This is a genomic window from Nonomuraea cavernae, assembly GCF_014646355.1.
GTDB lineage: Bacteria > Actinomycetota > Actinomycetes > Streptosporangiales > Streptosporangiaceae > Nonomuraea > Nonomuraea cavernae.
The window spans coordinates 56,519-111,550 of sequence record NZ_BMNH01000013.1 but is presented as its reverse complement, the minus strand read 5'-3'; the positions used below and the strand labels follow the sequence as shown (position 1 = coordinate 111,550).

55 protein-coding genes and 1 pseudogene (2 of these 56 only partly in view) are annotated in these 55,032 nt (G+C 71.4%); 28 read left to right on the top strand and 28 right to left on the bottom strand.

The window, feature by feature from the left end; translation table 11 throughout:
• From IEY82_RS21490 to IEY82_RS40375, 3 genes and pseudogenes are all read right to left on the bottom strand, one after another.
• Positions 1-481: the 5' portion of a hypothetical protein gene (locus IEY82_RS21490; protein WP_189125971.1), read on the bottom strand. Its footprint begins 479 nt before the window's first position; 481 of the gene's 960 nt are visible here — the first part of the coding sequence; its start codon is at positions 479-481; the stop codon falls past the left edge of the window.
• 22 nt (positions 482-503) lie between these two features.
• On the bottom strand, positions 504-3,989 hold the full coding sequence (locus tag IEY82_RS21485) for a serine/threonine-protein kinase (RefSeq protein ID WP_189125970.1): 3,486 nt from the start codon (positions 3,987-3,989) through the stop codon (positions 504-506).
• Between the two features lie 84 nt (positions 3,990-4,073).
• Positions 4,074-4,190: pseudogene (locus IEY82_RS40375) on the bottom strand (hypothetical protein); the annotation flags it as partial.
• A 330-nt stretch (positions 4,191-4,520) separates the two neighbouring features.
• Here IEY82_RS40375 and IEY82_RS21470 point away from each other — a divergent pair.
• The 4 genes from IEY82_RS21470 (at position 4,521) to IEY82_RS21455 (ending at position 9,441) form a co-directional block, all read left to right on the top strand.
• Positions 4,521-7,451, top strand: a complete 2,931-nt coding sequence (locus IEY82_RS21470) for a bifunctional [glutamine synthetase] adenylyltransferase/[glutamine synthetase]-adenylyl-L-tyrosine phosphorylase (protein WP_189125969.1) — start codon at positions 4,521-4,523, stop codon at positions 7,449-7,451.
• 74 nt (positions 7,452-7,525) lie between these two features.
• Positions 7,526-8,560, top strand: coding sequence for a hypothetical protein (locus IEY82_RS21465; protein WP_189125968.1), 1,035 nt, complete (start codon positions 7,526-7,528; stop codon positions 8,558-8,560).
• A 32-nt stretch (positions 8,561-8,592) separates the two neighbouring features.
• A complete protein-coding gene (locus tag IEY82_RS21460; RefSeq protein ID WP_189125967.1) occupies positions 8,593-9,132 on the top strand; it encodes a GNAT family N-acetyltransferase in 540 nt (179 codons plus the stop codon).
• Positions 9,133-9,171: 39 nt separating this feature from the next.
• Complete coding sequence (locus IEY82_RS21455; protein WP_263648398.1) at positions 9,172-9,441, top strand: SDR family NAD(P)-dependent oxidoreductase; 270 nt, start codon at positions 9,172-9,174, stop codon at positions 9,439-9,441.
• 113 nt (positions 9,442-9,554) lie between these two features.
• Here IEY82_RS21455 and glnA read toward each other — a convergent pair whose 3' ends face one another.
• Together glnA and IEY82_RS21445 are read right to left on the bottom strand one after the other, a co-directional pair.
• On the bottom strand, positions 9,555-10,979 hold the full coding sequence (gene glnA / locus IEY82_RS21450) for a type I glutamate--ammonia ligase (protein WP_189125966.1): 1,425 nt from the start codon (positions 10,977-10,979) through the stop codon (positions 9,555-9,557).
• Positions 10,980-11,076: 97 nt separating this feature from the next.
• Entirely contained in the window at positions 11,077-11,913 is an 837-nt protein-coding gene (locus IEY82_RS21445) for a hypothetical protein (protein ID WP_189125965.1), read from the bottom strand.
• 76 nt (positions 11,914-11,989) lie between these two features.
• On the opposite strand from IEY82_RS21445, the gene IEY82_RS21440 reads away from it, so the two are divergent.
• The 3 genes from IEY82_RS21440 to IEY82_RS21430 all read left to right on the top strand — a co-directional run bounded on the left by IEY82_RS21440 (position 11,990) and on the right by IEY82_RS21430 (position 14,082).
• Positions 11,990-12,451 (top strand): RDD family protein, encoded by a 462-nt coding sequence (locus tag IEY82_RS21440; RefSeq protein ID WP_189125964.1) that lies wholly within the window; start codon positions 11,990-11,992, stop codon positions 12,449-12,451.
• 69 nt (positions 12,452-12,520) lie between these two features.
• Entirely contained in the window at positions 12,521-13,132 is a 612-nt protein-coding gene (locus IEY82_RS21435; RefSeq protein WP_225263560.1) for a TetR/AcrR family transcriptional regulator, read from the top strand.
• Complete coding sequence (locus tag IEY82_RS21430; protein WP_225263561.1) at positions 13,129-14,082, top strand: glycoside hydrolase family 113 protein; 954 nt, start codon at positions 13,129-13,131, stop codon at positions 14,080-14,082. The genes IEY82_RS21435 and IEY82_RS21430 overlap by 4 nt, the downstream gene beginning before the upstream one ends.
• A gap of 54 nt (positions 14,083-14,136) precedes the next feature.
• On the opposite strand, the gene IEY82_RS21425 is transcribed toward IEY82_RS21430, so the two are convergent.
• On the bottom strand, positions 14,137-15,348 hold the full coding sequence (locus tag IEY82_RS21425) for an RNA-guided endonuclease InsQ/TnpB family protein (protein WP_189125963.1): 1,212 nt from the start codon (positions 15,346-15,348) through the stop codon (positions 14,137-14,139).
• Here IEY82_RS21425 and tnpA point away from each other — a divergent pair.
• Positions 15,347-15,745 carry an IS200/IS605 family transposase gene (tnpA, locus tag IEY82_RS21420; RefSeq protein ID WP_189125962.1) on the top strand — a complete coding sequence of 133 codons (399 nt, stop codon included), beginning with the start codon at positions 15,347-15,349 and terminating at the stop codon, positions 15,743-15,745. The two genes, IEY82_RS21425 and tnpA, sit on opposite strands and share 2 nt — an antisense overlap.
• Before the next feature lie 79 nt (positions 15,746-15,824).
• Here the strand turns inward: tnpA and IEY82_RS21415 are convergent, their stop codons facing one another.
• The 11 genes from IEY82_RS21415 to IEY82_RS21365 form a co-directional block, all read right to left on the bottom strand.
• A complete protein-coding gene (locus IEY82_RS21415) occupies positions 15,825-16,589 on the bottom strand; it encodes a class I SAM-dependent methyltransferase (protein WP_189125961.1) in 765 nt (254 codons plus the stop codon).
• Entirely contained in the window at positions 16,589-17,269 is a 681-nt protein-coding gene (locus IEY82_RS21410; RefSeq protein ID WP_189125960.1) for a DUF4191 domain-containing protein, read from the bottom strand. The genes IEY82_RS21415 and IEY82_RS21410 overlap by 1 nt, the downstream gene beginning before the upstream one ends.
• A 67-nt stretch (positions 17,270-17,336) precedes the next feature.
• Positions 17,337-19,748, bottom strand: coding sequence for a beta-glucosidase H (locus IEY82_RS21405; protein WP_225263565.1), 2,412 nt, complete (start codon positions 19,746-19,748; stop codon positions 17,337-17,339).
• Positions 19,749-19,866: 118 nt separating this feature from the next.
• A complete protein-coding gene (gene lipA / locus IEY82_RS21400; RefSeq protein WP_189125959.1) occupies positions 19,867-20,796 on the bottom strand; it encodes a lipoyl synthase in 930 nt (309 codons plus the stop codon).
• Between the two features lie 251 nt (positions 20,797-21,047).
• Positions 21,048-22,028, bottom strand: coding sequence for a M48 family metalloprotease (locus IEY82_RS21395; protein ID WP_189125958.1), 981 nt, complete (start codon positions 22,026-22,028; stop codon positions 21,048-21,050).
• An 81-nt stretch (positions 22,029-22,109) separates the two neighbouring features.
• Positions 22,110-22,802, bottom strand: a complete 693-nt coding sequence (gene lipB / locus IEY82_RS21390; RefSeq protein WP_189125957.1) for a lipoyl(octanoyl) transferase LipB — start codon at positions 22,800-22,802, stop codon at positions 22,110-22,112.
• A gap of 38 nt (positions 22,803-22,840) precedes the next feature.
• A complete protein-coding gene (locus tag IEY82_RS21385; protein WP_189125956.1) occupies positions 22,841-23,578 on the bottom strand; it encodes a Type 1 glutamine amidotransferase-like domain-containing protein in 738 nt (245 codons plus the stop codon).
• A 372-nt stretch (positions 23,579-23,950) separates the two neighbouring features.
• A complete protein-coding gene (locus IEY82_RS21380) occupies positions 23,951-24,844 on the bottom strand; it encodes a TIGR01777 family oxidoreductase (RefSeq protein ID WP_189125955.1) in 894 nt (297 codons plus the stop codon).
• A 289-nt stretch (positions 24,845-25,133) separates the two neighbouring features.
• Positions 25,134-26,600 (bottom strand): 2-oxoglutarate dehydrogenase, E2 component, dihydrolipoamide succinyltransferase, encoded by a 1,467-nt coding sequence (gene sucB / locus IEY82_RS21375; RefSeq protein ID WP_189125954.1) that lies wholly within the window; start codon positions 26,598-26,600, stop codon positions 25,134-25,136.
• A gap of 37 nt (positions 26,601-26,637) precedes the next feature.
• Positions 26,638-28,002 carry a dihydrolipoyl dehydrogenase gene (lpdA, locus tag IEY82_RS21370; protein ID WP_189125953.1) on the bottom strand — a complete coding sequence of 455 codons (1,365 nt, stop codon included), beginning with the start codon at positions 28,000-28,002 and terminating at the stop codon, positions 26,638-26,640.
• A gap of 51 nt (positions 28,003-28,053) precedes the next feature.
• Positions 28,054-29,541, bottom strand: coding sequence for a leucyl aminopeptidase (locus IEY82_RS21365; protein WP_189125952.1), 1,488 nt, complete (start codon positions 29,539-29,541; stop codon positions 28,054-28,056).
• A gap of 94 nt (positions 29,542-29,635) precedes the next feature.
• On the opposite strand from IEY82_RS21365, the gene IEY82_RS21360 reads away from it, so the two are divergent.
• From IEY82_RS21360 to IEY82_RS21350, 3 genes are read left to right on the top strand one after another with little or no spacing between them, the layout of a single operon-like run.
• A complete protein-coding gene (locus IEY82_RS21360; protein WP_189125951.1) occupies positions 29,636-29,983 on the top strand; it encodes a GntR family transcriptional regulator in 348 nt (115 codons plus the stop codon).
• Complete coding sequence (locus IEY82_RS21355) at positions 29,980-30,939, top strand: DUF1648 domain-containing protein (RefSeq protein WP_189125950.1); 960 nt, start codon at positions 29,980-29,982, stop codon at positions 30,937-30,939. The genes IEY82_RS21360 and IEY82_RS21355 overlap by 4 nt, the downstream gene beginning before the upstream one ends.
• 37 nt (positions 30,940-30,976) lie before the next feature.
• Positions 30,977-31,861, top strand: coding sequence for a CPBP family intramembrane glutamic endopeptidase (locus IEY82_RS21350; protein WP_189125949.1), 885 nt, complete (start codon positions 30,977-30,979; stop codon positions 31,859-31,861).
• Positions 31,862-31,874: 13 nt separating this feature from the next.
• Here the strand turns inward: IEY82_RS21350 and IEY82_RS21345 are convergent, their stop codons facing one another.
• Both IEY82_RS21345 and IEY82_RS21340 read right to left on the bottom strand, forming a co-directional pair.
• Complete coding sequence (locus tag IEY82_RS21345; RefSeq protein ID WP_189125948.1) at positions 31,875-32,642, bottom strand: adenosylcobinamide-GDP ribazoletransferase; 768 nt, start codon at positions 32,640-32,642, stop codon at positions 31,875-31,877.
• Positions 32,642-33,364, bottom strand: coding sequence for an aminoglycoside 3'-phosphotransferase (locus tag IEY82_RS21340; protein ID WP_189125947.1), 723 nt, complete (start codon positions 33,362-33,364; stop codon positions 32,642-32,644). The genes IEY82_RS21345 and IEY82_RS21340 overlap by 1 nt, the downstream gene beginning before the upstream one ends.
• Before the next feature lie 34 nt (positions 33,365-33,398).
• Between IEY82_RS21340 and IEY82_RS21335 the strand changes: the two genes are divergently transcribed.
• A complete protein-coding gene (locus IEY82_RS21335) occupies positions 33,399-34,199 on the top strand; it encodes an ABC transporter ATP-binding protein (protein ID WP_189125946.1) in 801 nt (266 codons plus the stop codon).
• 81 nt (positions 34,200-34,280) lie between these two features.
• On the opposite strand, the gene IEY82_RS21330 is transcribed toward IEY82_RS21335, so the two are convergent.
• Complete coding sequence (locus tag IEY82_RS21330; RefSeq protein ID WP_189125945.1) at positions 34,281-35,273, bottom strand: bifunctional adenosylcobinamide kinase/adenosylcobinamide-phosphate guanylyltransferase; 993 nt, start codon at positions 35,271-35,273, stop codon at positions 34,281-34,283.
• A gap of 223 nt (positions 35,274-35,496) precedes the next feature.
• Here IEY82_RS21330 and IEY82_RS21325 point away from each other — a divergent pair, with 223 nt between their 5' ends.
• Entirely contained in the window at positions 35,497-35,703 is a 207-nt protein-coding gene (locus IEY82_RS21325; protein WP_189125944.1) for a hypothetical protein, read from the top strand.
• Positions 35,704-35,767: 64 nt separating this feature from the next.
• Here IEY82_RS21325 and IEY82_RS21320 read toward each other — a convergent pair whose 3' ends face one another.
• Positions 35,768-36,766, bottom strand: a complete 999-nt coding sequence (locus IEY82_RS21320; protein WP_189125943.1) for an aldo/keto reductase family protein — start codon at positions 36,764-36,766, stop codon at positions 35,768-35,770.
• A gap of 50 nt (positions 36,767-36,816) precedes the next feature.
• Between IEY82_RS21320 and IEY82_RS21315 the strand changes: the two genes are divergently transcribed.
• Entirely contained in the window at positions 36,817-37,857 is a 1,041-nt protein-coding gene (locus IEY82_RS21315) for an SMI1/KNR4 family protein (protein ID WP_189125942.1), read from the top strand.
• 9 nt (positions 37,858-37,866) lie between these two features.
• Here IEY82_RS21315 and IEY82_RS21310 read toward each other — a convergent pair whose 3' ends face one another.
• Positions 37,867-38,478, bottom strand: a complete 612-nt coding sequence (locus IEY82_RS21310) for a DUF3043 domain-containing protein (RefSeq protein ID WP_225263567.1) — start codon at positions 38,476-38,478, stop codon at positions 37,867-37,869.
• 126 nt (positions 38,479-38,604) lie between these two features.
• On the opposite strand from IEY82_RS21310, the gene IEY82_RS21305 reads away from it, so the two are divergent.
• The 6 genes from IEY82_RS21305 to IEY82_RS21280 all read left to right on the top strand — a co-directional run bounded on the left by IEY82_RS21305 (position 38,605) and on the right by IEY82_RS21280 (position 43,414).
• Entirely contained in the window at positions 38,605-39,426 is an 822-nt protein-coding gene (locus tag IEY82_RS21305; RefSeq protein WP_225263569.1) for a PspA/IM30 family protein, read from the top strand.
• A complete protein-coding gene (pspAA, locus tag IEY82_RS21300; protein ID WP_189125940.1) occupies positions 39,423-39,701 on the top strand; it encodes a PspA-associated protein PspAA in 279 nt (92 codons plus the stop codon). Before IEY82_RS21305 ends, pspAA begins: the two co-directional genes overlap by 4 nt.
• A gap of 2 nt (positions 39,702-39,703) precedes the next feature.
• Entirely contained in the window at positions 39,704-40,603 is a 900-nt protein-coding gene (gene htpX, locus IEY82_RS21295; protein ID WP_189125939.1) for a zinc metalloprotease HtpX, read from the top strand.
• Between the two features lies 1 nt (position 40,604).
• Positions 40,605-41,162 (top strand): PspA-associated protein PspAB, encoded by a 558-nt coding sequence (gene pspAB, locus IEY82_RS21290; RefSeq protein ID WP_189125938.1) that lies wholly within the window; start codon positions 40,605-40,607, stop codon positions 41,160-41,162.
• Between the two features lie 76 nt (positions 41,163-41,238).
• Positions 41,239-42,564, top strand: coding sequence for an alpha/beta fold hydrolase (locus IEY82_RS21285; RefSeq protein WP_189125937.1), 1,326 nt, complete (start codon positions 41,239-41,241; stop codon positions 42,562-42,564).
• A 232-nt stretch (positions 42,565-42,796) separates the two neighbouring features.
• Positions 42,797-43,414 (top strand): SIMPL domain-containing protein, encoded by a 618-nt coding sequence (locus tag IEY82_RS21280; protein WP_225263571.1) that lies wholly within the window; start codon positions 42,797-42,799, stop codon positions 43,412-43,414.
• A 7-nt stretch (positions 43,415-43,421) separates the two neighbouring features.
• Here the strand turns inward: IEY82_RS21280 and nadA are convergent, their stop codons facing one another.
• Positions 43,422-44,573: a quinolinate synthase NadA gene (gene nadA, locus IEY82_RS21275; RefSeq protein ID WP_189125936.1), complete on the bottom strand. Its 1,152-nt coding sequence runs from the start codon at positions 44,571-44,573 to the stop codon at positions 43,422-43,424.
• Positions 44,574-44,734: 161 nt separating this feature from the next.
• On the opposite strand from nadA, the gene erpA reads away from it, so the two are divergent.
• Positions 44,735-45,088 carry an iron-sulfur cluster insertion protein ErpA gene (erpA, locus tag IEY82_RS21270; RefSeq protein ID WP_189125935.1) on the top strand — a complete coding sequence of 118 codons (354 nt, stop codon included), beginning with the start codon at positions 44,735-44,737 and terminating at the stop codon, positions 45,086-45,088.
• Between the two features lie 100 nt (positions 45,089-45,188).
• Entirely contained in the window at positions 45,189-46,175 is a 987-nt protein-coding gene (locus IEY82_RS21265; protein WP_189125934.1) for a carbohydrate kinase family protein, read from the top strand.
• A 46-nt stretch (positions 46,176-46,221) separates the two neighbouring features.
• Here the strand turns inward: IEY82_RS21265 and IEY82_RS21260 are convergent, their stop codons facing one another.
• The 3 genes from IEY82_RS21260 to IEY82_RS21250 form a co-directional block, all read right to left on the bottom strand.
• Positions 46,222-46,656, bottom strand: a complete 435-nt coding sequence (locus IEY82_RS21260; RefSeq protein ID WP_189125933.1) for a CBS domain-containing protein — start codon at positions 46,654-46,656, stop codon at positions 46,222-46,224.
• Between the two features lie 99 nt (positions 46,657-46,755).
• The gene (locus IEY82_RS21255) at positions 46,756-47,001 is read right to left on the bottom strand and encodes a sulfurtransferase TusA family protein (protein ID WP_189125932.1); all 246 of its coding nucleotides are present in this window, start codon (positions 46,999-47,001) and stop codon (positions 46,756-46,758) included.
• Positions 46,998-48,131, bottom strand: coding sequence for a cysteine desulfurase family protein (locus tag IEY82_RS21250; RefSeq protein WP_189125931.1), 1,134 nt, complete (start codon positions 48,129-48,131; stop codon positions 46,998-47,000). Before IEY82_RS21250 ends, IEY82_RS21255 begins: the two co-directional genes overlap by 4 nt.
• A 151-nt stretch (positions 48,132-48,282) precedes the next feature.
• On the opposite strand from IEY82_RS21250, the gene ctaC reads away from it, so the two are divergent.
• The 4 genes from ctaC to IEY82_RS21230 all read left to right on the top strand — a co-directional run bounded on the left by ctaC (position 48,283) and on the right by IEY82_RS21230 (position 52,522).
• Entirely contained in the window at positions 48,283-49,110 is an 828-nt protein-coding gene (gene ctaC, locus IEY82_RS21245) for an aa3-type cytochrome oxidase subunit II (RefSeq protein WP_189125930.1), read from the top strand.
• Positions 49,107-50,768 carry an aa3-type cytochrome oxidase subunit I gene (ctaD, locus tag IEY82_RS21240; RefSeq protein WP_189125929.1) on the top strand — a complete coding sequence of 554 codons (1,662 nt, stop codon included), beginning with the start codon at positions 49,107-49,109 and terminating at the stop codon, positions 50,766-50,768. The genes ctaC and ctaD overlap by 4 nt, the downstream gene beginning before the upstream one ends.
• The gene (locus tag IEY82_RS21235) at positions 50,768-51,181 is read left to right on the top strand and encodes a cytochrome c oxidase subunit 4 (RefSeq protein WP_189125928.1); all 414 of its coding nucleotides are present in this window, start codon (positions 50,768-50,770) and stop codon (positions 51,179-51,181) included. The genes ctaD and IEY82_RS21235 overlap by 1 nt, the downstream gene beginning before the upstream one ends.
• Positions 51,182-51,322: 141 nt before the next feature.
• Entirely contained in the window at positions 51,323-52,522 is a 1,200-nt protein-coding gene (locus tag IEY82_RS21230; RefSeq protein ID WP_189125927.1) for a L,D-transpeptidase, read from the top strand.
• Positions 52,523-52,553: 31 nt separating this feature from the next.
• On the opposite strand, the gene trpD is transcribed toward IEY82_RS21230, so the two are convergent.
• On the bottom strand, positions 52,554-53,600 hold the full coding sequence (trpD, locus tag IEY82_RS21225) for an anthranilate phosphoribosyltransferase (RefSeq protein WP_189125926.1): 1,047 nt from the start codon (positions 53,598-53,600) through the stop codon (positions 52,554-52,556).
• Positions 53,601-53,609: 9 nt separating this feature from the next.
• Entirely contained in the window at positions 53,610-54,008 is a 399-nt protein-coding gene (locus tag IEY82_RS21220; RefSeq protein WP_189126058.1) for a response regulator transcription factor, read from the bottom strand.
• Positions 54,009-54,203: 195 nt separating this feature from the next.
• Here IEY82_RS21220 and ctaE point away from each other — a divergent pair, with 195 nt between their 5' ends.
• Positions 54,204-54,857 (top strand): aa3-type cytochrome oxidase subunit III, encoded by a 654-nt coding sequence (ctaE, locus tag IEY82_RS21215; protein WP_189125925.1) that lies wholly within the window; start codon positions 54,204-54,206, stop codon positions 54,855-54,857.
• A 14-nt stretch (positions 54,858-54,871) separates the two neighbouring features.
• Positions 54,872-55,032, top strand: the 5' end (the start) of a protein-coding gene (qcrC, locus tag IEY82_RS21210; protein ID WP_189125924.1) for a cytochrome bc1 complex diheme cytochrome c subunit. It continues 649 nt past the right edge of the window; the window shows 161 of its 810 coding nt (coding positions 1-161); its start codon is at positions 54,872-54,874; the stop codon falls past the right edge of the window.

Sequence of the window (55,032 nt, the reverse complement as noted above, 5' to 3'; positions counted from 1 at the left end):
CGGTCTCCAGCCCTTCGCCCGGGTCGAAGGCCCGGAAGGTGATCGAGACGAGCTGCCCGCCGTACGGGAGGGCGGCGGAGCCGTCGCGGATGAGCAGGCGACCGGAGGCGACAGCGATCTCACCCGCCGCGATGTCGCGCGGGACGACGTCGAACTCGGAGAAGTGCGCCTCTCCCAGGGGCGGGCCGCCGCAGACCAGGAAGGGCAGGTCGGTGAACACGTGGCCGGTCTCGGCCGTGGCCCGCCAGAGGCCGGACCGGTCGCGCGGACCGAACCGGTGCGTGGCTCGCCAGGCGCCCTCTCGCGGACCGGGGGCGAAGCGCAGCCGGGTGAGGGAGCCGTCGGGCGCGGCGAGTGTCCCGGCCGGCTCGGCCCCTCCCGTGAGGATGGCCTCGACGGTGGCCGTCGCCCCGTCAGGTCCCAGCCGGATCGGGTCCGGTGTGACGGTGATGTCCTCGACGAACGTCTCATGGCGTGGCATCGGCGATCCTTAGCGGGCGGGGTCAGCAGACCTTTCGGGCGGGCACGTCGCGGATGTGACGGCTCCAGTCCTGGGCGGACAGGGTGGTCCCGGCGCGGGCGCAGACGGCCGCGGCCACGGCCGAGGGGGTGACCGGCAGGCTCCGCAGGGCTCCGTCGGTCCCGAGGCTGTGAAGGGTGCCGCCGTCGGGAGCGAAGGCCAGGGCCAGGATCCCGCCCGCGTGCGCGGGGACCGGCCGGCCGGTGAGGCCGCCGTCGGCGACGTTCCACAACCAGATCCGGCCGGTGGGCCCACCGGCCGCCAGGAGCCGCCCGTCCGGGCTGAAGACGACCACCTGGAACTGGTCGAATCCCTCCCCGGCGCCGGACAGCCGCCGCACCCGGTCCAGCGTGGCCGCGTCCCACAGGTCCACCCCGACCTCGGACCAGCCGGTGGCCACGAGGGCGCCGTCGGGGCTGAAGGCCAGGCCCAGCACGCCGTCGGCGTCCGGGCCGAACGGCCGCTGCCGGACGCTCCTGGGCGACAGGGTGACGACCCCGCTGTTGGCGGCCCCGTTGACCGCCAGTCGCCGGCCGTCCGGGCTGAACGCCATCACCTCGCCACCCGGCTGGGCGAGCGTCTCCAGTGGGACGCCGCGCCGCGCGTCCCAGAGCTGCGCGCGGCGCCAGGTCCCGGTCACGGGGGCGACCGCGAGCACGTCGTTCGCCGGGCCGAAGGCCAGCCCCCTCACCTGGCCGGCGTCGATCGGCAGGGTCCGCTCCAGGGTGCCGTCGGCAACGTTCCAGACGGACACCCGGGCCTGGTCGGGCGTGCTGACGGCGAGCAGCCGGCCGTCGGCGCTGAACGACATGACGGTGCCGGGCAGCGCCGCGCCGCCCAGCCGCCGCGGCGGCGCGCCCGCCGCCGGCAGCCGCCGCAGCTCGGTGCCCTCCGGCCCCTGCAGCGCGGCGTATCCGGCGCGCGGCCCGAACACCCCGGACACCGCGCGCGGGACCAGCGCGGCCGGGTCGGTCAGCCCGGCCAGGTCCAGCACCACCACGGTGCCGTCGGACAGCAGGCAGGCCAGGCTGCGGTCACCGGCACCGAAACGCGGGTCGCCGCTCACGGCCCGGACGGGATGGTTCATGAGCCGGACGCCCTCACGCGACCACACGCTCACGGCGCTCCCGTCATACGTGGCCAGGTAGCGGCCGTCCGCGTTGAAGCTCATCGCCACCGGATCGGCGCCGCGCAGCCGGGGGCCCGTCCATCGCGCCGCCGCGAGGTCCCAGAGGCGCACGTCGGGGCCGTCGGCCAGGGCCAGCGTCCCGCCGTCGGGGGTGACGGCCGCCGCCACGCCCTTCGCCGGGCCGGATCCGCCGGGCGTGGACACCGCCCCTCGCGCGTCCCTGACCCGGTAGCCGCGGTCCCGCAGCAGCTCGATCCGCGTACCGCCGCTCACTTTCAGGTCGGCCAGGCCGGTGGCCGAGCCCGTCAGGCGTGGCGGGCCGCCGCCCGCGAGGCGCCAGATCCGCCACTCGCCCGCCGGCGACAACGTGACGAGACCGTCCCCGGTCGCGTCGAAGGCCAGGTACGAGGCGCCCGCGCCGAAGGGCGGCCCGCTCGGCCGCCCGGTCGTCAGGTCCCAGAGCCGGACGGAACGGCGTCCGCCGATCGCGAGCGTCCGTCCGTCCGGGCCGAGCGCGATCATCCGGGCGTCCTCGCCGATGCCCGTCACCTCCCCGGCCAGACGGTGCGTGGCCACGTCATAGACGCTCGCCCGGCCGCCGCCCGCCGCGACGAGCGTGCTCCCGTCCGAGCTGAGGTCGTAGACGGCGGCGCCCTGCCGGGGCGGCGGCCGGAACACGTTGAGCTCCCGCTGGGCCAGCGACCCGCGCAGCTGCGCCAGCACCCGAGGGTCGCCGGGGGCCAGCCGCCAGGCGGCGACGCTCAGCAGCATCGCGGTGACCGGCTCGGTGGCCCGCAGCCGGTCCGCCTCCTCGGCGGTTCGCCTGGCGGTGCTCTCCACCCGCTGGGCGGCGTCCGCCGTACCGCGCGCCACCAGGATCGACACCGTGCCGATCACGACGGCGAGGAGCGCGGCGACGCCCGCCCTGACCTGCCTGCGGGACCGGCCCTGGGCCCGCTCCCGCGCCTCCGACGTGTCCAGGAACGCCCGTTCCAGGCGGTTGGCGGTGAGATGGCCGTCGCGCTGGGCCGCCCAGTCCAGCGCGGTCCGCAGGGCCGAGCCGCGGTAGAGGTCGGCGGGGTCGCGGCCGTTGGCCCGCCAGCGCATGGCCGCCTCGTTCAGGCGGGCGTGCACCCGCAGCCGCTCGCGCTCCTCCTCGACCCAGCCGCGCATCCGGTCCCAGGCGCGGATCAGGGCCGGGGCGGCCAGCGTCATGCTGCCGCCGGCGTGCTGGAGCAGGTCCTCGCGGACGAACGCGCCCAGCACCCGCCGCACCCGGTCCGGCGGGACCGTGCCGTCCAGGAGATCGCCGACGCCCGCCCAGCGGAGCGTGTCGTCCAGGCCGTCGCCGGCCGGCACCAGCCGGAGCAGCAGGCCGGGCACGAGAGCCCGCTCCTGCGGGCCGAGCCGGGTGTAGACGCCCTCGGCCACCTCGCCCAGCGGCCGCTCAGCCGGTCCGGCGCGCACCTCGGGCGGCCGGCGCACCGCCCGCGCCGCCTCGCTGCCCGCCGCCAGCAGCGCACCGGTGCCGTCACCACGGCCGAGCAACGCGGCCAGCAGCTCCCTCGCGTCCGGACGCCGCCTCGGGTCGTCGGACATCGCCGCGTCCACCAGCCGCCGCAGCGTCCCGTCCAGGGCGGACAGGTCCGGCCGTCTGGTCACGATCTGGTGGTACGTCGCCGCCGGCGTGTCGGCGACGAACGGCGGCCGTCCCGTGGCCGCGAACAACACCACCGCGCCCCACGCCCACACGTCGGCCGCGCGGCCGGCCCGCTCGCCGCGCACCCGCTCCGGCGACAGGTAGGCCGGCGTCCCGATGGGCACCACGCCGTCGTCCGTGACGGTCGCGCCGTCCAGCCGGGCGATGCCGAAGTCGATCACTTTCGGCCCGTCCGGGCCGAGGACCACGTTCTCCGGTTTGAGGTCCCGGTGAACGACCCCCGACCGGTGGATCGCCGTCAGCGCCGTCGCCACCCCCGTGGCGAGCCGATGCAGCTCGACCGAGTCGTACGGGCCGCGCTCCCGCACCGCCCGCGACAGGCTGGGGCCGTCGACGTACTCGCTCACGATGTACGGCTGCGCCGCCTCCAGGTCGGCCGCGATCACCCGGGCGGTGCAGAACGGCGCCACCTGGCGGGCGGCGGCGACCTCCTTGACGAACCGGCCCCGTGCCTCCTCGGTGCCGCCCCGGTCGAGCCGCAGCAGCTTGACCGCAACCCGTTCCCCGCTGGGCCCGTACGCCTCGTGCACGACGCCCTGCCCGCCCGCGCCGAGCCGCCTGCCCAGCCAGTAGCCCCCGAACTGCCGTGCCTCCTGCTGGACGAACGGTGCCTGAACCATCGCCTCCTCCGCCGGCCGGCCGGTGCGCCGCGTCTCCCCGCGCGTGCCGGACTCCGCCGCGCGCGATGCCGGTCCACCCGCAGGTTACGGAGTACCCCGGCGCCGGCGCCCCAGGGAACGACCTAGGGATAACCCTGGATCATGCCGAGAGCCGCGCCTGGGATCCGCGCGCGTGAGGTCCGCGCGCGTGAGGTCCGCGCGCCTGAGGTCCGCGCGCCTGAGGTCCGCGCCGGGTCAGGATGTGCGCCAGCGCGTGGACGCCGCCCAGCACCAGCGGGAAGGCCGCCGTCGCGGCCCCGGCGGCGGGACCGCCGCTGACCGGCACCCCGGCGGCCCGCAGCCGTCGCCACGCCCACACCGTGAACGGGATCACCACCAAGGGCGCCGTCACCGCGCCCGGCGTGCACCGCCCACGCCGCCAGCAGCCCCCACGTCACCGTCGCCGGAACCATCGCGACCCTCCCTCAAAACACAACGCAACGTTGCGTTTTACTTTAGGCCTTCACCAAGGCGGGCTGTCAAGATGGAGGGGTGCCAAGGATCGAGTCCACAGCCGCGCGCCTGGCCAAGCTCGGGTTCGCCGACGGAGCCGCCGCCGCCCGGCTGGCCCACCAGGCCGGAGCCGAGTTCGACGAGCTGCTGGAAGATCTGGTCGACGTGGCCGATCCCGATCTCGCGCTGGCCACGCTGACCCGGCTGGCCGAACGCGCGCCCGATCTCGCCGCCGCCCTGCGCGCCGACGAGCGGCTCAGGACCCGCCTGCTGGCCGTCCTCGGTGTGAGCGCCGCCCTGGGCGACCACCTGGTGCGCCATCCCGGGCAGGTGGCGCTGCTGGGCGTGCCCCGGCTCCACGACGCCCGCGCCGAGCTGCTGCGCGCGGTCGGCGCCGAGCCCGGCGACGACGAGCCACGCGCGACCGTCGCCGACGCCCTCGTGGCGCTGCGCGTCGCCTACCGCGGCCGGCTCCTGCACCTGGCCGCGCGCGACCTGACCGGCCAGGCCACGCTGCCGGAGGTGACCGCCGAGCTGTCCGACCTCGCGGGCGCCGCCCTGGAGGCCGCCCTGGCCATCGCGCGGGCCGAGGTCGACGCCGGCGACGTACGGCTCGCGGTGATCGGCATGGGCAAGGCCGGAGCCAGGGAGCTCAACTACATCAGCGACGTCGACGTGATCTTCGTGGCCGAGCCCCGCGACGGCGCCGACGAGACCAAGGCGCTGCGGGCCGCCACCAGGCTGGCCCAGGCCATGATGCGGGCCTGCACCGTCGCCACGCCCGAGGGCTCACTGTGGGAGGTCGACGCCGGGCTGCGGCCCGAGGGGCGATCCGGGCCGCTGGTGCGCACGCTGGCCAGCCACCTGGCCTACTACCGGCGCTGGGCCAAGACCTGGGAGTTCCAGGCGCTGCTCAAGGCCCGGCCGATGGCCGGCGACCTGGAGCTGGGCGGCGCCTACGTCGAGGCGGTCAACGACCTGGTCTGGACGGCCGCCACCCGGGACAACTTCGTCGAGGACGTCCAGGCCATGCGCCGCCGCGTCGAGGCGCATGTGCGGGCCGAGGGGGAGCGGCAGATCAAGCTGGGGCCCGGCGGGCTGCGCGACATCGAGTTCGCGGTCCAGCTGCTCCAGCTCGTCCACGGGCGGCTCGATCCGCTGCTGCGCCGCAAGGCCACGCTGTCGGCGCTGGCCGCCCTCTCCAGGGGCGGTTACGTGGGGCGCGACGACTCGCGCGGCCTGGCCGAGGCCTACACCTTCCTGCGCCAGGTCGAGCACCTGCTCCAGCTGCACCGGCTGCGCCGTACCCACGTCCTGCCCGCCGACCCCGCCGACCTGCGCCGGCTCGGCAGGGCACTCGGCATGCAGGCCGACCCGGTCGGAGAGTTCACCGAACGCTGGCGGCGGCACGCCAGGGAGGCCCGGCGGCTGCACGAGAAGCTCTTCTACCGCCCGCTGCTCCAGGCGGTCGCCCGGCTGCCCGAGACCGAGACGCGGCTGTCCACCACGGCGGCGGCCGCCCGGCTGCGCGCCCTCGGCTACGTCGACCCCGAGGGGGCGCTGCGCCACCTCGCCGCGCTCACCTCCGGCGTCTCGCGGCGGGCCGCGATCCAGCGCACGCTGCTGCCGGTCATGCTCGGCTGGTTCGCCGACACGCCCGACCCGGACGCCGGGCTGCTCGGCTTCCGGCAGGTCAGCGACAAACTCGGGGCCACCCCCTGGTACCTCCGGCTGCTGCGCGACGAGACCGCGGTGGCCGCGCGGATGGCGCGCGTGCTCGGCACCAGCCGCTACGCGACCACCCTGCTCATGCACGCCCCCGACGCCGTCGCGCTGCTGGGCTCCGAGGACGAGCTGGCGGTGCGCCGCTCTGACGCGCTGCCGGCCGAGGCGTCGGCGGCGGTCTCCCGCCACGCCGGCGCCCCCGAGACGGCCGTCGCCGCCGTCCGGGCGCTGCGGCGCAGGGAGTTGTTCCGCACCGCCGTCGCCGACCTGTTCGGGCTCATCGACATCGAGCAGGTCGGGGTCGCCCTGTCCACACTGAACGACGTGACGATCCAGGCCGCCCTCGACGCGGCGATCAGCAGCCACGGCCCCGGCGGGGTGCCCACCCGGTTCGCGGTGATCGCCATGGGACGGCTGGGCGGCATGGAGTCCTCCTACGCCAGCGACGCCGACGTCATGTTCGTCCACTCGCCCGAGCCGGGCGCCCCGGAACGGGAGGCCACCGACGCCGCCCACGCCATCGCCAACGAGCTGCGCCGCCTGCTCAGCCTCCCCGCACCCGACCCGCCCCTGCTCATCGACCCCGACCTGCGCCCCGAGGGCCGCCAGGGCCCGCTGGTGCGCACCCTGGCCTCCTACGAGGCCTACTACGCCCGCTGGTCGTCGTCGTGGGAGTCGCAGGCGCTGCTGCGCGCCCGCTTCTCGGCCGGCGACGCCGAGCTGGGCGCCGCGTTCGTCTCGCTCGCCGACAGGCTGCGCTACCCGGCCGGCGGCCTGCCCGAGGAGTCCGTACGCGAGATCAGGCGGCTGAAGGCCAGGATGGAGGCCGAGCGGCTGCCCCGCGGCGCCGACCCCGCCCTGCACACCAAGCTGGGCCCCGGCGGGCTGTCCGACGTCGAGTGGGTGGCCCAGCTCCTGCAACTCCGCCACGCCGGCACGGTCCCGTCACTGCGCACCACCCGCACCCTGCCCGCCCTGCGCGCGGCCGTGGCCGAAGGTCTGCTGGACGCCGCCGACGAGGCGGTGCTGGCGCAGGCCTGGCGGTTCGCCTCCCGCGTCAGGGACGCCGTCATGCTGGTCAAGGGACGCCCCGGCGACAGCGTCCCGGGCGACGCCCGCGAACGCGCCCGCATCGCCCAGACCCTCGGCTACCCGCCCGACGGCTCGGAGGACTTCCTCGACGACTACCGCCGCGTCACCCGCCGCGCCCGCCGCGTCGTCGACCGCGTCTTCTACGGCTCCTGACGGTCCTCCCCGTCACGTGCGGTCCGTTGCGGCCGGTGCCCTCGCGGGTGTATCAAGGCGCGGGGTGATCGCTCTTGTTATCCGTTTACGTTGATCTCGGCCTCGGCCTCGTGCTGTCGTTCCTGCTCCTGTCACTGCTGGTGAGCGGGCTCAACGAGGCGTTCGTGCGGCTTCTGGCCATCCGCAGCAAGTTCCTGTGGGCCTACCTGCGCGACACCATGGACGGCAGTGACGCCGAAGGCAGGTCGTGGCTGCCGGCCAGGGCGCGCGACGTGTTCGGCGCGCTGCCGTTCGCCCGAGACGCCCGGCCGGTCCACAGCGACCAGCCGGCGCCCGTCGAGACGGCCGAGTTGCCGGTGAGTGAGACCAAGGCCGAGGACGTCATGACGAAGCTGCTCTACGAGCGGGTTCGCGAGATCGACCATCCGAAGACCGGCCGCACCAGCATCGCCGACATCCCGCCGGGCCGGTTCGCCGGCGCCATGATGGAGATGGCCGCCGCCGACCCGGGCAGCGTCGACGGGCTGCTGGAGAAGCTCAGAACGATGGGCAGCCCGCTCCACGGTCACCTCAAGGGCGTGTGGGAGTCCGCCCAGCGCGACCTGGACCGCTTCAGGCAGGGCGTGGAGACCTGGTTCGACGCCGAGATGCAGCGGCTGTCCATGCTCTACCGCCGCTACGTCAAGTGGGTCGTGGCCGTGCTGGGCCTCCTCGTGACGCTGCTGTTCACCATGGACGGCCTCGAGTACGCCAAGACGCTGCTGCGTGACAACGCCTTCCGGGCCTCCGTCGCCGCCGTGGCCGAGGCCGGCCCCGACGCCTACACCGAGCTCAAGACGCGGTGCGAGCAGTCCGACCCGGTGCCGTGCATCACCGACACGCTCAGCCAGCCGGCCCTGGTCAAGGTGTTCGACCACGCGATCGTCAGCCTGTCGATCCCCGAGGAGGGAGATCCTGCCATCCACTGGAACGGCGCCACCTGGTGGGACCGGCTGACCACGCCCAGCCACTGGCCCGGCTACCTGCTGACGTACGTCGCGCTGCTGTTCGGCGCGCCCTTCTGGTGGGACCTGTTCCGGCGCATCACGGGCATCAGGTCGCGCCGCTGAGCCGTACACCAGGACTGTCCTATCTTTGATCAATGGAGACAGAGCGGCTCATCATGCGCAGATGGCGCGACGACGATCGGGCGCCGTTCGCGGCCATGAACGCCGACCCCGAGGTGATGGAGCACTTCCCCGCGACGCTGACCCGGGCGCAGAGTGACGCCTTCGTCGACCGCATCGAGCAGCGCTTCGACGAGCTGGGCTACGGCCTGTGGGCGCTGGAGGTGCGCGCCACCGGGGAGTTCGTCGGGTTCACCGGCCTGGCCCGGCAGACGTTCGAAGCGCACTTCAACCCGTCGGTGGAAGTCGGCTGGCGGCTGACCCGGCACGCCTGGGGCCACGGCTACGCCATCGAGGCGGCCCGCCGGGCGGTGCGTCACGGGTTCGACGCCGGCCTCGACGAGATCGTCTCCATGACCGCCGCCGGCAACCTCCGCTCCCGCGCCGTGATGGAACGGCTCGGCATGACCCGCGACCCGGCCGACGACTTCGAGCACCCGCACATCCACTCGGCCAGCCCCCTCCAGCCCCACGTCCTCTACCGCCTCACCTCCGATCAGGTGACGCGCGGCTGACCGGGATCGTCCTGGCCGCCGCCCGCCGGTGCCGGGGGATTGCCGGTCCGAAGTCCGCCGGAATGGCCGGTCGATCTGATGGACCCCGAAGCGCCCGGCCAGGTCGTGGAGCGGGCCGTGGCGGAGTTCGGGGGGCTCGACATCCTGGTCAACAACGCCGGTGGCAGGCCGTCCGGGGTGGCTCTGCCGCGTTTCCCCTTCCTGGCCCCGGCCGACGAGGACTGGCGGGTCAAATTCGAGTTCAACCTGTTCTCAGTCGTGCGCTTCGTCCGGGCCGCCATCCCGCCGATGCTGGCGCGCGGCGGCTAGGGCTTCCGGCAAGAACGGCCCGGCACTGATCACTTGGGTTCAAGGGATCGGTGCCGGGCCGTTCTGTTCGGCCGACGTCGCTCAGCGACGACGAAGGCCGGGAAAGCGTGCCGTCACACGTCGTAGTAGAGCTCGAACTCGTGCGGGTGCGGGCGCAGGCGGATCGGGTCGACCTCGTTCTCGCGCTTGTAGGCGATCCACGTCTCGATCAGGTCGGGCGTGAACACGCCGCCTTCGAGCAGGTAGTCGTGGTCGGCCTCCAGGGCGTCGAGGACCTCGGAGAGCGAGCCGGGGACCTGCGGGACCTGGCGGGCCTCCTCGGGCGGCAGCTCGTAGAGGTCCTTGTCGACCGGCTCCGGCGGCTCGATCTTGTTGCGGATGCCGTCGAGACCCGCCATCAGCATGGCCGCGAACGCGAAGTAGGGGTTGCACGACGGGTCGGGCACCCGGAACTCGATGCGCTTGGCCTTGGGGTTGGAGCCCGTGATCGGGATCCGGACGCAGGCCGAGCGGTTGCGCTGGCTGTAGACCAGGTTGACCGGCGCCTCGTAGCCCGGGACCAGCCGGTGGTAGGAGTTGACCGTCGGGTTGGTGAACGCCAGCAGCGACGCCGCGTGCTTGAGCAGGCCGCCGATGTAGTAGCGGGCGGTGTCGGACAGGCCCGCGTAGCCCACCTCGTCGTAGAAGAGGGGCGCCCCGTCCTTCCATAGCGACTGGTGGCAGTGCATGCCGGAGCCGTTGTCGCCGAAGATCGGCTTGGGCATGAAGGTGACCGTGTGGCCGTACTCCATGGCGGTGCTCTTGATGATGTACTTGTAGAGCATCAGGTTGTCGGCCGTCTTGAGCAGCGTCCCGAACCTGAAGTCGATCTCGGCCTGGCCGGCGGTGCCCACCTCGTGGTGCTGCATCTCGACGTCGATGCCGCACTCGATGAGGTTGCGGACCATCTCGGAGCGCAGGTCGGTGAAGTGGTCCATCGGCGGCACCGGGAAGTAGCCGCCCTTGTAGCGCGGCTTGTAGCCGAGGTTGCCGCCCTCGGTGGCCTTGCCGGTGTTCCAGGCGCCCTCGATGGAGTCGATGTAGTAGTAGCCGGCGTTCTGCCTCGTCTCGAAGCGGACGTCGTCGAAGATGTAGAACTCGGCCTCGGGGCCGAAGTAGACCGTGTCGGCGATGCCGGTGCCCTTGAGGTATTCCTCGGCCTTCCGTGCCACGTTGCGCGGGTCACGGCTGTAGGCCTCGCCCGTCAGCGGGTCGTGCACGAAGAAGTTGATGTTGAGCGTCTTGTGATCGCGGAACGGGTCGAGCACGGCGCTCGTCGGGTCGGGCAGCAGCAGCATGTCCGACTCGTGAATCGCCTGGAAACCGCGGATCGACGAGCCGTCGAACATGAGGCCGTCGGTGAAGACGTTGGCGTCGAAGTTCTCGACCGGGAAGGTGAAGTGGTGAGTCGTCCCCGGCAGGTCGGTGAACCTGACATCGACGAACTGCACTCCTTCGTCCCTGATGAACTTCAGGACGTCGTCGGCGGAGTTGAACACTCTCGAAACCTCCCAGTGCGAACCGGCTATCAGGCCGACGCTAAGTCGTGGCCGTTTCCGAACGGTGTCCCGTTTGTTTCGCATGTGTTAAGCGGGCTCACGTGGGGTCCGAGGCCTGGCAGCCTTCGCGTTCCGGCCGGTCCAGCTCGTACGGATCGGACGGCGGGCCGCTGGGCGCCACCGAGTCGGGCGCCGAGTCGTCGTAGACGAGCAGATAGTTGATCTTCACCCGGACGCCCGTGTGGCCCTCCTCCTTCGCCGCGGCCAGCGTGGTCCTGCCCTTGACCTTGATGACGTCGGTCGCCAACTCCGCGGTCTTCGGGGCGAAACTGGCCACCCAGGTGCGGCTGTCGAAGTCGTCCTTCGTCCCGTGGTCCAGGTTCTCGCGGAACGCGCCGCGCTGCGCGGGGTCGAGCGCCTTGATGAAGGCCGCCGGTCTGCCTCCCATGAGCGTCGCGTGGTCGAGGTAGGCGGCCGCCAGCAGCTCGCGCGTCCGCTTCAGCGCCTTGGCCACGTCCTTCTCCGACAGGCCGCCGAGCGCCGTCGCCGGTGGCATGACGAAACCGGTGATTCCGTCCGCGTACGTCTCGGCGGGTGACCCGGCGAACGGCCCCGCCGCCCAGGGCGCGGAGCTCACCGGCAACGTCTCCTCGGGCACGGGGCCCGCCGCCTGCCGGATGGCCGAGAGCACGTCGGGGCGGAAGGCCACGACGAGGCCGCCGGCCAAGAGCACGGCGAACACCACGGCGACGGCGAGCAGGACGCGCGGCGTCCGCCGTGGAGGTCCGGCGGGTGTGGCACGCCTGGCGGATCTGGGGGAGCGCGACGCGCGTGCCGCCTTTGCGGCCGCCGTGCGCATCCGGCGCCGCTCGTCGTCGCCGATCTGCGAGACGAGCGCGTCGAAGCGCGCGTCAAGGTCATCCCCGTGTGACATGACGAATATCATGACCGCCTCGTGACGCGAATGGGTCACAATCCGGACCGGCCCGGCGGCCGGATACCGTGGAGGCATGAGCGGCAACGAACCCCGGTGGACGCAGACCTGGCTGGGAGGCGTCCGGTCGGCCGGAGTCGACCTCGGATACCCGGGCCAGCGCCTGGGGCTGCCCGAGGAGGGCAGCGGCGCGATCGCCGGATGGGGGCGCCGGATCCTGGCGCTGGTCATCGACTGGATGATCTGCACCTGGCTCGTCACCCAGCTCCTGCTGGGAGTCGATCCGGCCCGGTCGCCGTGGGTGCCGGCCCTGGTCTTCGCGGCTCAGTATCTCGTGCTGGTGGCGTTGATGGGCCAGACGTTCGGCCACCGTCTGGCCGGCATCAGGGTGGCCGCTATGGACGGCGGTGACCCCCGGCTGGTGCCGGTGCTGGCCCGCACCGTGCTCCTCATCCTGGCCGTGCCCGCGCTGATCTTCGATCGCGACCACCGCGGACTGCACGACCGCGCCTCCAACACGATGGTCGTCCGCATGTGACCCTCCGTTCGTCTCACAAAAAAGCGTACCGGGTTTGAAATTGAACCCGGTACGCTTTACTCTTGCCGCATGATGGCAGGTCTCAGGGAGCGCAAGAAGGAGCAGACGCGGCGGCGGATCGCCGAGGCGGCGCTGCGGCTGTTCGCCGAGCGGGGCTACGACGAGGTGACCGTCAACGAGGTCGCCGAGGCGGCCGGGGTGGCGAAGGTGACGCTGTTCGCCTATTTCGCGACCAAGGAGTGCCTGGTCCTCGACGAGGTCAAGGAGGACATGGCGCGGATCGTGACCGAGCGTCCTCCGGGTCTGTCGCCGCTCGGCGCGCTGCGCGCGCACTATCGCGCGTTCGCCCGGGAGGCGCCGGGAGTCGACGCGGAGAGCCTGCTGACGCGGGTCCGGGTGATCTCCGGCAGTCCGGCGCTGCTCGCCGGGGTCCACCAGGCGCACATCGGTCAGCGCTACGAGCTGGCCGCCGCGCTGGAGCGCGAACCTGGCGACCTGATCGCCCATCTCCTCGCGGCGCAGGTCACCGCCGTGGTCACCACGCTGCAGGAGCAGTTCTTCCATCGGCTCGCCTGTGGGGCGTCGCTCGCGGAGGCCGGGCGGCGGCTGGCCGACGAGGTCGATGTCGCCTTCGATCTGCTCGACCACGGATTCGCTGCAAGCTATGGAGATAAATCATGAAAAAGGGGATCAACTATGACACCGGGTTCCTGCCCGAACCCGGCCGGTCACGCCACGCGTTCGACGCCGAGACCGTCAGGCGCGACATGCGGGTCATCGCCGGCGACTTACACTGCCAGGTCGTGCGCGTCTCCGGAGCCGACCCCGAGCGGCTGGGCACCGCCGCCGAGCTGGCCGCCGAGGCCGGCCTCGAGGTCTGGTTCGCGCCCTTCCCGGTGGACGTCCCCGCGCCCGGCATGCTCGCCCTGTACGCCGACTGCGCCGCCCGCGCCGAGGCGCTGAGGCGCGGCGGCGCCGAGGTGGTGCTGGTCACCGGCTGCGAGACCACCGCCTTCGGCCCCGGCTTCATCCCCGGCGACGGCTACGGCGACCGGCTCGGCGCGATGATGACGGCCGACATGGACTGGTGGCGGTCGCTGGCCGGCATCATGCCCCGGTTCAACGACTTCCTGGCCGAGGCGGCCGAGACCGTGCGGCCGCTGTTCGGCGGCCGGGTGACCTACGCCGCGGCCCCGTGGGAGTTCGTCGACTGGAGCCCGTTCGACCTGGTCGGCGTCGACGCCTACCGCGCCGCCTACAACGCCGACGGCTTCCGCGAGGAGCTGCGCGGCCACTTCAAGCACGGCAAGCCCGTGGCGGTGACCGAGTTCGGCACCTGCCCCTACCGCGGCGCGGCCGACCAGGGCGGCAGCGCCTGGGTGGTGCCCGACGGCGCGGTGCCCGACGAGCAGGAACAGGTCCGCTACCTCACCGAGCTGCTCGGCGTCTTCGAGGAGGAGGGCGTCGACACCGCCCTGTGGTTCACCTTCGCCGGCTACACCCGGCTCGGCGCCGACGACCTCGGCTCCTACGGCGTGGTGCGGATGGTCGACGAGACCCGCTGGGAGCCGCGGGCGGTCTTCCACGCCATGGCGGCTATGTACGGGCGCAGGTCAGCTTCTCAGCCCTGAAGGGGCTGAGCTTGCAGTTCCTCGCCGTCGGTGGCTTTGACGGTCTGGTCCGCGTCAGGCAGCGTGACTCACTGCCCAGCTGGTGACACCGCGTGCGGCGATGTTACGAGCTGCGTTGACGTCGGCGTGCTCAGCGAAGCCGCACGACGTACAGGCGAACCTGGCCTGGCCCGGCCGGTTCTTCTTGTCCACGTGCCCGCAGGCCGAGCAGGCTTGCGAGGTGTAGGCCGGGTCCACCCAGACCAGGGCGACACCGGCGCGGGCCGCCTTGTAGGCGATGAAATGGCCGAGCTGGTGAAAGCTCCACGTGTGCAGCGTGACCCGCTGGGGCTTGCGGAGCCGTACCCGGTCGCGGATGCCCTGGAGATTCTCCAGGGCGATGCCTCGCCCGGTGCGTGCAGCCTCGGTCACGATGCGCTTGGCGATGGTGTGGTTGAGGTCGGCGGCAAAACGCGCCTCGGCGCGGCGGCGTCTCTTCAGCAGCCGTTTCGCGGACTTGGTCTGCTTGGTCTGCAGGCGGCGGCGCAGCTCCCGGTGGCGGTGACGGACCGCGTTCAAGGTCTTGCCGCTGTGGCGGACACCATCGCCGGTGCTGGTGGCGGTGGTGGCGATGTTGGCGATCCCCAGATCCACCCCGGTGAATCCGTCCGGCGCGCCCACCGGCACGTCCGGCAGGTCGCAAGTGGCGACGAGGAACCACATGCCATCGCGGTAGAGAAGGTCGGATTCGCCCTTACGGTGAGCGGCCAGCATGGTGAGCTGATCGGCCGAAGCGGTGAACGCCACGCCCTTCATTCGCCCACCTGTGGTCCAGATCGACACCGTGCGCGCGTTCAGCTGCCAGGACAGGCAGCGGTCGTCGAACGGCTGGGCCGCGCCAGGACGAAAGACGATCGGCCTGGCCTGGACCCGTTCACGCCAGGCGGAGCCGGGCCTGCCCAGATGGCCGTTGCGGAGATTGGCGTGCAGGGTGGCGTAGGCGTCGGCGACCTTCTTGATGACATGCTGCGCGGCCTGAGCCGCCAGCCCGTACCTGTCCTTGACCTGCCCATAGACGTGCTTACGCAGATCATAGTTGCGAAACACCCGCTGGGTATGGGCGAGCGCCGCCACCCAGGTGGCCGCGTCGTTGGCCGCGCGCAACGTCGCCTCCAGCGCCGCCGCCTGCTCAGGCGTCGGCAGCAGCTTGACCTGCACCACCAGCTTCACCTCGAACACATTATCGCCAAGCCCACGCCGCCGGATTGGAAAACCGAACCCCGGCATGAGAAGGGGGCGAAGCGTTGTCTACTCGCTTCACGCGCATTTGGTCTTCATTCCGAAATATCGGTGTGGTGTGTTCACCAACGAGATTCCGCCTCGCTGCGAAGACATCATGATCGAGGCGTGCGACAGCTTCGGGGCGGAGCCGGCCGAGTTCAACGGCGAGGAAGATCACGTGCACCTGCTCGTGCACTACCCGCCCAAAGTCGCCCTCTCGACGCTGGTGAACAGCATCAAGGGCGTGTCCGCCCAGCTTCTGCGCAAGGAGTATCCGGCAGACATCCGTAAGTACCTGTGGGGCGGGCATTTCTGGTCGCCGTCGTACTTCGCCGCCTCCTGCGGCGGCGCACCACTATCGATCATCAAGGAGTACATCGACAACCACAAACGCCCGGGCTGAGCCACCCGTCACCACACCGCCCGGCCCTTGACGGCCCTCCCGCGCTGTCGTTTCCTCCCAGGCGTGAACGCCCGGGGTTTCACGCCAGATTTACGCTGAAGATCGCGGTGCCCGGCAGGTGACGGCCGCGCAGCGGGCTCCAGCCGCCCCACACCCGCTCGTGGCCCTGCGGCCATTCGGGCTCCAGCAGGCCGGTGAGGCTCAGCCCGGAGGCGACGACGAGGCCGACCCAGTCGCCCATCGTGCGGTGGTGCTCGACGTAGGTCAGGGTGCCGTCGTCGTCGCGTTCGACGTAGGGGGAGCGGTCGAAGTAGGAGCGGTCGGAGGTCAGCCCGCGCGGCCCCGGATCGTCCGGGAAGGCCCAGCGGATCGGATGGCTGACGGAGAAGACGAACCGGCCGCCTGGGCGCAGCACCCGGCGCACCTCACGCAGCACGGCCAGCGGATCGGCCACGAACGGCAGCGCCCCGAAGGCCGAGCAGGCCAGGTCGAAACAGGCGTCGGCGAACGGCAACGCCTCGGCGTCGGCCTGCACCACCGGCACCCGCACCCCGGTGTCGAGATCGATGCGCCGCGCATGACGGAGCTGCCGGTGCGACAGGTCGAACGCCGCCACCTGGGCGCCCCGCGTCACCAGCCACCGCGCGCACTGCGCCGCGCCGCAGCCGACCTCCAGCACCCGCCGTCCGCGCACCTCGCCCAGCAGGCCCGCCTCGTCCTCGTCGACGCCTTCGGGACACCAGACGAAACCGGTGTCACGCAGGAAGTCGCCATGCTCGACCTGGTAGTCGTCGGCGTTGCCGTCCCACCAGCCGCGGTTGGCCCGCGAGGAGACCGACGGCACTAGCGCATCTTGGGGCCGCGCGGCATGCGGGCGCCCTTGGGCATCGGCCCCTTGGGCATCGGCATGTTCTTCGGCAGCGACCGCAGGCGGTCCTTGACCTCGTTGACGGCGGGCTTCTTCAGGTTGCGCGGCAGCTTCATGATGTGGCGCTGCAGCTTGGCCAGCGGCACCTGACCCTCGCCGTCGCCGCACTGGATGTCGTAGATCTCGACGCCCAGCACCACCCGCGCGACCCGCTTCTTCTCCGCCGCGAGCATCCGGCCGACCCGGTTGCCCGGCCCCTCGGACACCAGGACCACACCCGGGTGGCCGATGATCAGGTGGATCAGGTCCTGGTCACGGTTGACCGCGATCGCCGGGGTCACCTGCCAGTTGCCGCGCATGCCCTGCAGCACCGCGGCGGCGGCGCCGGTCTGACCGTGCAGGATCGAGTATTGGGCCTTCTGCGCCAGCTGCCCGAAGACCACCAGGCCCACGGTGATGGCCGCCAGGATGCCGAGGAACACCGAATACCACAGGAAGTCCGTGACCAGGCCGATCACGATCACCACAGCGAGCGTGCCGACCGCCGAGAGGAAGACGATCGGCAACCCCTTGGGGTTGGCCTGCTTGATGACCTGCGCGATCATGCGGAGCTGCTTGATGCGCCCCGGCTTCTCTGGGTCCACGGACTTCGCCATGTCTTGAAGGATACAAACCAACCGGTGATGAAAGGAAAACGTGACCTGCCCGTGCGGCTCCGGGCCGTCAGATCCGCAGCGTCGCCGACAGGCGTCGGTCACCCACGTCGTGAGCCGCCTCCAGGGTGTGCTCGCCCGGGACCACCCGCCAGCCGTCCGCCGTCCAGCTCTGGAAGGCGCGCTCCGGCAGGTCGATGGTGGTGATCACCGTCTGGCCGGGATCGGCCTCCACCACGTCGAATCCGGCCAGCCGCCGGTCCCGGCCGCCGGTGGAGACGTAGATCTGGACGACCTCCCTGCCCGGCCGCTCGCCCGTGTTGGTCAGCGCCACCGTGACCGAGGACCCCTCGGCCGCGATCGAGTCGTAGGACCAGGTGGTGTAGCCCAAACCGTGACCGAACCGGAAGGCGGGAACCCGGCCGGCCCGCTCCCAGGCCCGGTAGCCGATGTGCACGCCCTCGTCGTAGCCGACCACGCCGTCGACCGGCGTGACGTCGCAGACCGGCACGTCGGCCAGGCGGGCCGGCCACGTCGTGGGCAGCCGGCCGCCCGGCTCGGCGTCGCCGAACAGCACGTCCGCCAGGGCCCCACCCGCCTCCTGGCCGGGGAACCAGGTGAGCAGCACCGCGGCCACCGAGTCGCGCCACGGCATCTCGACCGGCGAACCGGCGTTGACCACGACGACCGTGCGCGGGTTGGCGGCGGCCACCGCGCTGATGAGCTCGTCCTGGTGACCTGGCAGGCGCAGGTCGGAGCGGTCGAAGCCTTCGCTCTCCACCTCCCGCGTGGTGGACGCCACCACGACCGCCACGTCACAGCCGGCCGCCGTGCGGACCGCCTCGGCGATCAGCTCCTCCTCGCCGGGCGACGGGTCGCGGTGGCCGAGCGTGAACGCCACGAACGCCAGGTCGCCGAACACGTGCGCCCCGTGCGTGACGGTCAGCTCGTACGGCCGGCCCGCGGCCAGCTCGACCGTGAAGCGCTCCTCGGGCGGCGCCAGGAACGCGGCCGCGGGGTCGCCGCCCACCGCCTCGACGGCCGCGTCGAACACCGTCTCGCCGTCCACCGTCACGGTGAACGCGCCCACCCCGGACACCGACAGCTCGTGCCCGCCCGCCCGGCCGGGCGTGTACGTGGCGCCGATCCGGACCGCCCTTACCCTGGCGGCGTCCACGCCTCGCGGGAGCCGGCCGATCCAGCGCGCCTCCGTGCCGGGCAGCGCGTGTTCGGCCAGCACCGTGCCGTCGCGGTCGAGGAACCAGGCCGTGGCCGGCACGGGCAGCGGTGACAGACGGGCGCGCGGGTCGGTACCCAGCGCGTAGCGGACCTCGACCTCCGGCCGTTCGCGCAGCCCCTCCAGCGGCGAGACCACCCGGTCGGGGAACACCTGAGCGCTGCCGCCGCCCATCACCCGTGCCTCGTCCGCGGCCGACCCGATCAACGCCACGGTCCGGACGCCCCGCAGGGGGAGGAGGTCGCGGTCGTTCCTGAGCAGGGTGAAGCTCCGCGCGGCCACCTCCCGGGCCAGCGCCACCCCGTCGATCTCCGTACCCTCCGGCCTCGCCGCCCCGGCCTGTTCGCGGCCGTACGCCTCGACCGGCTGGGCCGCCACCCCGGACGGACCGGGCGGGCGCAGGGCGCCGACGCGGTGCGCGAGCCGCAGGACGCGGCGGACCCGGTCGTCGACGGCCGCCTCGGGAACACGTCCGGCGCGCACGGCCGCCTCCAGCCTGTCGCCCCACGGCCCGCCCGGACCCGGCATGGCCACGTCGGTGCCGCCCAGTGCCGCCGCCTCGGTGGTGCGCACCGCCGTCCAGTCGGACACCACGCACCCGTCGAACCCCCACTCGCCCTTCAGTACGCCGTTGACCAGCGGCGCGTGCTCGGTCATGGTGATGCCGTTGACCGCGTTGTAGGCGGTCATGACGCCCCAGGCACCCGCCCGCACCAGCCGCTCGAACGGCCGCAGATAGACCTCGCGCAGCGCCTGCTCGCTCACCCTGACGTTCACGGTGAAGCGGTCGGTCTCGAAGTCGTTGGCCACGAAATGCTTGGGCGTGGTGCCGACCCCGCCCTCCTGCACTCCCTCGACGTAGCCGGCCGCGATCTCGCCGGTCAGGAAGGGGTCCTCGGAGAAGCACTCGAAGTGGCGCCCGCCCAGCGGGGAGCGGTGCAGGTTGACGGTCGGCGCCAGCAGCACGTGCACCCCCTTGCGCCTGGCCTCCTGGGCGAGCAGCCGGCCTACCCGCCTGACCAGCTCGACGTCCCAGGTCGCGGCCAGGGCGGTGGGGCTGGGCAGCGCGATCGAGGGATCGCCGGCGCTCCACTGCTCACCGCGCACCCCGATCGGGCCGTCGCTCATCACCAGCCGTTCGAGCCCGATCTCGGGAACGGGCGGCAGCGACCACATGTCGGCCCCGGTGAGCATGCGGATCTTGGTGCTGAGGTCCAGTCTGCCGATCAGTTCGTCGAAGTCCACTTCCACAGTGTCGGACCGGACCCGGCCGCCGGGAAGATCCGGCCCGCCGGTTTCGTCCCCGAACACGCGACAGACCGCACCCCGGAGCCGGGGAGCGGTCTGGGGCGGGCGGCGACGCTCAGGTGGTCTGGCGTGCAGCGATCGCCTGCTGGTAGAGCCGGCCCGCGCGGTAGGACGAACGGACCAGCGGCCCCGACAGGACCCCGGCGAACCCGATGGCCTCGGCCTCGGCCTGGAGCTCCACGAACTCCTCCGGCTTGACCCAGCGCTCCACCGGGTGATGCCGGGGCGTGGGCCGCAGGTACTGGGTGATCGTGAGCAGGTCGGTGCCGGCCGCGTGCAGGTCGCGCATGGCCTCGACGATCTCCTCGCGGGTCTCGCCCATGCCCAGGATCAGGTTGGACTTGGTGACCAGACCGGCCTCGCGGGCCATCGTGATCACCGCGAGGGAGCGGTCGTAGCGGAACGCGGGGCGGATCCGCTTGAAGATGCGCGGCACCGTCTCCACGTTGTGGGCGAACACCTCGGGCTCGGCCGAGAAGACCTCCTCGAGCTGGTCGCGGTCGCCGTTGAAGTCGGGCACCAGCAGCTCGACGCCGCAGCCGGGCAGCAGCGCGTGGATCTGCCGGGCGGTCTCCGCGTAGAGCCAGGCGCCGCCGTCGGGCAGGTCGTCACGGGCCACCCCGGTCACCGTGGCGTAGCGCAGGCCCATCTGCTGGACGGACTCGGCCACGCGGCGGGGCTCGTCGCGGTCGTACTCCTTGGGCTTGCCCGTGTCGATCTGGCAGAAGTCGCAGCGGCGCGTGCACTGGTCGCCGCCGATGAGGAAGGTCGCCTCGCGGTCTTCCCAGCACTCGTAGATATTGGGACAGCCCGCCTCTTCACAGACCGTGTGCAGGCCCTCCCGGCGCACGAGCGATTTGAGCTCGGTGTATTCGGGGCCCGTCTTCAGCTTGGTCTTGATCCACGGGGGCTTGCGCTCGATAGGGGTCTCGGCGTTGCGCACCTCCAGGCGGAGGAGCTTTCGGCCTTCAGGAGCAACGGTCACCACCACAGCTTACGTCCCGGGCCGCACCGGCTCAGTCGCGGGTGGCGAACCCCCCTCGAACCCCTCGATCGAACCCCTCGAACCCCCCGAACTCCAGGAACTCCACGAACACCCCCGAACCACCCGTGCCCGTCCGGCGAACCACGCACGAACCACGCATGAACCACGCACGAACCACGCACGAACCACGCACGAACCACCCACGAACCACGCACGCCGCGCCCGCACGCCGCACGTCGCACGCCGCGCGGTCAGCTGATCAGGCCGAAGCCGCGGATCGCCCTGGTGTAGTGGGCGAGCAACTCGTCGTCGATCCGATCCGACTCGGCCGAGCCGAGCAACTCCCGGCCGGGCGTCGTCAGCGCCACCTCGGAGAGCCGGGCGCGATCCAGGGCGCCCGCCCTGATGGCCGTGATGTTCTCGCCGCGCAGCGCCGCCGCCTGCATCGGCGCCAGATAGCGCCCGCTGGCCAGCAGCGCGCCGAGCTCGGCCGACTCCCTCTCCGGGACGATCCGTGCGGCCAGCGCCTCACGCCTGCGCCGGACGCGGTCGGCGTCGGCCCGCGCCAGCCGGGTCAGCACGTGCTCGGTCAGCAGCACCGGACCGCCGAGCACCCGCCCGAGGAGCCGGCCGAACATCCCCGCCACCTCGTACGTGGTGCCCGGATGGTCCAGCCCGCCCAGTGACGAGGCCGCGACCTTGGTCTGCGCCTCCTCTCGCGCGCGCAGCGGCGCCGCCCCGATCAGCGCCTGCCGCCACTCGCCCAGGGTCGACAGCGCGCCGTCCACGACAAGCTCCTCCATGGTCGGGGTCTCGGCGTAGGCCACGGCCAGCGCCACCACCCGCTGACGCGGTGACAGGGCCAGCCACAGGGGCAGGCCGACGACCAGCACCGGCTCCCTGAACGGCCCGCCGCGCAGGCAGCGCGTCGCCGGCTCAAGGTCGCGGACCGCCACCCTGCCGGGCCGCCGCACCCCGATCCGGTCGGCCACCCGTTCCGCGGCGCCGTACAGCTCCTTGGCCGCCGGACGGTCGAGCACCTCGGCGTCGGCGGGGAGGGCGACGCCGAGCCGGGGGCGCAGCATCCAGCCGAGCGCGATGAGCAGGGCGCCGACCAGCCACCCGGCGAGCAGCTCGGAGTTGACCACGATCGTCCACGTGCCCAGCACGACGCAGGCGAGCGTCAGCGCGTGCACCACGATGGCCACAAGCAGAGCGAGGGGACGCTTCACAGGCCCGATCGTAGGCGCGCAGGATGCGCTCGGACAGGCCTGATCGTGAGCGGAGGGCGCGCCTGGACCGGAGGCCGGGCGTCAGCGGCGCATCAGATCCTCTTCGTGCAGGTCGAACGGCTCCATGCCGAGCGCCTCGGCCAGCCGCTTCTCGGCGATCGGCAGGACCTCCTCGACCACGATCCGCCTGCCGGTCTCGGCGGACAGTGAGGAGACGCCCACGTCGGGGATGCCGCACGGCACGATCCGGTTGAACCACCGGGGGTCGTTGGCGCAGTTGAGCGCGAAGCCGTGCATGGTGACGCCTCCGGTGACCCGGATGCCGACCGCGCCGAGCTGACGATCGGGCAGGCCGAGGCTGGGGTCGCCGGCCGCCCACACGCCGGCGCGCCCGGTCGCGCGCCGCGCCGTGACGCCGAAATCGGCGCAGATCTGGATCATCGCCTCTTCGAGCCGGCAGATGTAGGTGACCACATCGGTGATGGCGATGACCGGGTAGGCGACCAACTGGCCGGGACCGTGCCAGGTGACGCGGCCGCCCCGGTCGACGTCGATCACCGGCGTGCCGTCGGCGGGCCGCTCGTGGGGCGCGGTGCGCCGGCCCGCGGTGTAGACCGGGGCATGCTCCAGCAGGAGAACCGTGTCGGTCAGCTCGCCGGCGATTCGTTTGGCGTGCACCCGGCGCTGCAACGCCCAGGCCTGCTCGTAGGGGACATCGACACCGAGGCGGACGATGGCTAGTGCGTGGGGATCGACCCCGTGCTTGGGGCGCATGGGACCATTGTGCCGTTCCGTCACCCCTGAAGGGTAATTCAGGAGGTCAGCAGCCGCGGCTCGATCCTGAACTCCTTCACCCCGCCGGTCCCGTCGTGCTCGATCCGGTAGGCGAAGCCCTCGGGGTCGGTGGTGACCGCCTGGATGAACTCGGTGCCGACGTAGTGCAGCCCCACGCCCTCGTCTGCCGCGTAGCCGCTGGGCAGCTCGCCGGTGGCCACCGACTGCTGTAGCAGCGGGCGGCGCTGCGGCTCGCCGTTGTAGTGCACCCCGCACGAATAGGGCAGGAACGCCAGCCCGTCGGCCCACACGCGCAGCTCGGGGCCGAAGGAGTCGGTGTTGCCGCCGACGTGCCAGCACAGCGCCCCCGCGCTCTGACCGGACAGCACCACGCCCGATCGCCACGCCTCCTCGAAGGCCTCGTCGAGCCCGTGCAGCCGCCAGAGCGCCATCAGGTTGGCCACGCTGCCGCCGCTGACGTAGATCATGTCCTGCTCCAGCATCCACGCCCGCGGGTCGTCGACGTTGGGCATCGGGAAGACGGTCAGGTGGCTCAGCTCGACGTCCCAGCCGGCGAACGCGCCGTACATCTTCAGCAGCCAGCTGCTGTCGTCGCCGACGGCGGTCGCGAGCAGGCCCAGCTTGGGGCGGTCCTGGCCGGTCAGGTCGAGGGCGTATCGGAGCAGCGGGCTCGCCTCCATGAATCCGTAGCGCCCACTGGGGCGGAAGGATCCGCCGCCGATGGCAAGGATGTGCGACTGCCCTGACCTGGTCATCGGGAACCTCCGTGGAGAGCCCCGCCTTCCGGCGGGGGAGGAGTCGGACCCCTGCGGAGCAGGGCAGGGGCAGGCGATTGGCCGCCGGGCGGAGCGCCGTCGAAACGCCGCGCGACACCGGACGGTTCGGTAGTGTGTTCGACGGTGGCGACAGCCAAGCCGCCGGACGAACGATCGGAGACACCCTCGCCGCAGGGCTTGCGGAGAGGCGAAACGCCTGTGGAGCCGGTGTAAGACCTCAACGAGAGTCCTCTCTCGGGCGGGCGACCGGCGGTGAAGCAGGAAGCCCGACCGGCGACGGTCGGAATCCCGGTTCTTCCGAGCCGGGAGGATGTCAAGTCGGAGTCTCCTCGATGAAGGACGGACGGCACACTAGAGTACGGCGCGCAGTGCCTCGTCGAGACTGGTATGGGCGAAGCCGTACCCCGTGTCCTGCAGCTTCCGGGGAAGGATCTTGTGTCCGGACAGCAGCCCCTCTTTGGCGAACTCACCGATCCCCAGACTCAGCGCGAAGGCCGGGACGGGCATCGGCATGGTGCCCTTGCGCAGGGCTTTTCCGAGGGTCCTGGTGAACTCCGCGTTGGTGACGGGGGTGGGGGAGGTGAGATTGACCGGCCCCGACAAATCCCGATTTTTCAGGATGTGCAGCGTGGCCCCCACCCAGTCGTCCTCCGCGATCCACGACCAGTACTGCTTGCCCGACCCCAGCGGCGCGCCCAGCCCCATCCTGAAGATCGGCAGCATCCGCCCGAGCGCCCCGCCCCGCCCGCTCAGCACCAGCCCGGTGCGCAGCTGGGCGGTCCGCACGCCGAACGACCCGGCCTCCCGCGCCTCGCCCTCCCACCGCGCGCACAGGTCGGCCAGGAACCCCTCGCCCCTGCCGGTGTCCTCGTCGACCACCCGGTCACCGGTGTCTCCGTAGAAGTCGACCCCGGACGCCGACACCAGCACCTCGGGCGGCTGTGACAGCTCCCGCAGGGCGCCGACCAGCGTCCGCGTGCTGTCGACGCGGCTGCGCACCAGCTCCCGCTTGTAGGCGGGGGTCCACCGCCGGTCCGCGATCGGCGCACCGGCCAGGTGCACCACCGCCTCGGCGCCCTCGATCGCGGCCGGATCGAGCACGTTCTCGGCGGGCTGCCAGAACACCTCGTCGTCCCCGCGCGGCTCCCGCCGCACCAACGTGACGACCCGCTCGCCGTCACCCCGGAGCGCCTTGACCAGCGCACTTCCCAGCAGGCCCGACGCCCCGCTCACCACAACAGCCATCCCCGCTATATCTCCCTCATGCCACGAAATATCCACCAGCCCTGATATCCACCAGCCCTGCTGAACGCGTCGGCCCCGGCCCACCGGACGTCGTCACGGCGGGCCGCCCTGTGCGGGTCAGCGGCCGTATCCCTGGAGGGCCCCAGCCCCGGTCGGCGTCCGGCGCCGGCTTGGCCCGCCGTGACGGATGGGGGGTGTGGGGTGGGGGAACGTGAAACGGCCGGCCGGAGAACGCCGGCCGGCCATGGGAGGTGGGCCGGCCCGGCGGATCGCCGGGCCGGCCCAGGGATCAGGCGAGGCCGAGCTGGGCCTCGAAGCGGCCCTCTTCGAGGCGGCGCTTGATGGTGGTGAGGAAGCGGGCCGCGTCGGCGCCGTCGACCAGGCGGTGGTCGTAGGTCAGCGCCAGGTAGACCATCGAGCGGATCGCGATGACCTCGCCCTCGGGCGTGTCGATCACCACGGGACGCTTGACGACCGCGCCGGTGCCGAGCATGCCGACCTGCGGCTGGTTGAGGATCGGCGTGTCGAACAGCGCGCCCCGGCTGCCGGTGTTGGTGAGCGTGAACGTGCCGCCGGTGATCTCGTCGGGGGTCACCTTGTTGGCGCGGGTGCGCTCGGCCAGGTCGGCCGTCTTGCGGGCGAGCCCGGCGAGGTTGAGGTCGCCGGCGTTCTTGATGACGGCCGCGATGAGGCCACGCTCGGTGTCGACGGCGACGGCGAGGTGCTCGACGTCGAAGTAGGTGACCTCCATCGTCTCGTTGTTGATCGTCGCGTTGAGCTTGGGGTGCTGCTTGAGCGCCTCGATGGCGGCCATCTCGAAGAACGGCATGAACGACAGCTTGACGCCCTCGCGGCGCTGGAAGTCGGCCTTGGCCTGGTCGCGCAGCCGCGCGATCTTGGTGACGTCGACCTCGACGACCGTGGTGAGCTGCGCGGCGGTCTGCAGCGACTCGACCAGGCGCTTGGACATGGTCTGCCGCAGGCGCGACATCTTCTCGGTGCGGCCGCGCAGCGTGGTGTCGACCTCGACCGGCTCGGGAGCAGCGGCCTGGGCGGGCGCGGCGGCGGGCTGGGCGGCGGCGGGAGCCGGAGCCTGGGCGGCGGGGGCCGCCTGCGCGCGCTGCGTCTTGGCCGCCTCCAGCACGTCCTGCTTGCGGATGCGGCCGCCCACGCCGGTGCCGTTGACGGCGTCGAGGTCGACGCCGTGCTCGTTGGCGAGCTTGCGCACCAGCGGCGTCACATAGGGGCTCTCGCCGGAGGGCTGCGGCGGGGCCTGCTCGGCGGGCGCCTGCGGAGCCGGGGCCTGCGGTGCCGGTGCCTGCGGAGCAGGAGCCTGCTGGGCCGGTGCGGGCGCGGGCGGGGCCTGCGGTGCCGGGGCGGGCGGAGCATGCTGGGCCGGCGCCTGCTGGACGGGCTCGGGCTGCGCCGGGGCGGGCTGGGGGATCGAGGAGGCGGGAGCGGGCTCCGGCTCCGCGGCCGGGGCCTCCTGCTGAGCCGGGGCGGCGCCGCCGGCCTGGCCGTTCTCGTCGATGATGGCCAGCTCGGCGCCGACCTCGACGGTCTCGTCCTCAGCCACAACGATCTTGGTGACGACGCCCGCGGACGGCGACGGGATCTCGGTGTCGACCTTGTCGGTCGACACCTCCAGGAGCGGCTCGTCGGCCTCGACGCGCTCGCCTTCCTTCTTCAGCCAACGGGTTACCGTGCCCTCGGTAACGCTCTCGCCGAGCTGGGGCATCTGTACGGAGACCGGCATCGTTATCTTCTCTCGCGTTCTGATCTCGAGGGCTTGACTAGTTGTGGACGTGCAGCGGCTTGCCGGCCAGGGCCAGCATCGCCTCACCAACGGCCTCGGACTGGGTCGGGTGTGCGTGGATGAGCTGGGCGACCTCTGCGGGCAGCGCCTCCCAGTTGTAGATCAGCTGCCCCTCGGTGACGAGCTCACCGATGCGGCGGCCCACCATGTGGACGCCGACGACCGGCCCGTCCTTCTGGGCGATGACCTTGACGGCGCCGGCCGTGCCGAGGATCTGGCTCTTGGGATTGCCGGCGAGGTCGTAGACCTGCTCCACGATCTCCAGCCCGCGCTCGGCGGCCTGGGCGGAGGTGATGCCGACCGAGGCGACCTCGGGGTCGGAGTAGGTGATGCGCGGCACGCCCGCGTAGTCGATGGGCGGCGGGTTGAGGCCGGCGATGTGCTCGGCCACCATGATGCCCTCGGCGAACCCGGCGTGCGCCAGCTGCAACGTGGGGATCAGGTCGCCGATCGCGTAGACGCCCGGCACGGAGGTCTGGCAGTGCTCGTCGACCACGACCGCGCCGCGCTCGATGGCGATGCCGGCCTCCTCGAAGCCCATGCCCGAGGACACGGCGCCGCGGCCGACCGCGACCAGCAGGATCTCGGCGTCGAGGGTCTTGCCGTTGGCCAGGGTGACCACCACGCCCGTGTCGGTGGTCTTGGCGCTCTCGAAGAAGACGCCCAGTTCGTACTTGATGCCGCGGCGGCGGAAGGCGCGCTCCAGCAGCTTGGAGCTCGACTCCTCCTCGGTCGGCAGCAGGTGGGGCAGGGCCTCGACGATCGTGACCTCGGCCCCGAACGAGCGGTAGACGCTGGCCAGCTCGACGCCGATCACGCCGCCGCCCAGCACCACCACGGAGCTCGGCACGTGGTCCATGGTCAGGGTGTGCTCGCTGGTGATGACACGCTCACCGTCGATCTCCAGGCCGGGCAGCGACCTGGGCGCCGAGCCGGTGGCCAGCACGACGGCGCGGCCCTCGTAGACCTCGGAGCCGACCTGGATCGCGCGCTCTCCGACGAGGCGGCCCTCGCCCTCGACGATCGTCACGCCCGCGCCCTTGAGCAGGCCCTGCACGCCCTTCCAGGCGCGAGTGACGATCTTGTCCTTGAAGGCGTGGACGCCGGGGACGTCGATGCCCTCGAACCGCGCCTTGACGCCGAACGTCTCGCTCTCGCGCGTCTCGTCGGCGACCTCGGCGGAGTGCAGCAGAGCCTTCGTGGGGATGCATCCCCTGTGGAGGCAGGTGCCGCCGATCTTGTCCTTTTCGATCAGGGCGACGGTCTTGCCCAGCTCGGCCGCCCGCAGCGCGCAGGCGTAACCGCCGCTGCCGCCACCTAGGACGACGATGTCGTAGGCCACAGGAAGGCTCCTTGTCGGGGTGTTCGTGATGCCGTCATCTTTTCATTTGTTTCAGATGCTCGCGTGCCGCTCGGCGAGTCCGATGAGGGTGCGGGTGATCGCGCCGGTGCCGCCCTTGGGGGTGTAGCCGTGCGGCTCGCCCTTGTTGAACGCGGGTCCGGCCATGTCGATGTGCGCCCAGCGCACCCCGTCGGGCACGAACTCCTTCAGGAAGATGCCCGCGGTCAGCATGCCGCCCCAGCGCTCGGGGTGGAGGTTGGCGAGGTCGGCGATCGGGGAGTCGAGGCCCTTGCGCAGTTCCTCGGGCAGCGGCATGCCCCAGGCGCCCTCGCCCGCGTCGCCGGCGACCTCGACGACGAGCTCCCTGATCGCGTCGTCGTTGGCCATGACGCCGGCCGTGCGCCAGCCGAGCGCGACGATCTGCGCGCCGGTGAGGGTGGCGACGTCGACGATCAGGTCGGGGGAGTCCTCGGCGGCCCGCGCGATGCCGTCCATGAGCACCAGGCGGCCCTCGGCGTCGGTGTCGAGCACCTCGACGGTCTTGCCGCTGTAGCTGTGGAGGACGTCGGACGGGCGCTGCGCGGTGCCGCTGGGCAGGTTCTCGGCCAGGCAGAGGTAGCCGACGGCGTTGACCGGCAGGCCCAGGCGGGCGATGCCGACCAGTGCCCCGAAGACGGCGCCCGCGCCGCCCATGTCGGACTTCATCCAGTCCATGGACGCGGACGGCTTGAGCGACAGGCCGCCCGAGTCGAACGTGATGCCCTTGCCCACGAACGCCAGCGTCTTGCCGGCCTCCGGATGGGTGTAGGAGAGACGGACCAGGCGCGGCGGGTTGACCGAGCCCTGGCCGACGCCGATGAGGCCGCCGTAGCCGCCGTCCTTGAGCTGCTTCTCGTCGAGCACCTCGACGGTCAGCCCGGCCTCGGCGCCCGTCCGCTCGGCGATCTCGGCGAACTTCGCCGGCCACAGGTCGGACGGCGGTGTGTTGACCAGGTCGCGGACCAGGGCGACGGACTCGGCCAGCACGGTGGCGCGCTCGGCGGCGCTCGGGCCGTGGCCGTGCTCGCCGGCCTCGGCGGAGAGCACGGTCAGCTCGGCCACCGGCTCCTTGCGCTCGCCGTTGGTGCGGTAGCGGGAGTAGTCGTAGGCGCCCAGCAGCGCGCCGAGCGCGACGGCCTCGACCTCCTGGGCCGACGCGGCGGGCAGGGCCAGGGCGGCGCGGGCCGTGCCGGCCAGCGAGCGCACGGCGGCGCCGGCGGCGCGGCGCAGCCCCTCGGCGTCGGGCGACTCACCCAGGCCGACCGCGACCAGCAGCGGCGCGGTGATGGCGCCGAACACCGGCACCTTGGCGATCTCGCCGGGCTTGCCGGTGAACCCGACGGCGGCGAGGGAGGTGGCGAGCTTCCCGTCGAAGGCGGCGTCGAGACTTTCCGCTCCCGTCGCGGGGCGAGGGCCCTCCGGCCCGGAACGGAACCCGACGATCAGTGCGTCGGTGTCGAAAGAGACGAGGTCTGCTGAGTTCAGCCGCACAGTGGTCACGTAAACCGATGCTATCCAGGGTTTCCAGGTACTAACAAACAGGGGTTCATCCCATGAATCATTTACGCATCATGGTGCTATAGTCATTAGCACCATGTTGCTCACGCTCGATCTCAACGACGCGCGGCCCCTGCACCAGCAGGTGGCCAGCGCCATCCGTCACGCCATCGGCGAGGGGGCGTACACGCCGGGAGACCGGTTGCCGCCGGCCCGTGACCTGGCCGACGCGCTCGGCATCAACGCCAACACGGTGCTGCGCGCCCTGCGCGACCTGCGGGACGAGGGGCTGCTGGAGTTCAGGCGCGGACGCGGCGTCAGCGTCGCCGGCCGCGCCGACGGGCGCGCGCTGCTCGTGGAGCGGGCACGCGAGCTGCTGGACGAGGCCAGAAGATACGGCTACCGCCGCGAAGACCTCATCACCATCCTTGAGGAGTTGCCATGAACCCCCGATCCGCCGCCGCCCTCTGGGGGGCGGCCATCACCGCCGCGCTGGTCGCGGTTCCGTTGACTCTGCGCGACCGGCTGCCCGATCCGCTGGCCGTGCACTGGGGCCCGGCGGGAGCACCCGACGGCGAGTTGTCGTTCGCGGCCGGCCTGGCGGTGCAGGTGGCGATGTGGATCGCGATTTGGGGGTTCCTGCTCGCCGCCGCCGCGCGGGAGCGGACGCTCACCCGCAGGATGGGCCGCGCCTACTGGTGGGGCACCCTCGTCGGGGGCGGGCTGTTCGTGCTCGGCATGGGCGGCACGACCCTGCTGGCCAACCTCGACGCGCCCGACTGGACCGCCGCCGTCCTGGAGCCGTGGCAGGTCATCACGGTGATCCTGGTGAGCGCGGCCGCCGGGCTGCTCGCCGGCCACCTCGGCAGGGGAGGCCCCGACCTGCAGGCGCCCGCCGGCGCCGAGCCGCCCCGGCTCGACCTCAGGCCGGGGCAGCGCGTGGTGTGGGTCAGCCGCCTCACCAATCCCTGGCTGCTCGCCGTGACCACCGTCGCGGCGGCCGGGCTGGTCGTCGTCGCGGTGCTCGACGTCGCGGGCGCCTCCGTCGGCCCCGTGCTTCCGCCGCTCGGCGTCGTGCTGCTCGTCGGGCTGCTGACCACCTCCCTCACCTGCCGCGTCACCGCCGACGGCCTCCGGATCGGGTTCGGGCCGTTCGGCCGGCCGGCCCGCCGGATCCAGCTGTCCAAGATCGACAAAGCCTGGTCGGACACGCGGTATCCGAGTCAGGTCGGCGGCTGGGGCATCCGGGGCCTGCCGGGTGCCGCGACCATCATGCTGCGCGGCGGCGAGTGCCTGATCATCCGCTACCGCTCCGGTGGCGAGCTGGCCGTCAGCGTCGACGACGCCGCCCGCGGCGCCGCCCTCCTCAACGCCCTCGTCGCCGAGGAGGTGAGCCGGTGAGCAGGCGCCCGCGTTCCGCTGCGGACGAGGAGATCCGATGAAGCCCCTTCCCGTCTTCCTCGCCGCCGCCTTCGGCCTGTCCTGGCTGGCGGCGCTGCCCGTCTGGCTCGGCGGCGGTCTCGGCTCGCCGTCGACGGCGGTCGCGGGCACGCTGATGATGTTCACGCCGTCCGTGGCCGTGCTGGCCGTCTGGCTCGTGTCACGGACGCCGTTTCGGCAGTGGGCGCGCGAGACCGGGCTGACGCTCGGCGAGCGGCGGGGCCGCACCGGCCTGCTGGTGCTGGCCGCCTGGCTCGGAGTCCCGCTGCTGGTGGCGCTGGCGATCGCGCTCAGCGCCGCGCTCGGGCTCGTCTCGCTGGACCTGGCCGGGCTCAGCCTGTTCCGGGCGGGCCTGCGGGCGCAGGGCGTGCCGGCCTCCGCCGACCTGTCCACCGCGGCCGTCGCGCAGTTGGTGATCGCCGTGGTGGTGGGCCCGCTGCTCAACGCCATCCCGTCGCTGGGCGAGGAGTGGGGCTGGCGGGGCTGGCTGCTGCCCCGGCTCGTGGCCTCGCGCGGCGTGGCGGGCGGGCTGCTGCTCTCCGGCGTCATCTGGGGTCTGTGGCACGCGCCGCTCACCCTGCTCGGCTACAACTATCCCGGTCTGGGGCCGTGGGCGGCGCTGTTCTTCGTCGGGTTCTGCGTGCTGGCCGGGGTGCTGTTCGGCTGGTTGCGGCTGCGCTCGGGCAGCGTGTGGCCCGCCGTCGTCGCGCACGGCTCGCTGAACGCGGTGGCGCCCGCCCTGCTGCTCCTGGGCGACGCCGCCGCCCCGCCCGATCCGGTCGTGGCCGGACTGACCGGCCTGGTCGGCTGGGCCCTGCTCGCCCTGACGGGGTTCCTCCTGCTCAGGCGCTTTCCGGTACGCGTGCCGCAGCCGGCCGCCTGACCCGTCGCAGCTGTCAGCCCAGGACGGCGCACACGACGAGGGCGGCCGTGGTGGCGGTCTCGGCGAGCGCGCCGAGCACGTCGCCCGTGACGCCGCCCAGCCGCCGCCGGGCGTGGGCGAGCAGCAGCAGCGTCGCCACCAGCCCGGCGAGCGTCGCCAGCGGCAGGACGACCACCGCCGGCAGGCCGGCCCCCGAGGTCCCCGAGGTTCCCGAGGCCGGTACGGCCAGGCCGAGCGCGGCGCCGGCGACCAGGGCCACGAGGGTGACGAGCCAGGCGGCGGCCGGGCGTACGGTGCCCGCGACCAGGGCGCCCAGCCCGTCGGGGCGGGCGGCGGGGACCCCGGACCGGCAGGCCCAGGTGAGCGCCAGGCGGCCGGTCACGCAGGCGGTCAGCAGGGCCCAGGGAGCGGCCGACGACAGGGCGGCGACCTGGACGAGCAGCGTGAGCACCAGCGTCACCACGCCGAACGGCCCGATGTCGGACTTCCGCATGACGGCGAGCGCCTGGCCGGCGGGCCTGCCGCTGCCCAGGCCGTCGGCCAGGTCGGCCAGCCCGTCCAGGTGCAGCCCGCGCGTCAGCACGGCCAGCGTCCCGGCCGCCAGGGCGGCTCCCAGCAGCGGCGGCCCCGGCAGCAGCAGCGGCACGCTCGCCACCACGCCGAGGACCAGCCCGACGACCGGCGCCAGCAGCATGGCCGGGCCCGCCACCCCGCTGTCCACCCGCGTCACCCGGACCGGGAAGACGGTGAGCGTGCCGACCGCGAAGCGCAGCCCGTGCATCAGAGCAGCTCGTCCAGCATCCGGTAGTACTCCAGCCGCCGCGGGTCGGGCTCGGCGAGCCCGTACGCGGCCAGGAAGTCGGCTCCGGACCGCTCGTCCAGCTCGCGCAGCGCGAGGGCCAGGTCGACGTGCCGGTCGGCCACGCCGAGCGCGCCCAGGTCGATCAGCACCGGCTCGCCCGAGGGCGGCGCGAGCACGTTGGCCGGGGTGAAGTCGCCGTGCGTGACGACCAGGTCCTCCTCGGCGGGCCGCTCGGCCACCAGCCGCTCGTACACCTGCTCCGGCGTGAGCCCCGTCCGGGCCTCGTCGAAGTCGCGCGGATCGACCAGCCCGGCCGCCACCCGCTCGCGGGCCCGGCCCAGCTTGACGTCGAGCCGCTCGTCGAAGGGGCACTCGCCGACCGGGACGCCGTGCAGGGCGCGCAGCGCCCGTCCCATGATCGTGCCCGCCTGGGGCGGCCGCGCCTTGCGCTCCAGGCTGCGCCAGCCCACGTCCGACAGCACCAGCGCGTCACCCTCGAACGCCACGACCTCCGGCACCGTCATCCACCGCCTGAGCCACACGAGCCGGTCACGCTCGCCGCGCGCGGCCGGGCCCTGCTTCACGTAGTAGACGCCCGTGGGGAACGTGACGCGCAACGTCTCGCCGCGCATGCCCACGTGATCGCCGGACCAGACGGCGTCGTCACCGAACAGGTCCAAGATCCGCCCAGGAAGCCGCATAACGGTCGATCCTAAGGGCCACTAGGGTGGCCGAATGCACGTGGTTGAACTCGAAGGCGTAGGTGTCCGGGTCGTCGGCAAGGCGCTGCTGAGCGACGTCGACTGGCGGGTGGAGTACGGCGAGCACTGGGCGATCCTCGGCCCCAACGGCGCCGGCAAGACGACGCTGCTCTCGCTGGCCGCCGCCGTGCGGCACCCGACGGAGGGCACGGTGAGCGTCCTGGGCCACCGGCTCGGCCGGGTCGACGTGCGGTCGCTGCGCCGCCACATCGGCCTGGTGGCCTCCAGCCAGCGGCTGATCGACGAGGAGCTGCTGGAGGAGGAGGGCGCGACCGCGCACACCGTGGTGCTCACCGGGCACACCGGGACGAGCGCCCCGCTCTGGGACAGGTACGGCGACGCCGAGCACGAGCGCGCGTTGCGGCTGCTGGCCGACCTCGGCTGCAAGGACCTGGCCGACCGCCCCTTCCGGGTGTGCTCCCAGGGCGAGCGCGCCCGGATCCGGGTGGCCCGCTCGCTCATGCCGGATCCGGCGGTGCTGCTGCTCGACGAGCCGTTCGCCGGGCTCGACCTGCCCGCCCGCGAGGACCTCATCGCGGCAGTCGAGGACCTGGCGGAGACCAGGCCGGTGCTCACCACGATCACGGTGACCCACCACCTGGAGGAGGTGCCCTCGACCACGACCCACGCCATGCTCATGTGCGACGCCCGCGTCCTGGCGGCCGGGCCCGTGGCGGACGTCCTCACCCCGTCCAACCTGTCCGATTGCTTCGGCCGTCCGCTGCACGTGGACCGGCTCGACGGCCGCTGGTACGCCCGGGCCGTCCGCCCCTGAGCCGGGCGGCCAGGGGGCGTACGCTCAGGCCGTCCCGCGCCGCCCATGACCCAGGCGGGCCCCGGGGCGCTCCGCGGGCTCTCAGAGCGGCAGGAGGCGGCCGGCGACGACCAGGGCCACGTCCTCCGACTCGGCGGCCAGCCGCTCGTTGAGACGGCCGAGCGCGTCCCTGAAGGTCCGCCCGCCGGCCGTGGCGGGCACCACGCCCATGCCCACCTCGTCGGACACCGCCACGATCGGCCGCGCCGCGTCCCGCCACGCCCGCACCAGCTCGTCGCACCGCCGCCAGACCGGCGCCCGGTCGCCCTCCCAGGCGCCGTGCTCGTCGAACACCGCGGCCAGCCAGGTGCCGAGCCCGTCCACGAGCAGCGGCGTGGTGGCCTCGCGGACGGCCCGCGCCAGGTCGACGGTCTCCAGCGTCTCCCAGTGCCCGGGCCTGCGCTCCCGGTGCGCGCGCACCCGCGCGGCCCACTCCGCGTCGCCCTCGCCGCGCGGCCCGGTGGCCACATAGGTCACGTACGGCTCCGCCGCCAGGCGCAGCTCGGCCTCGGCCGACTTGCCCGACCGCGACCCGCCCAGCAGCAACGTCCTGCGCGGGGGCGCCACCAGGGGCGGCGGCCGGCCGGTGTCGATCGTGGTCCCGTCGGGCACGGCCCGCGCCCCCCACAGCGCCAGCCGCCGGGCCAGCTCCTCCTCCGACCTGACGCGATGGTCGACGCCCACGGCCACCACCTGGGTGCGTTCGCCCACCACTCCCGCCCGCCGCAGCAGCCCGAGCCGCTCCGGCCCGTCGAGCAGGTCGGCGAGCACGAGGTCGCACGCCGGCACGTCCAGCGGCGTCCGTCCCGCCGGCACGTACAGCAGCCGGGCGCCGTCCGGCCCGGTCAGGCCGTGCCCGCCGGCGAACGACCGATGGCCGCCCGGCAGGTCGCGGAACGGGAACCCGGCCACGCCGTCCACGACGGGCTCGAACGGCCGCCGGTGCGCCGACGGCGGGCGGGCGCACGAGGCGCATCGGCAGCCGGGCGCCGGCCAGCCCGCGGGGCCCGCCGTACCGGCGAGAAGTACCTTCACCGCGCCGATCGTACAAACCCCCTCGGAACGGCGGTCAGCGGGACGGGTGGGCGGCGGCCGAGGCGAGGACGGGGAGGGGCGAGGAGAGGAAGGCGGCCGTCACGAGGGCGGCACCCGCGGCGACACGGAACGCGCGCGGCATCGATCGACCTCCAGGCTCGGGAGTAGGGTGCCAGTGCCGTCGGAGGGTGCGCCGGCGAACCCGCGGAAAAGGAGCGTATGCATGACATGGCGGTGGCGTTATGAAAATGCGCATGGTGGTGAGGTGACAGATCGGCCGTTGCCCCGAGAGGTTTTTCCGAGCCAGGCCGACGCGGAGTCCTGGATCGGCGAAAACTGGCGTGAGCTGCTCGAATTCGGTGTCGAGCAGGTCGCTCTCCTGGAAGAGGAACGCGTCGAATACACGGGATTGTCATTGCGTCCGGAGTGAACAGAGCACCTAGAAAAACCCCTTGAGTCGTGTCGTGACTCAAGGGGTTTTCGTTCGGCGGAGTTTACGGGCGCGATTCGGGGCTGACGGTCCTGGAGGGGTCCCGCTCCACGATCGGGCCGAGCGCGTCGTCGATCCGCCCGAGCACCTCGGCGTCGAGCTTGACGCCCGCGGCCTTCACGTTGTCGCGCACCTGCTCGGGCCGGGTGGCGCCGACGATGGCGCTGGACACGTTGGGGTTCTGCAGCACCCAGGCGACCGCCAGCTGGGCCATGCTCAGCCCGAGGTCGGCGGCGATCGGCTTGAGCTCCTGCACCCTGGTCAGCACGTCGTCCTTCATGAACCGGGAGATCATGGCGCTGCCGCCCGGGTCGGTCGCCCGCGAGCCCTCGGGCGGCTGCCGGCCGGGCAGGTACTTCCCGGTGAGGACGCCCTGGGCGATCGGCGACCAGACGATCTGGCCGACGCCCTCGCGCTCGCTCAGCGGCACGACCTCCGTCTCGATGACCCGCCACAGCATCGAGTACTGCGGCTGGTTGGACACGATCCGGTCGAAGCCCATCTCGTCGGCGATCTTCAGCGCCTCGGCGATCTGGCCGGCGGTCCACTCGCTGACCCCGACGTACAGCACCTTGCCCTGCCGTACGAGATCGTCGAAGGTCTTGAGGGTCTCTTCGAGCGGGGTCTCGAAGTCGAAACGGTGCGCCTGGTAGAGGTCGACGTAGTCGGTCTGCAGGCGGCGCAGCGAGGCGTTGATCGACTCGGTGATGTGCTTGCGGGACAGGCCACGGTCGTTGGGCCCGGCCCCGGTCGGCCAGTAGACCTTGGTGAATATCTCCAGCGACTCCCGGCGGACGCCCTTCAGCGCCCGGCCGAGCACCGCCTCGGCCTTGGTGGCGGCGTAGACGTCGGCGGTGTCGAACGTGGTGATGCCCTCGTCGAGGGCGGCCTGGACGCACTGCTTGGCGGCGTCCTCCTCCACCTGGGAGCCATGGGTGAGCCAGTTGCCGTAACTGATCTCGCTGACCTTGAGACCGCTACGACCGAGGTGACGGAATTCCATGTACCGACCTTAAGCGGTCAGCTGATCCGTTTCGGGATAAGGTGCCCGACGTGGTGAAGCTCGTACGGCTGGCGCTGACCGGCGCGATCCTGGCCGCGATAGCGGTACGGCTGCGCCGCCGTGCCCGCCTGCCGGAGCACGGGCGGACCGAGCAGGAGCAGGGGGATGTCATCCCCGCCGGCCTGCCCCGCCGCCCGGTGCGGCGGACGAGGCGGACCTGGCCCGCGCTGTTCGGGGTGAGCGCGCTCGCCGTGGCGGTCCTCGTGTTCTCCACCCGGGTGGCGACGTCGGGCGAGCAGGTGTGGGGGAAAGCCCTCGAACCGACCTCCGAGCACGCTCCAGAGCCGGCCGCGGATCCCGTCGCTCCGGATCCGGTCGTCTCCACGCCATCGGCCATGTCATCGCCCATGTCATCGCCCATGTCATCGCCCATGTCATCGGCCGCGCCATCCGCCACCGCGCCGCCCGCCTCCACGTCATCGGCCTCCGCGCCCGATCCGGCGTGCGCTCCCGGACGCCGCCCGGTGGTGGTGCGCCCGGTCGATCCGAAGGTGAAGAGGGCCGTCGACCGGCAGTGGCGGCGCATCGAGCGCTGGCTGGAGACCCGGGCGCCGCGAACCCATGCCACGCTCGGCCGGCCGGGCCGGGCACGGACGATCGCGATCGCCGAAGCGCAGATGGGCCTGGACCTCCCCGACGACCTGCGCGCCTCGCTGCTGCGCCACAACGGCACCGGAGCGTTCGGCCTGGGCGCCACCGCGCCCTCGTCCAGCGTCCGGGACATCCGCGACCGCTGGCGCGAGCTGTGCCGTCGCGACTCCGCGGACCTGCGCCAGGGGCCGCTCGAGGATCGGTGGAACGGCAGGATGATCCCGTTCGCGTACCGCTCCGACAGGGGATACGGCCTGATCGACTCGCGGACGGGCGGCGTCGGCTGGGACGACCTGGTCACGGGCAGGACGTCTCCCGCGATGCCGTCCTATCACGCGCTCCTGCGCGCCACCGCCGACGCCCTGGAGCGGGGCGGCGTGGTCGCCGGATGGACGCCGCGGGTGACGCGCGGCGTCCTGCGCTGGACGCCGCCGAGGTGAGGCTCGGCGCTACTTCTTCGGCGGGACGGGCTTGCCGCCCGGCAGCACCGTGGGAGGCGGGAAGCGCAGCTTGCGGATCTGCAGGGCGCGCATCGCGGCGTAGAAGCCGACGCCCCGCAGGCTCTCGTCCGGGTATTTCTCGGCCACCAGCCGCTTCATCCGCCAGGCCACGTAGATCGAGGTGAACAGGACGCCGACCATCATGATCGGCCAGCCGATCGTGATCACGCTGCTGAGGATCAGCGGCCTGATGTCCGCGGGCCACGGAACCCACGTCGCCAGCAGGATGAGCATCGAGAACGGCAGGAAGTACTGGCTCGGCAGCCGGCGCGAGTCGACCCAGTCACGGGCGAACTTGCGCGCCGGGCCCTTGTCGCGCGCGGGGTAGTAGCGCTCGTCACCGGCGAGCATGCCCTTGCGGGCCCGTTCACGCTCGGCGGCCTGCTTGGCGCGGGACTGCCGGTAGGCCTCCTTGCGGTCCTTGGGGGCCGTGACCGGCTGGCGCCTTCGGCTCTCGGCGTCTCGGCGCTTGGGTGTGGGACGACCCTTACCCTGGGGCTTAGGATCGTCAATGGGGACGGGGGAGTCGTCCACGGAGGTTTGGGAACGGCGTCGCAACACGATGCCAACCCTACCTGGACTGCAACTTAGTGACGCCCTCGTGCGTTATGCGTAGGGTAATCCCAAGGCGGCTGCGCTGCACTGGGTGAACACCAGCACGACCTAAGAAGGGGACGGCCGACGCGCATGAGCGTGATGAAGAGACTTTCAATGATCTTCAAGTCCAAGGCCAACAAGGCCTTGGACAAGATGGAGGATCCACGCGAGACCCTCGACTATTCCTATCAGCGGCAGCTCGAGTTGCTGCAGAAGGTGCGTCGGGGCGTGGCGGACGTCGCCACCTCGCGTAAGCGGGTCGAGCTGCAGATCAACGGTCTTGAGCAGCAGGCGAAGCGCTATGAGGAGCAGGGCCGCAAGGCGCTGTCCGTGGGGCGTGAGGACCTGGCTCGTGAGGCGCTGCAGCGCCGGTCCAATCTGCAGACGCAGATGAGCGACCTGAAGATCCAGCATGACAATCTGCAGGCCGAGGAGGAGAAGCTGACCACGGCCTCCCAGCGGTTGCAGGCCAAGGTCGACTCCTTCCGCACCAAGAAGGAGACCATCAAGGCGACCTACACCGCGGCCGAGGCGCAGACGCGCATCAACGAGGCGTTCTCCGGCATCTCCGAGGAGATGGGCGACGTCGGCCTGGCCATCCAGCGTGCCGAGGACAAGACCGCGCAGATGCAGGCGCGGGCCGGCGCGATCGACGAGTTGCTCGCCAGCGGCGCGCTCGACGACTACAGCGGCACCCGTGGCGACGACATCCAGGCCGAGCTCGACCGCATGGGCGGCGGCATGGACGTCGAGCTGGAGCTGGCCAGGATGAAGTCCGAGCTCGGTCAGGGCCCCGCTCCGCAGGGCGCCATCGAGCAGGGCCAGCAGCAGCCTCAGCAGCAACAGCAGCCTCAGCAGCAGCAGCAACAGCAGCCGACGCAGCAGCTGCGCCAGCCGGGGGAGGGCGCATGATCGTCAGAATCATGGGCGAGGGGCAGGTGGAGATCTCGGCCGACGACATCGGCGTCCTCAACGAGCTCGACACCGAGCTGGAGACGGCGATCGAGACCGATGACGAAGCCGTCTTCCGCGAGAAGCTGCACGCGTTGCTCGACAAGGTGCGCCATGTCGGCAAGGCGCTGCCCGACGACAGTCTTGAGCCGTCAGAGCTGATCCTTCCCCCTGCGGACGCCTCGATCGAGGAGGTCCGGGAGATGCTGGGCGATCAGGGCCTGATTCCGGGCTAGACATGAGTTCCCGGTTCGCGTCCGACAGCGGCCTGACCCGCCGCATGCTCGTGACGATGTTCTTGCTCGGCCTGCTCTACGTGGTGTTCGTCGGCGTCCTGATCGCCCTGGGCGCTCAGGCGGTGACCGTGCTGCTGATCGCGGTGGTGGTGCTGCTGGTGCAGTACTTCCTGTCCGATCGCATCGCGTTGTTCGCGATGGGCGGGCGGGAGGTCTCGCCGCAGCAGGCTCCCGAGTTGCACGGCATGATCGACCGGCTCTGCGCCATGGCCGACATGCCCAAGCCGCGGGTGGCGATCGCGGACTCCGACGTCCCCAACGCGTTCGCCACCGGCCGCAACCAGAAGAAGTCCGTCGTCTGCGTGACGACCGGCATCCTGCGCCGCCTGGAGCCCCAGGAGCTCGAAGGGGTGCTGGCCCACGAGCTCTCGCACGTCGCCCACCGCGACGTGGCGGTCATGACGATCGCCTCGTTCCTCGGCATCCTCGCCGGCCTCATGACGAGGGTCGCCCTCTACTCGGGCCTCGGCTCCCGGCGTGGCAACGGCCAGGGCGGCCTGCCCATCGGCCTGATCATCATGCTGGTGTCGGTCGTGGTCTACGCCGTCAGCTTCCTGCTCACCCGTGCCCTGTCGCGCTACCGGGAGCTGGCCGCCGACCGGGCGGGCGCGTTGCTCACCCAGCGGCCGTCGGCCATGGCCAGCGCCCTGGTCAAGATCAGTGGCGACATGGCCCGCATCCCGACGCGTGACCTGCGTGAGGCCGAGCCGTTCAACGCCTTCTACTTCGCTCCCGCCCTCGCGCCGGGCGCGACCATGGCCGCGCTGTTCTCCACCCACCCGCCGCTCGACCGCCGCCTGGACCAGCTCTCGAAGATCTCCGCCCAGCTCGGAAGGGGCTGACATGGGCTGGCTCGACGCTCTGTTCGGCCGGTCCAAGCCGGTCAAGCCCAACCTCGACGCGTTGTTCGCGCTCCCGTCCGCCGCCGTGACCCTGCAGGCCGCCACCGGCCTGGAGCCCACCGGGCTCGGCTCGGTCGCCTTCCGGGCCGCCGAGGGAGGAGCCTTCGCCACCCTCGAACGCGACGTGAAGGCGCTGCTCGGCGAGCGCGTCGAGGATATCGACGACGACTACGGCTACACCTGGCTGCAGGTGCGCCGCCCGCCGGACGCCCTCTCCGACCTGGTGACCGAGCTGCACGCGGTCAACTCCTCGCTGGAGGGCGCCGGGTTCGGCCCGTCGCTGCTCTGCTCGCTGGCGTCGTTCGCCGACCCCGAGGGGCGGCGGCTCGCGATCGTCTACCTCTACAAGAGGGGCACCTTCTATCCGTTCGCCCCGCTTCCCGGGCAGCGCCGCGACAACGCGCTCGAACTCCAGGTCAGGGGGGTGCTTTCCACCGAGCTTCCGCTTGAGGAGGATCTGGGGCGATGGTTCCCAGTATGGGGTGCCCCGGGGCTCTAAATACGCATAGTGATCTAATGATCGCGTGGAGCGAAGATTGGTGGGATTTGCGGCTTCTGCGTTCATTGTCGCCGCAGTGCTGTCCAGTGCGTGGGTGACCGGCCAGTTCACCAGCCCCGAAGTGGACCGGATCGCGGGCCACATCAGCGAGCTGGCGGCCCGTGACCAGCCGTGGACCCGCCTGTTCCGCTCAGCCGACGCGCTGACGGGGGTGGCCTGTCTGGCCGGGGTGGCGCTGGTGCCCCGCGCCCGGCGTGAGTGGCCCGGCTGGCTGGCGTTCGCCGTCCTCGGGGGCTTGCTGATCATGAGTGGGGTGTTCCCCCTCGACTGCGCGGTGCTGAGCGACCCGGCCTGCGAGCACAGCGCGCTGTCGTGGTCGCACCACATCCACGCCGTCGTCGGCGTGCTCGCCTCCGTCGCCGTCCTGGCCGTCATGGCGTTGTTCGGCCTGAGCTGGCGGACGTGGCCGGCCTGGCTCCTCACGGGCCTGTCCCTGGGCGTCACGGGGCTCGCGATCATCGCCACCGCGACCGGCTACCTGACCGGCCTGGCTCAGCGCGCCCAGGTCGCGCTGCTCGCCGTCTGGCTCGTGTACGTCGCCCTCCGCCTCCTCACCGCCGACCCGCCCTCGTCCGCCGACGGTCCCGCAGCCACGGATCGCGGTGCGAGGCCGCACGTGATCGAGCAGGGGAACGGCCCGGCCGTGCTGGTCTCCGCCGGCCTCGCGGGCGCCTGGTTCCACTGGGACCGGGTGGCCGCCGAACTGGCCCGGAGCCACCGGGTGATCCGCTTCGACCGTCCCGGCCTGGGGCTCAGCCCGGCCTCGCCCACCCCCCTCACCCTGTACGGCGAGGCGGCCCGGCTGGCCGCGCTGGCCCCGGCCCATCCCCACCAGGTCACCGTGGTCGCCCACTCGGTGGCCGCCTGGCACGCGGAGGCGTTCGCCCGGTTGCACCCGATGCGCGTCTCCAAGCTGGTGCTCGTCGCCCCCCGCCCCGCCGGCGACGGGCGGTGCGGTACGGTCCTGGGCCAGGCCTTCGGCCGCTGGCTGCCCGTCCTGGGCCGCACGTGGGGGGCCGCCGCCGTCGCGCGGCTGCTGGGCCCTGCCGTCCATCGGCTGCGCACCGGCCTCGACGACCGCGACCGCGTCCACGGCGGTGGGCCGGTGCTGGCCGCGGTGGTGGGGGAGTGGCTGGCCTGCCGTGGCATGGCCGCCGACCTGCGCGCCGTCCGCGCCGATCACCCGATGCCCGATGTGCCGGTGACGGTGATCAGCGTGGGGCCGAAGGACCCGTACGGGGAACGGCTGGCCGGCGAGCTGGACGCCAAGCTCGTCCGATTGCCCGGCTCCGGACGCCACGTGGAGCTCGACGATCCCGGCGCGATCGTCGACGCGGTCTGAGGCCGCTGACGCACGGACCGGAAAGGGGACGACACGTCCGGCCCCTCCGGACAGACGGAACATGCGGTCGTGGAGGGCGGACGTAGGACGGCGCACCCACCACAATGGCGAAAAAGACGCCATATTGGGGGGTGGAATGCCGGACCTCGCCGCCCTGCGGCCGGGGCTTCACGTCTCGGTGGGCTACACCAGGGGCACACTCTGACCGTCCTATGATCCCGTGGGGGTGCACGTGAACACCGAACACGAGCAGATCGCCGTCGACGGCGAGGGCTCCGTCTCCGCCGCGCCCGACGTCATGCGGCTGAGCGCGGGAGTCGAGGTGCGCCGGTCCACGGCGGGAGAGGCGTTCGCCGCCGTCCGGGCCGCCGCGGCCCGCCTGTCCGAGGCGCTGCGGGCGGCCGGGATCGCCGCGGACGACCTGCGCACGAGCGAGCTGTCGCTGGGCCCCGAGTACGACGCCTACCCCAAGGTCTCGGCCTACCGGGCGGCGCAGGGCGTCGAGGCGGTGGTGCGTGACCTGTCGCGGGCCGACAGGGTGATCGACACCGTCGCGGGCGTGGGCGAGGCGGCCAGGCTGGGCGGGGTGGCGTTCGAGCTGTCCGATCCGGCCGAGACGCTCGGCCGGGCCAGGGTGCGCGCGTTCCGCGACGCCGCGGCCAAGGCGGCCCAGTACGCCGAGCTGGCGGGACGGCCGCTCGGCCGGGTGGTCTCGGTGACCGAGGAGATGCGGGGCGGACCACAGCCGATGGCCTACTCGACGATGGCCGCCGAGGCCCAGCCGTCGGTCAGCCCCGGACGCCAGACCCTGACGGTCGGCGTCCGGGTGGTCTACGCCTTCGGCGAATAGGCGGCGCCTACGGCAGGGCCAGCATGCGGTCCAGGGCGACCTTCGCCCAGTGCGTGGTGTCCTCGTCGACCGTGATCTGGTTGACCACCTCGCCGAGGGCCAGCGACTCCAGAGCCCACACCAGGTGCGGCAGGTCGATGCGGTTCATCGTGGAGCAGTAGCAGACCGTCCGGTCGAGGAACGAGACGTTCTTGTCGGGGAACATCCGGGCGAGCCGCTTGACCAGGTTGAGCTCGGTGCCGATGGCCCAGCTCGACCCCGACGGCGCGGCCTGGAGCGTGGCGATGATGTGCTCGGTGGAGCCGATGTGGTCGGCCTTCAGCACCACCTCGTGACGGCACTCCGGGTGGACGAGCACGTTGACGCCCGGGATGCGCCGGCGTACGTCGTCGACCGACTCGGCCGTGAAGCGGCCGTGCACCGAGCAGTGGCCCTTCCACAGGATCATCCGCGCACGGTCGAGCTGCTCGCGCGTGAGACCGCCGCCGGGGCGGTGCGGGTTCCACACCACGCAGTCGTCGAGCGACAGGCCCATCTCCAGGACGGCGGTGTTGCGCCCAAGGTGCTGGTCGGGCAGGAACAGCACCTTGTCTCCCTGCTCGAAGGCCCACTCCAGGGCCCGGCGGGCGTTGGAGGAGGTGCACACCGCGCCGCCGTTGCGGCCGCAGAAGGCCTTGATGTCGGCACTGGAGTTCATGTACGTGACCGGAATCACCTGATCGGCCAGGCCCGCGTCCTCAAACGCCTCCCAGCACTCTTCGACCTGGTCGAACGTGGCCATGTCGGCCATCGAACAGCCGGCGGCCAGATCGGGCAGGATCACCTTCTGGGAGTCGCCGGTGAGGATGTCGGCGGACTCGGCCATGAAGTGCACGCCGCAGAAGACGATGAACTCGGCGTCCGGCCGGGCGGCGGCCTGCCGGGCCAGCTTGAAGGAGTCACCCGTCACGTCGGCGAACTGGATGACCTCGTCACGCTGGTAGTGGTGGCCCAGCACGAACAGCCGGTCGCCGAGCGCCTCCTTGGCCTTGCGCACCCGTTCCACCAGTCCGGGGTCGGAGGCGGGCGGCAGCTCGCCCGGGCAGTCCACGCCTTTCTCGGAGTGCGGATCGGCGTCCTGGCCGAGAACGAAGAGCGGCAGTCCAGTCTGGGTGGCCATGGCCGTACCCCCTTATCGTCGAAGTGACGATTCCATCATGGCACATGGTCGCGGGCGGTTTATTTCGGGTCACTGGGCCGGGGAATGTTAGACGACCGGCTGGTGTTGGTAGCGTCTAAGTAGGACGTCGGAAACAGACAGCCGGGTTAGGGAGTCAGCAGATGGCGGTTGAGAGCAGCGAGACCACGACGCAGGGCCTGATCCTGACCGACGCGGCCGCCGCGAAGGTCAAGAGCCTGCTCGAGCAGCAGGGCGAGGAGAGCCTGCAGCTGCGCGTGGCCGTGCAGCCCGGCGGCTGCTCCGGCCTGCGCTACCAGCTTTTCTTCGACGATCGTTCGATGGACGGCGACGTGGTGTCCGACTTCGGCGGCGTGAGCGTGGTCACCGACAGGATGAGCGCCCCCTACCTGATGGGCGCGTCCATCGACTTCGTCGACACGATCGAGAAGCAGGGGTTCACCATCGACAACCCCAACGCCACGGGGTCCTGTGCCTGTGGCGACTCCTTCAACTAGACCACGTCGTGGCGGGTCCCGTTCGCCTTTGTGCGGGCGGGACCTTCCCGTATCCTCGTGAGGCTCAATTGGCCTGCTGACAACGAGGAAGAAGAATCCCGTGCGCATCGCCGTCACCGGCTCCATCGCCACCGACCAACTGATGACCTTCCCGGGGAGTTTCGGCGATCAGCTCATCGCCGAGCAACTCGACCGGGTGTCCCTGTCGTTCCTGGTCGACGACCTGCAGATCCGCCGCGGTGGTTGCGCGGCGAACATCTCCTTCGGCATGGGATGCCTGGGCCTGACCCCGATCCTGGTGGGGGCGGTCGGCGACGACTTCGCCGACTACCGCTCGTGGCTGGAGCGCCATGGTGTCGACTGCGTCTCGGTGCACGTCTCCGACACCCACCACACGGCGCGCTTCCTGTGCACCACCGACGACCACCACAACCAGATCGCCTCGTTCTACACCGGGGCGATGGCCGAGGCGCGGCTCATCGAGCTCGGGCCGGTCGCCGACCGCGTGGGCGGGCTCGACCTGGTGCTGATCAGCCCCAACGACCCCGATGCGATGCTGCGCCACACCGACGAGTGCCGCCAGCGCGGCATCCCGTTCGCCGCCGACCCCTCGCAGCAGCTGGCGCGCATGGCCGACGAGCAGATCCGCGACCTCGTCGACGGCGCCGCCTACCTGTTCTCCAACGACTACGAGAAGGGTCTCATCGAGCAGAAGACCGGCTGGTCCGACGGAGAGATCCTGTCCCGCGTCGGTGTCCGCGTCACCACGCTCGGTCCCAAGGGGGCGGTCATCGAACGCCAGGGTGAGCCGGCCCTGCACGTGGCCCCCGCGCCCGAGCGGGGCAAGGCCGACCCGACCGGCGTCGGCGACGCGTTCCGCGCCGGTTTCCTGGCCGGCCTGGCGTGGGGCCTGCCTCTCGAACGGTGCGGCCAGGTCGGCAATCTGACGGCCACCCACGTGCTGGAGCGCGTCGGCGGCCAGGAGTACGAACTCGGGCAGAAGGTCTTCCTTGAGCGCTTCGGCGCGGCCTACGGGGCCGACGCCGCCGCCGAGGTGGCCGCGGTCGTCCGCTGCCACCACGCCTGAACGCGTGTCTCCCCGCCGCGCCCGGCGCGGCGGGGAGATCGATCGCTCAGGGGCTCGCGTAGACGCGGTGTACGAACTCCGCGAGCTGGTCGTCCGGCAGGTGCCTGGCCAGGTCGGCCTCACTGATCATGCCGACGATGCGGTCGTTCTCCATCACGGGCAGCCTCTTGATCCGGTGCTCCTCCATGAGGGTGAGCGCCTCCTCGGCCGTGGCGTCGGGTGACACCGAGACCAGCCCGGCGGCCAGCTCGCTGGCGCGCACGTTGGCCGGGTCGTGCCCCTCGGCCACGCACTTGACCACGATGTCGCGGTCGGTGATGATCCCTGTCACGCGGCCGTCGGAGTCGCAGACGGGCAGCGCCCCGACGTTGCCGTCGCGCATCAGCTGCGCCGCCCGGTCCAGCGTCTCGTGCGCGGGCAGGCACTCAGCGCCCGGATGCATCAGGTCACGGGCGGTCTCGTGTGAATGTCCCGTGGTCATCTGGTTTCCCCCTGGAAGTCGGTGATGTCCCCAGGGGAGGTCGTACCCAGATCGGACGGCCTGCCACGAACTCGGACGGCATTCCGGGGCCGCCAAGTCTCAGTAGTTGCGCCGTACGTGGATGGCCCAGCCGCCGCCGGGCAGCTCGTAGGAGCCCACGTGGCGGTGGGACTTCAGGCGGCACCAGGCGGGGACGTCGGTGTAGGCCGCCGGGTCGTCGGCCAGCACCGAGACCACGGCGTTGAGCGGCACATGGTTGATCTGCTCCGCGAGCATGATGATCGGGATCGGGCACTTCTTCCCGAGCGCGTCGATCGTCAACGCCGGCTGAGTAACCTCTGTCATTCGACTCCTGCGTCCTGACGGATCCGCCGCACCAGGCCGGGCAGCACGGCGAGAAACCTGTCGACCTCCGCCGCGGACGCGCCCCTGGGCAGTGAGACCCGGACATTACCGTGGGTGAGCACGCCCATCGCTTCCAGAACGTGCGATGGACGAAGCGTACTAGCGGTGCACGAGCTTCCGGACGATACGGCGAACCCTGCCTTGTCCAGCTCGGTCAGCAGCGCCTCGCCGTCGACGTACAGGCAGGAGAACGTCACGATGTGCGGCGCCCGGTCCACGGGCTCACCGATCACCTCCACATCAGGGACGATCTTGGGTACGGTCTCCCGGATCCGGTCGACGAGCGCCGACAGGCGCGAGCACTCCTGCGCCGCCTCCGCCGTCATCGCCCGCAGGGCCGCCGCGGCCGCGACGATGCCCGGAACGTTCTCGAACCCGGGCACGCGGCGGCGCTCGCGCTCGTCCTCCGGCAGGAACGAGCGGAACCTGGTGCCCTTGCGCACCGCCAGCACGCCCACCCCGGCGGGACCGCCCCACTTGTGGGCGCTGGCCGTCAGCACCGACCAGCCGGGCGGAATCGGCATCCGGCCCGCCGTCTGCGCCGCGTCCACCAGGAGCGGCACGCCGTGCCGCCGGCAGATCTCGGCCGCCTCGGTGACCGGCTGCAGCGTGCCGACCTCGTGGTTGGCCGTCTGCAGGCACGCCAGCGCGGTGTCGTGCCCGGCCACGGCCGCGGCGAAGGCGTCGAGGTCGACCCGTCCGGTCAGGCTCACCCCCACGGTCTCGGCCGTGCCGCCGTCGCGCTCGTGCACCCCGGCGGCGTGCAGCACGCTGGAGTGCTCGACCGCGCTCGTGACCAGATGGCGCCCGGCCCTCCGCCTGCCGTGTAGGGTGCCGAGGACGCCGAGATGCACGGCCTGGGTGCCGGACGAGGTGAACGAAATCTCGTCCGGGCGCGCGCCGAGCGCCTCGGCCACCTCCGTGCGGGCCTGCTCCAGGAGCAGGTGAGCACGGCGGGCCTGGTTGTACAGCCTCGCGGGGTCGGCCCAGCCGACGTCGATCGCCGCCAGGAGCGCCTCGCGCGCCTGGGGGTGAAGCGGCTCGGTCGAGGCCGCGTCGAAGTACGCCACGTGACCTATGGTCCCACTCCCGGCGCGCCATCGAGGGGGCGCGCGGAGGGGCGGGGCCCTTGCGCGCTAATGTGTCAGCAATCAGCTGTGCATTTGGAAATACGAGCGCCCAAGAGTGACTCTTGGGCTTCACTTGTGGGGTAGGCGATCCGTGAGTCCGACTCGCCGTTCGACACGGCGTTCGTTGGCCCGGCGCGGAGTGCCGCGCGCCGCCGCTTTGGCGTTGCTGCTGGCCTCCGTTACGGCGTGTGCTAATGACATTCCCGAGGCCGACTGGTCTCGTGGCCTCCTTCCGGACCCCATCACCACCCAGGGTGACTTGGTCCAGAGTCTGTGGAACGGTGCCTGGATCGCCGCACTCGCCACAGGTGGCGTGGTCATCGGGCTGATCGTGTGGGCGTGCATCTTCCACACCAAGCGACGGGCGAAGGCCGAGCTTCCGCCGCAGGTTCGTTACAACCTGCCGATCGAGATGCTCTACACCCTGGTCCCGCTGGTCATGGTGTCGGTGTTCTTCTTCTTCACCGCGCGCGACAGCCGCGACCTGGAGTTCGTCTCCGGCAGTCCGGACGTCAAGGTCAAGGTCGAGGCGTTCCAGTGGAGCTGGCGCTTCACGACGACGGTCGGCGGCAAGACGCTGCAGCCCGTCGTCGGCCAGCCGGTCAGCGACTACACGGCCGGCCCCCAGCTGGTCCTGCCGGTGGGCAAGAAGATCGAGTTCGAGCTCGAGTCCCCCGACGTCATCCACTCCTTCTGGGTGCCGGACTTCCTGTTCAAGCGGGACGTCATCCCCGGCGTCCCCGAGAACAACAAGGGCCGCGTGTTCGAGATCACCACGCTCGACAAGCCTGGCGTCTACGCCGGTCGGTGCGCCGAGCTGTGCGGTGTCGACCACAGCCGCATGTTGTTCAACGTGAAGCTCGTCAAGCAGGCTGAGTTCGACCAGTACATCGCGACCCAGGCTGGAAGTGCCCAGTGACCGCCATCCAAGAACCACTCGCGACGACGGCCAAGCCCACTCCCAAGGGCCGGGTGATCGCCAAGTGGCTGTCCTCCACCGATCACAAGATCATCGGACACCTCTACCTGATCACGTCCTTCGCGTTCTTCCTGATCGGCGGCATCATGGCGCTGGTCATGCGTGCCGAGCTGGCCCAGCCGGGGCTGCAGTTCACCAGCAACGAGCAGTTCAACCAGCTGTTCACCATGCATGGCACGATCATGCTGCTGATGTTCGCGACCCCGCTGTTCGCCGGTTTCGCCAACGAGCTGATGCCGCTGCAGATCGGCGCGCCCGACGTGGCGTTCCCCCGGCTCAACATGGTGAGCTACTGGCTCTACCTGTTCGGCAGCATCATCGCCGTCTCGGGCTTCTTCACCCCCAACGGCGCCGCCTCCTTCGGCTGGTTCGCCTACGCCCCGCTGTCCGACTCGGTCTACTCGCCGGGCCTGGGCGGTGACCTGTGGATCATGGGTCTGGCGCTGTCCGGTCTCGGCACGATCCTCGGGTCGGTCAACTTCATCACCACGATCATCTGCATGCGGGCGCCCGGCATGACGATGTTCCGGATGCCGATCTTCACCTGGAACATCCTGCTGACCAGCATGCTCGTGCTGATGGCCTTCCCGGTGCTGGCCGCCGCGCTGCTGGCGCTGGAGGCCGACCGTAAGTTCGGCACCCATATCTTCGCCATCGACAACGGCGGGCCACTGCTCTGGCAGCACCTGTTCTGGTTCTTCGGCCATCCCGAGGTCTACATCATCGCGCTGCCGTTCTTCGGCATCATCACCGAGATCCTGCCGGTGTTCAGCCGCAAGCCGATCTTCGGCTACATCAGCCTGGTCGCCGCGACCATCGCCATCGCGGGCCTGTCCATCACGGTCTGGGCGCACCACATGTACCCGACCGGGCAGGTGCTGCTGCCGTTCTTCTCGTTCATGACGTTCCTCATCGCGGTGCCGACGGGCGTGAAGTTCTTCAACTGGATCGGCACCATGTGGCGGGGCCATCTGAGTTTCGAGTCACCGATGCTGTTCTCCATCGGCTTCCTGGTGACGTTCCTGCTCGGTGGCCTGACCGGCGTGATCCTGGCCTCGCCGCCGCTCGACTTCCACATCAGCGACACCTACTTCGTCGTCGCCCACTTCCACTACGTGGTCTTCGGCACCGTGGTGTTCGCGATGTTCGCCGGGTTCTTCTTCTGGTGGCCCAAGTTCACCGGCAAGATGCTCGACGACCGGCTTGGCAAGGTCCAGTTCTGGCTGCTGTTCGTCGGCTTCCACGCGACGTTCCTCGTCCAGCACTGGCTCGGCGTTCTCGGCTTCCCCCGCCGCTACGCCGACTACAGCGCGATCGACGGGTTCGCCGACCTCAACATGATCTCGTCGATCGGCGCGTTCGTGCTGGGAGCCTCGACGCTGCCGTTCTTCTACAACGTCTGGAAGACCTGGCGCACCGCGCCCAAGGTCACCGTCGACGACCCCTGGGGTTTCGGCGGCTCGCTCGAATGGGCGACTTCCTGCCCGCCGCCGCGGCACAACTTCACCTCGCTGCCGCGCATCCGGTCTGAGCGTCCCGCCTTCGACCTGCACTACCCGCATGTAACCGCGAAGTCCGCCCAGGAGGTGGAGGCCTGATGAGAGTTCAGGGTTGGCTGTTCCTGTTGTGCGGTCTGTTCTTCGCCGGAGTCGACATCGCCTACTGGTTCTGGACCAAGGCCGCCACCGGAGTCGGTGAGCCGGTCGGCACCACGGCCATGGCCATCTCGGTCGGCTTCGCGTTCATGATCGGCTACTACCTCATGTTCACGGCCAGGCGCATCGGCAACCAGCCCGAGGACGACAAGCAGGCCGAGATCAGCGACGGCGCCGGCGAGATCGGCTTCTTCAGCCCCAGCAGCTGGTGGCCGCTGTTCCTCTGTCTGGCGGCGGCCTTCACCTTCGCCGGGTTCGTGATCGGCTTCTGGATGTTCCTGATCGGCCTGTTCGCGATCATCATGGCCATGATCGGGTTCGTGTTCCAGTACTACCGGGGCAACTTCTCGCACTGAGCCGGACCAACGAAGCGGGTGTCCTCCTTTGTGGAGGTCATCCGCTTTTTGGCGATCTTTACCAGAACGCGGATGTGGCGAATCGATCACGCGGGGTAATAGTGGAGGTAGAACGGATGTAACGGGACGGGGGAGTGACTCGTGGGACGTCTTGTACATGGATCTGCCGGTCTGCTTGCCCTGTCGCTACTCACAGCCTGCACCTCGAGCATCAGCGCGGCCGACGAGGCCCGCAGATCCATGGCGCCGGACGCCTCGGCGACGGTCCTCCCCGCCGACAGGTCCAAGGACGTGCCCACGGACCAGGCGGTGGTCGTGACGGCCCACAGCGGCACGCTCAAGAACGTGCGGGTCACCGGCACCGGCAAGGAAGGGGGCCTGCCGGGTGTCATGAGCGCCGACGGGACCCGCTGGCGGAGCACCCGCACCGCCAGGCCGGGAGTCACCTACACGGTCACCAGCGTCGCCGTCAACGCCGACGGCAAGGAGAAGCAGTCCGCGACCACGTTCTCCACCGTCAAGGCGACCAAGCTCTTCGACATCGCGCAGATCACCCCCAACAAGGACGACACCGGCCTGACGGTCGGGGTCGGCATGCCCATCATGATCGCCTTTGACCAGCCCATCACCGACCGGGTGTCGATCGAGCGCAACCTCGTCGTGTACAGCTCCCAGCCGGTCAAGGGCGCCTGGCACTGGTTCGACGACAAGCACGTGGACTTCCGGCCCGCCGAATACTGGCCCGCCCACACCAAGGTCCGCGTCGAGGCCAGCCTGGCCGGCGTGCGCGGCGGCACCGGCCTGTACGGCAAGCGCGACGTCAAGGTCGACTTCAAGATCGGCCGCTCGCAGATCACCAAGGGCAGCATCAACGACCACGTCCTGGTCGTGAAGCGCGACGGCAGGGTGATCCGCCGGATGCCGATGAGCGCGGGCCAGGGCGGCGCCTGGAAGTACCACACGACCTCCGGCGTCCACCTGGCCATGTCACGCGAGCCCGTGACCGTCATGACCTCACCCGGCATCGGCCCGGGCTCAGCCGGCTACTACCAGCTGACGGTCTACAACACGGTCCGCATCTCCAACAGCGGCGAGTACGTGCACAGCGCGCCGTGGTCGGTGGGGTCGCAGGGCAACTCGAACGTCAGCCACGGGTGCGTCAACGTCAGCCCGGAGAACGCGGCGTGGTTCATCAAGAACACCCTGATCGGCGACCCGATCATCATCACCGGCTCGCCCAGGCCGCTGGAGCCCACCAACGGATGGGGCCACTGGCAGGAGGACTGGAAGCAGTGGCTGCAGTGGAGCTCCATCAAGGACGGCCCCACCATGACCTTCTGAGCCCCTCAGGCGGCTCGGTGGCGGGCCGGGGTCAGACGGAGCGCAGGGAGTTGCTGATCGCGACCCAGCGGTCGAGCGTGGCGGCGGCGCGGCCGGAGTCGACCGCCTGAACCGCCCGGGCGTATCCATCGATCATGGCCGAGTCGAGGTCGTCGGCCGGCCCGCCGAGGGCCACCAGGGCCGCGGCGGTGTTGAGCAGGACGGCGTCGCGCACCGGGCCCGTCTTGCCGCGCACCAGGTCGTGCACCGCCTGGGCGTTGAAGGCCACGTCACCGCCGCGCAGGGCCCCCGCGTCGGCGCGGGGGATGCCCAGCACGGCCGGATCGAACACGGTCTGCGTGGCCGTGCCGTCCCTGACCGTCCACACCGTGGACGTGGTGGCGATGGTGAGCTCGTCGAGGCCGTCGTCGCCGCGGAACACCAGCGCCGACACTCCACGCTCGGCGAAGACGCCCGCGAGGACCGGCAGCATGGCCTTGTCGTAGACGCCGATGGCCTGGGCGGCGGGCCGGGCCGGGTTGGTGAGCGGGCCCAGGAAGTTGAAGACCGTCGGCACGCCGATCTCCTTGCGCGGCGGGCCGGCGAAGCGCAGGGCGGGGTGGTAGACCGGCGCGAAGCAGAAGGCGATGCCCGCCTCGCGCGCGACCTCGGCGGTCTGCTCGGGCGTGAGGTCGAGGTGGATGCCGAGGTGCTCCAGGACGTCGGCGGCGCCGCATGAGGAGGAGGCCGCCCGGTTGCCGTGCTTGACCACGCGGGCGCCGGCGGCGGCCGCCACGATGGCGGCCATGGTCGAGACGTTGACGGTGTGGGCGCGGTCGCCGCCGGTGCCGACGATGTCGACGACCGGACCCTCGACGCGCAGCGGCGTGGCCAGCTCCAGCATGGTGCGGGCCAGGCCCGCGACCTCGGCGACGGTCTCGCCCTTGGCGCGCAGCGCGATCGCGAAGCCGGCGATCTGGGAGGGCGTCGCGGAGCCCGACATGATCTCGCGCATCGCCCAGGCGGTCTCGTCGGTGGTCAGGTGCTCACCGGCGAGGAGAGCCGACAGCAGGGCGGGCCACGTCGTCCGGGCATCCACGGAAGGCACCTACTTAGCGTTGAGTCGGGTCGAGTTGCGGCGACGCATGAGATCGGCGACGGTGTCGGCCAGCACCATGGGCTCGAGCGGCTGCGGGACGACGGCGTCGGCCTTGGACCACTCGGCCAGCCAGCGGTCGTCGCGCCGGGCGATGATCAGGCAGATCGGCGGGCAGTCGTAGACCTCGTCCTTGGCCTGGCGCGCGACGCCCATGCCGCCGGCGGGCTGGGTCTCGCCGTCGAGGACGGCCACGTCGATCTCGCCGGAGCCCAGCCACTGGTGCACCTTGGGCTCGGTGGCGCACTCCACGATCTCCACGAAGGGGACGTCGGCGGCGGGACGCCGGCCGAGCGCCAGCCTCACCTCATCGCGGGTGGCGGCGTCGTCGCTGTAGACGAGGACCCTCATCGTGTCGTCGGTGCTCACGGTCGCACTCACTATCGGTCGTAGCTGTATGGTCTACAGGATCGTACCGGTGCTCCGGCGTGCAATCCCAGACCGCTGCCTTCGCGGGGGGTTTTATGCCGATTATCGCAGGTTGATCGCCGGTTTGTTCCCCCTAACGGGGGGTCGTGCGCCGGACCGACCACGGGAGCCGCAATAATGCTGCTCGTGGCGACAGCATCCGCAATTACTTCGACGACGACAGCACACTCGTCTCGCAGACCCAACCTGGTCAGCGTCGGGACGATCGTCTGGCTGTCCTCTGAACTCATGTTCTTCGCGGCGCTGTTCGCGATGTACTTCACCATCCGGTCGGTGAGCGAGGGGCAGGGCCTCGAGTGGGGGCCCGCGCTCCTGCCCCAGGGCGCGTCCGCTGAAGGAGTCGCTCACCTGAACATCCCGTTCGCGACGGCCAACACGATCATCCTGGTTCTGTCGAGTGTGACGTGCCAGCTGGGCGTGTGGGCCGCTGAGAAGGGACAGGTCGGCAAGCTCCGCTTCTGGTACATCGTCAGCTTCCTGATGGGCTCGGTCTTCATCGCCGGGCAGCTGTTCGAGTACTACGAGTTGGCGAGCGAGGGTGCGACTCTGTCCGCCAACGCCTACACCTCGGTGTTCTACCTCACGACGGGCTTCCACGGCCTGCACGTGACGGGTGGCCTGATCGCGTTCCTGTTCATGCTGGGACGCACGTACGCCGCGAAGCGCTTCACGCATGAGCAGGCCACCAGCGCCATCGTCGTGTCCTACTACTGGCACTTCGTAGACGTCGTCTGGATCGGTCTTTTCGCGACCATCTACATTATTCGTTAAGGAACGGGATCTCTGTGACTAGGATCACCGCTTGGCGGCGGCATCCCCTCGCGAGATACGCCGTCCTGATTTTGGCGTTGGCGCTGGTCGGGATGGTATACACCGCCTTTATCCAGGCGAGCAGGCCTGCCGACGCGGCACTCGCGTCCGGCAAGGTCGATGACGTGGCCGAGGG

What these genes read in the sequence shown, in the direction of transcription:
- IEY82_RS21355 (WP_189125950.1), top strand. Translation starts at nt 29,980, where the DNA reads ATGAACCCCCGATCCGCCGCCGCCCTCTGGGGGGCGGCCATCACCGCC.
- IEY82_RS21305 (WP_225263569.1), top strand. Translation starts at nt 38,605, where the DNA reads ATGAGCGTGATGAAGAGACTTTCAATGATCTTCAAGTCCAAGGCCAAC.
- IEY82_RS21235 (WP_189125928.1), top strand. Translation starts at nt 50,768, where the DNA reads ATGAGAGTTCAGGGTTGGCTGTTCCTGTTGTGCGGTCTGTTCTTCGCC.
- IEY82_RS21320 (WP_189125943.1), bottom strand. Translation starts at nt 36,766, where the DNA reads ATGGAATTCCGTCACCTCGGTCGTAGCGGTCTCAAGGTCAGCGAGATC.
- IEY82_RS21350 (WP_189125949.1), top strand. Translation starts at nt 30,977, where the DNA reads ATGAAGCCCCTTCCCGTCTTCCTCGCCGCCGCCTTCGGCCTGTCCTGG.
- IEY82_RS21460 (WP_189125967.1), top strand. Translation starts at nt 8,593, where the DNA reads ATGGAGACAGAGCGGCTCATCATGCGCAGATGGCGCGACGACGATCGG.
- ctaE (WP_189125925.1), top strand. Translation starts at nt 54,204, where the DNA reads ATGCTGCTCGTGGCGACAGCATCCGCAATTACTTCGACGACGACAGCA.
- lipB (WP_189125957.1), bottom strand. Translation starts at nt 22,802, where the DNA reads ATGCGCCCCAAGCACGGGGTCGATCCCCACGCACTAGCCATCGTCCGC.
- IEY82_RS21380 (WP_189125955.1), bottom strand. Translation starts at nt 24,844, where the DNA reads ATGGCTGTTGTGGTGAGCGGGGCGTCGGGCCTGCTGGGAAGTGCGCTG.
- IEY82_RS21425 (WP_189125963.1), bottom strand. Translation starts at nt 15,348, where the DNA reads ATGCCGGGGTTCGGTTTTCCAATCCGGCGGCGTGGGCTTGGCGATAAT.
- IEY82_RS21435 (WP_225263560.1), top strand. Translation starts at nt 12,521, where the DNA reads ATGATGGCAGGTCTCAGGGAGCGCAAGAAGGAGCAGACGCGGCGGCGG.
- IEY82_RS21345 (WP_189125948.1), bottom strand. Translation starts at nt 32,642, where the DNA reads ATGCACGGGCTGCGCTTCGCGGTCGGCACGCTCACCGTCTTCCCGGTC.
- IEY82_RS21325 (WP_189125944.1), top strand. Translation starts at nt 35,497, where the DNA reads ATGACATGGCGGTGGCGTTATGAAAATGCGCATGGTGGTGAGGTGACA.
- IEY82_RS21385 (WP_189125956.1), bottom strand. Translation starts at nt 23,578, where the DNA reads ATGACCAGGTCAGGGCAGTCGCACATCCTTGCCATCGGCGGCGGATCC.
- IEY82_RS21440 (WP_189125964.1), top strand. Translation starts at nt 11,990, where the DNA reads ATGAGCGGCAACGAACCCCGGTGGACGCAGACCTGGCTGGGAGGCGTC.
- nadA (WP_189125936.1), bottom strand. Translation starts at nt 44,573, where the DNA reads ATGGCCACCCAGACTGGACTGCCGCTCTTCGTTCTCGGCCAGGACGCC.
- IEY82_RS21445 (WP_189125965.1), bottom strand. Translation starts at nt 11,913, where the DNA reads ATGTCACACGGGGATGACCTTGACGCGCGCTTCGACGCGCTCGTCTCG.
- pspAB (WP_189125938.1), top strand. Translation starts at nt 40,605, where the DNA reads ATGGGCTGGCTCGACGCTCTGTTCGGCCGGTCCAAGCCGGTCAAGCCC.
- IEY82_RS21255 (WP_189125932.1), bottom strand. Translation starts at nt 47,001, where the DNA reads ATGACAGAGGTTACTCAGCCGGCGTTGACGATCGACGCGCTCGGGAAG.
- IEY82_RS21410 (WP_189125960.1), bottom strand. Translation starts at nt 17,269, where the DNA reads ATGGCGAAGTCCGTGGACCCAGAGAAGCCGGGGCGCATCAAGCAGCTC.
- tnpA (WP_189125962.1), top strand. Translation starts at nt 15,347, where the DNA reads ATGAGAAGGGGGCGAAGCGTTGTCTACTCGCTTCACGCGCATTTGGTC.
- pspAA (WP_189125940.1), top strand. Translation starts at nt 39,423, where the DNA reads ATGATCGTCAGAATCATGGGCGAGGGGCAGGTGGAGATCTCGGCCGAC.
- IEY82_RS21485 (WP_189125970.1), bottom strand. Translation starts at nt 3,989, where the DNA reads ATGGTTCAGGCACCGTTCGTCCAGCAGGAGGCACGGCAGTTCGGGGGC.
- IEY82_RS21260 (WP_189125933.1), bottom strand. Translation starts at nt 46,656, where the DNA reads ATGACCACGGGACATTCACACGAGACCGCCCGTGACCTGATGCATCCG.
- IEY82_RS21360 (WP_189125951.1), top strand. Translation starts at nt 29,636, where the DNA reads ATGTTGCTCACGCTCGATCTCAACGACGCGCGGCCCCTGCACCAGCAG.
- IEY82_RS21335 (WP_189125946.1), top strand. Translation starts at nt 33,399, where the DNA reads ATGCACGTGGTTGAACTCGAAGGCGTAGGTGTCCGGGTCGTCGGCAAG.
- IEY82_RS21340 (WP_189125947.1), bottom strand. Translation starts at nt 33,364, where the DNA reads ATGCGGCTTCCTGGGCGGATCTTGGACCTGTTCGGTGACGACGCCGTC.
- sucB (WP_189125954.1), bottom strand. Translation starts at nt 26,600, where the DNA reads ATGCCGGTCTCCGTACAGATGCCCCAGCTCGGCGAGAGCGTTACCGAG.
- erpA (WP_189125935.1), top strand. Translation starts at nt 44,735, where the DNA reads ATGGCGGTTGAGAGCAGCGAGACCACGACGCAGGGCCTGATCCTGACC.
- IEY82_RS21220 (WP_189126058.1), bottom strand. Translation starts at nt 54,008, where the DNA reads ATGAGGGTCCTCGTCTACAGCGACGACGCCGCCACCCGCGATGAGGTG.
- IEY82_RS21430 (WP_225263561.1), top strand. Translation starts at nt 13,129, where the DNA reads ATGAAAAAGGGGATCAACTATGACACCGGGTTCCTGCCCGAACCCGGC.
- htpX (WP_189125939.1), top strand. Translation starts at nt 39,704, where the DNA reads ATGAGTTCCCGGTTCGCGTCCGACAGCGGCCTGACCCGCCGCATGCTC.